The following is a 56517-nucleotide window of genomic DNA, read 5'->3' on the forward strand; positions in this document are numbered from 1 at the left end:
AGCTCGTGCCCGAGCCGTCGTCGCCGCGGCCGGGGTCGCGGTTCCCGACGGCGTTGTGGTGCGATGCGGCGAGAACGTCGAGGTCGATCTGCCGGTCGTGGTCAAACCCGTGGACTCGGACAATTCGATGGGCGTCACGCTCGTTCGCGAATCCGACCGTCTGACAAGCGCAGTGAGTGAGGCGCTGACGTATTCGAGTGCGGCGCTGGTGGAGTCGTACATCGAACTCGGCCGCGAAGTCCGCTGCGGCATCATCGAACGAGGCGGTGAACTGATCTGTCTTCCCCTCGAGGAGTATGCCGTCGAGTCGATACGCACCAGCGCCGACAAGTTGAATCGCACCTCGAACGGAGATCTGTACCTGGTCGCGAAGGAGCAGACCAAGGCGTGGATGGTGGACGTCTCCGATCCGATCACCGAGAAGGTCTGGGCCGCAGCACGATCGTGCTACCGAGCCCTGGGTTGCCGGCACTACGGACTCTTCGACTTTCGCATCGACCCCGACGGTGAACCGTGGTTTCTCGAAGCCGGTCTCTACTGCTCGTACTCCCCGTCCAGTGTGCTCGCTGTGATGGCCTCGGCAGCCGGGATCGCCGTCGACGAATTGTTCGCACACTCGCTCGACGAACTGTCGGTGAAGGAGTTGTCCTCATGACGCTGGGAATCGAGATCGACGACCTGGACGTGGGCTCGGCCGCGGTCGACGAACTGCGAATGCTGTTGGCCGAACACGGCGTATTGATCCTGCGGCGGCAGTCTCTGGACGACGAGCGCTTTCTCGCGTTCCTGCGCCGATTCGGCGACATGATGTTCACCGAGGGCGAGACGCCGGTGCCGGGATTCCCCGACCTGAACGTCATCAGCAACATCGGCCGAACAACACCTCCGAAATCGACCTTTCACGTGGACACCACCTATGTTCCGAATCCACCGGCGTACACCGCATTACGCGCGGTGGAGGTACCGCGGGCCGGTGGCAGCACACTGTTCAGCGACCAGTACGCGGCCTACGACACGTTGCCCGACGACCGAAAAGCGCACTTGGCCGGACGCATGGTGACGCATCGTGTGACCGGGGTGGCGTCGGACACCGATTCCTCCGCCGAACATCCCTTGTTCGCAGTGCATCCCGTGTCCGGGCGTACCGCATTGGCCCTGTCTGCGCCCGCGCGGTGCGTGGCGATCAGCGGAATGTCCGCCGACGAGGCGCAGGAGACGATTCGATACCTCTTCGAGCATTCCACGCACGAGAAAAACCTGCTGCGGCACTCGTGGGCACCCGACGACGTGGTGATGTGGGACAACCGATGTGTGATGCATCGAGCCGATCACAGCGCGGTGGTAGGAAACAGGGTGATGCACCGCGGAATGGTGGCTGTCGAGGAATCGACGTCGGTTATGTGACCGACAACTCAAAGTGTTGCCGGTTCGCCTCGGGCCAGGAGAATCGAGTCATGACTTCCCCATTGACGATCAGCCGCGAGACAGCCGTCGGTGCCGAAGCTCGTCTGTCCTGGATTCTGTCCGGGCTTGCAGGAATGGTGGGCGCAGTCGCCTTCCTGCATTCCGCCGGCTACTTCGTGACCTTCATGACCGGCAACACCGAACGTGCCGTCGTCGGGCACTTCGGGCATCCCGAGGGCAAGGAGGTCACCCCGGGAGCTTCACCCATTGCGGCTCTGGCGCTCATGGGCTCTTTCCTGGCCGGCGTGGTCGTTTCCTCCATCTGCCGTCGCCGCTACTGGTCGAACCATCCGCACGGGGCAACCGTGCTGACCACCGTCGCGCTCGCAGCGGCAGGATCGATCGACATCGCCATCTCCGGTTGGTCGTCGGCGAACGTGAACTTCTACCCGATTCTGTTGGTGGCGTTCGCCCTCGGTGCTTTGAACACTGCCTTCACGAAGAAGGAAGAGACGTACATTCCGCTCAGCTACGTCACCGGTACGTTGGTCAAACTCGGCCAGGGCATCGAGCGGCACCTCTTCGGCGGCGGGACGCGCTACGACTGGTTCTGCTACACAGCACTTCTCGGATCGTTCGCACTGGGTGGAGCGATCGGTGCCTTCATCGGCGCTGTCATCACCGGCCCTCAGGTATTGCTCCTGACCGCGCTGATCAGCTTCGGCGCAACGATCTTCACGTTCACCCACACCGAGCGTCGGTCGCTACTGGGGTGATGCCCGCCCGCCCTGTGCTCGATCGGCGATCATCGGCGAGTTCACCACGATCGTGCGCAGCATCTGCTCCACGAAAGACCGGGGCAGGCGAGTCCCGATGAGCACTTGCCGCTGAATCAGGCCCTCGATCATCACTACCAGAGTTTCTGCCTCTGCCTGCGGGTCCTCGGAGTCGAGTGCGGCGACGATCCACTGGGTGTAGGTGACGAACGCGCCGCGCTGAGTGTCGAACAACTCGCGAACCTCGGCGTCGTGCTGCGCCTCGCCCAGCATGATGCTGCGAGCGATCACTCGTTTTGCGGCCTCGCCGGTTGTCATCGCCTCGATGAAGTCGACGATTCGAGCCACCACGACATCCACGGTCAGCGGCTTGACATCGACGAGACTGCCGAAGGTCGCTCCGGCGATCTCGAAGTCGCGCGCGAACAACTGACCGAGAGCCAGGTGCAGCAGTCGACTTCGAGTGGGCGCGTGGTAGTTGACCGACCCGGGCCCCAGTCCCGCGGCCGCGTCCACCGCGCGGTGGGTCAGGCCACGGAAACCTTTGGTGGCCAGCACCTCGATCGCTGCCGTCGCGATCTCGTCGCGCCGCCGCACTCGTGATTCGTCGTCCTTGGGGTGTGCCGGACTCATACCGCGCAGTGTAGTGCCCGGCCATTGACAGCCGACGATTCTGCACATTAGCCTCAACTCCTGTTGAGAGGGGTGGATGAGTGAGCAGAGGACCGACCCGACGCCAGATCATCATGGGAGCAGCAGCCGCGGCCACCGCAGCCGTCGTCGGTCCGGTCGCCACGGCCGCAGCGTCTCCCGCGACCGGTTCGAGTACCGGGTGCGGCGAGCGCTATCAGGGCTATCGCGACACCGACCGAGATCGGCCCTATGCACGGTTCATGGCGCAGCGAACCACTCCCGCTCAGGAAGCCGTCACCGAGGCCTACGCCGGACCTGCACTCGCGCCCGACTCGGTTCCCGAATTCGACTCGATCACAACCGATCTCGCACCCACCGGCTACTCCGCAGTCGAGACCGGATACGGCCGACGCGCGGACGGAGTGACATTCGTGGCGGTTCGTACGGTCATGCCCCGCGTGACGGCGGCCATGTGGGACTGGTGGTTCGGCTGGCATTCCACCGAGGCCGCGCGCTACAAACTGTGGCATCCCGATGCCCATCTGTATGCCGCGCTGGCCGACGATCGAACTGCACTCGACATACCCGACAAGGCCAAATACATCGGCAACACGACCTTCGTGGACGAATACGTCGGGCCGAAACTGCAGCAGTTGGGTATCGGCTTTCGCGATCCGATTGCGCACGGCTTCGACGTTCCCGCAGACCAGACGATCGTGTTCGGCAGAGTAGGCAGCTCCATCGCACCGGTGGACCTGGGCTGGTTGGCCCACCAGGTCCGACCCGTCGCCGGCGGTGCCGAGATGCGGAGCCGTTTCCACCTGAACCTGCGAGGACTGCACGTGCCGGACGTGAAGCAGGCCGCGTGCGCCGTCCGACGCGGCGCGTCGGTGGACCCCACCGACCTCGTACTCGGGCTCGATCTCGCCCGAGAACTGATGCTGCACTGCGGGCAGGAGATGAACCACCTCGCGGGCTTCCTGCCGGAGTTGTACGCCGAGTTCGGGAGCTAGTGCCCCAGAAAGACCTTCGCCAAGACGATCAGTGCCGCAACCGCCGCGGTGGCCAGCCCACCCAGAAATGCGCGGAAGGTCAACGAGTTCCCACGAATTCGCTCCGTGACCATCTGAATCGTGGCGATGCGCACCACGATGACGACACCGGCCAGCAGCTCCGACCACTGGCCAGGAAGCACCGACAACCAACCGAGGGCCAGCATCAGCGCAGGGACGGTACCGGAACTCAGGATGGGGACTGCATCGCGAAGTTCCTCGACGGCTTCGAACGCGCGTTGCTCGTCGGTCGCATCACCGTGCGCTTCGGGAATCTGACTGCTTGCGACGAAATCCGCGAACACGTGCGCCAGAAAAGTCGTCACCGCAGTGCCCAGAACCAGCACAGCAGCCGTTCCGTGCTCGATCGAACCGGGCGTCGACGCCGCGACCGCCGCGAGGACCAGAATGTTCCCGTAGACGTAGGCAGACAGCCTCCTGGCCGCCCGCGCGGGCTCGAGCGGACCGTCCGCGCGGGTGACCAATCGGCGATACAGCCGTGTTCTACGAATACGGGGTTCTGCGTCGCTCATGCGGGAGATCGTCGCACGGCCGAGACGATCACTCGACGGGAACGCCGAGCCGACCGGCCTGGTAGTCCTCGAACGCCTGCAGCACCTCGGACTTGGTGTTCATCACGAACGGGCCTGCCATCGCGACGGGTTCCCGAATCGGCTTGCCACCGAGAACGAATACCTCCAGCGACTCCCCCACCGCCGACGCGGACATCTCGATCGTGTCGCCGCGGCCGAACAACGCCGTCTGTCCCATCCGTATCGGACGCTTCTCGGCACCCACCGTTCCCTCGCCCGCGAGAACGTAGACGAGTGCATTGAATTCACGATTCCACGGCAGCGTCAACTCCGCGCCCGGTGCGATCGTGCTGTGCGAGAGCGCTATCGGAGTGTATGTGGACCCGGGTCCCTGCAGACCCGCGATCTCACCCGCGATGACGCGCACCAAGGCACCGCCGTCGGGACTCGACGCCAACGCCACCTTGCTGCCGGTGATGTCCTGATAACGCGGGTGCGCCATCTTGTTCTCGCGCGGCAGATTGACCCAGAGCTGCACACCGTGGAACAGCCCGCCGGACAGCACCAGATGCTCCGGCGGGGCCTCGATGTGCAGAATGCCACCACCCGCCGTCATCCACTGGGTATCGCCACCGCTGATGATTCCGCCGCCGCCGTGAGAGTCCTTGTGCTCCATGATGCCGTCGATCATGTAGGTGACCGTCTCGAATCCGCGGTGCGGATGCCACGGCGTTCCCTTGGGCTCACCGGGCGCGTAGTTCACCTCACCCATCTGATCCATGTGAATGAACGGGTCGAGGGACGTCATGTCCAGTCCGGCGAACGCTCGACGGACCGGAAAGCCTTCACCCTCGTAGCCCGTCGGTGCCGTCGTGACGGACCGGACCGGCCGAGGGACCGCGGTGGCGTCGGGCATGGGGATTCGGGGCAACTCGAGAATGTTGTCGACCGTCACTGCAGGCATGATCGTCCCTTTCGGCAATGTAGTTGACTGTGCAACTACTGTACCGAGTCCAACGGGACGAGCGCCGACCGTATTCCCGTGTTCAGCCCTGTCGGTCGGCCAACCACTGCCGGATCTCGTCGGTGGGCTGCTCCACGCTGTCCTCGTACTCCGAATGCTTGCCCACGAAGGCCGCAACCAGTTCGCAGATCGGAACGATTCGCCTGGCGTCGGCGCGGGTGGCGTCGAGCGCCTCGTGCACCAGAATCGTTGCCAGACCACGTCCGCCGTAGGCCGCGTCGACCTCGGTGTGGAAGAAGATGCGTCTGCCGTGTTCGTCGTCGACGAACTCGGTGAACCCGACCTGTGCGCCCTCCACCGACACGGTGAAACGGTCCGCCTGTTCGGAGATCTCGACCTCGGCACCGGTTTTGTCGACCGTCATCCGTCCTCCTCGCTCGTCGTGGGCGCGAACCGCACCTCACCGTTCACGATCGTGCACGATCTGCGGATATCTGTCGATCGTGAACAGTACTGAACACCTGCGTACGGCGGGTTCGAGATCGACCGTCACACACAGCGGTGCCGAGCGGCCGATAGCGCCTCTGTACGGTGGAGCGAAGGACCTCGACCGATGAATCATCGAAGGGAAAGGAACTTCATGGCGCAGCCAGACAGGCTGGAGAAGGACCCGAACAAGGGTTTCGTGGCTCTGCTGGGGTGGAGTTTGGCCGCAGTGGAAGCACTGGACAAGTTCGACCGGCGCTACGTCGTCGTCGCGCCCGAGTGGGCCGAGGCATACTGCACCGAGCACGACATTCCCTACCTACCGTGGAATTTCGAGCGACTCAACGACAGATCGCTGGAGATCGCCGAAACTCTGCAGGCCAAGGGTGTGGACGTCGCGATCCCGCTCTACGAGGAGACGGTCGAGTGGGCCGGTGCCATCAATTCTGTACTTCTCGACAACCCGCGACTGTTCGGGCAGGCAATGCTGCTGCGCGACAAGTCCTTGATGAAGCGTCGCGCTCAGCTCGGCGGAATCCGCGTCGGCATCTTCGAGGAGGCGCACGACCGCGAGGACGTCATCCGATTCCTCAAGCGGGTGAACCAGACCCTGCTCAAGCTCGACGGCGATCCGAACGATCCCATCCACGTCAAGGCATTCGACAAAGCAGGCTGCCTCGGCCACCGAGTGATTCGCACTCCGGACGAGGTCGACTCCATTCCCGACGAGGAATTCCCGGCACTGATGGAATCGCACCTCGACGGCTGGGAGTTCGCCGTGGAAGCGTGGATCCACAACGGCAAGATCAAGTTCCTCAACATCTCCGAGTACGTGACCCTCGGGTACTCGGTGTTCGTTCCCGCGACGCCGGAACTCGAGAAGTACCGCGAGCAGATCACGCTGCAGATCGAGAAGCTGATCAAGACCTTCGACATCGAGTTCGGGTTCATTCACCCGGAGTACTTCGTCACCAGTGACGGTGAAATGTACTTCGGTGAAGTGGCTTACCGCCCACCGGGTTTCAAGGTGTTCGAGCTCCTCGAGCGGGCCTACGGATTCAACGCCTACCAGGGCCTGGCGTTGGCGTTCGATCCGAAGACCACCGAGGAGGAAATCGACGCCTTCTTCCCGCGGGAGGTTGTCGATGCCACCGGTGTCGCCGGATGTTTCGGCGTCTACCCCCGACGCCGCGTCGTGAGCCAACTGCAGATTCCGGAGGAGACGACCGGGCACGACTACTACGAGACCAACGACCTGTCGGCACCCGTCGAGGAAACCGTCACCAAGAGAACGGCATTCGGTACCCACTGGGGACTGCTGTATTTCTTCGGCGAGGATACCTACGTCATGCGTGACCTGCTGAAGCATCAGGAAGAACTGGACTTCTACGTGTGAGGCAACAACTCGGGAACGACACCGACCCGCCGTCGCAGACCATGGACGAGCCCGCACCGGTCGACAAGGCTCTGGCGTCGCGGCTGGCGCAACTCGACCACGCCACCGAGGCGTTGGCGGGTGCACCCGATTTCAGCAAGAACACCAAGGTGCGGCGGGTTCTCGATGCGCTGCATCGAGTGCTGTTGCAACCCGGCGGTTGCGATGCGATTCACGAACGCGCCGAAATGCTCGAAAACGCCGGGTTGTTCGCGGGCACTGATTGGGCACAGCCCGACATCCTCGTCCCGGGATTCGTCGGGCCGAGCCTGCGCAGCGGTAACGACGACACATTCGTGCTCGAGGCGACCAGCGAACTGCGGATGGTCGCGATCGTCGCGGGTGAGTACCAGCATCCTGCGGTGACCGCAGAGGATGCCCGTCGGTTCCTGTCTCAGGTTCTCGCGTTGAATCTCGACGTTCTGTTCACGCCGCCGTCGGAGTCGGAGCGAGTTCGTCTGGGTCGCACCGCGCATCTGATCCGCGACCTGTTCGGGTACGTGGCCGGGCAGATCGGGTACGACAGTGTTCTCGACGAGTTGGTCGAGGAGATCTGGCGAATACTGCGCCAGCGTCCGATCCAGGTGGACACCATCAAAGCGATGGTCACCCGCATCGCGATCTATCGCGACGATCCGACCGTCGACCTCGGTACTTCCGGGCAGGGCCTCGATCGTCTGATCACAGCCCTGTTCGGCACCACCGATGCGTGCCGGGAGGATCCGGGCGTCGAGGTGTACCGATCACGGCTCGAGGCGATGGACGTCGAGGCGCTGCAGTTCGAGGCTCGCGGTTTCGCTCGCGCGATGCACGACACCGGTCTGGTGTCGCCGTACCACGCGACGCTGACGCAGTACCTCGTCGATCACTACTCGTACGTCCTTCCCGAGGCACTGGGTCTGTCCGATACCGGCCGCACCTGCCTGACGCGGTATCCGGAACTGGTCCATCGCCTCATCGAGGAGACGGTGTTCCCCGAAACTGCGCAGTGCCTCTACGGATTGGCATTGCTCCTCGATCGCGGGATTCTGCATCAGCCGCCGATCGTGCCGTCGCTGTGGCGGCAGATGTCGCTGAAACTCGCTCCGGCAGTGCGGGAAAAACTGATCACCACGTTCGGGCCGGTCCCCGCACCGGAGTCGCGCTTGCTCGGTGGCTTGCTCTCGATGCTCGGGCAACCGCTCGGCATCGGACAGGGCGACAACCCGACCTGTCAATCCGCGCGAGCGTTGTCGATGTGGGCCTACAACGATCCCGACTACCTCCTGCAGATGGTGGTGTGGGCGGCGCGTGACGAGGAGATCGTCATGCACTTCGAGGGCCAGTCGATCTCGTCGACCGAGAGCGTGAGCGGCGTCGCCACGTCCGATCCGGTCGATCTCGACCCCACGTCGCTGCTGCTGGTTCCGCACCTCGATCGCATCTACGCAGAGATGGTCCGGCGGTGCGCCGATCGTCCGGGCGATCCGCACCGCTGGGTCAACCCGGAGTTCCACGGCTGGTGGTCGGCACGCGAGTTCCATATCGACGTAGACGTCGCGACCGGTAATCTCGTCGACCTGGACGCATTCCTGCGCCAGTTCTACGCGGCGTACCACCCCGAGTACAACGGCCACCAACCGTTGATACACCCGCAGCCGGCGGGTGTGGCCGTAACCGACAGTGCGGCACGGTATGTGGGCTGGCACGCCATCACGATCCTGCGTGTGACCACCGATCCCGACGGCGTGATGCGGGTGTACTTCTTCAACCCGAACAACGACAGCGGGCAGGACTGGGGCGACGGCGTCGTGGTGGGAACGGCGGGCAACGGCGAACGCGCAGGGGAAGGTTCGCTGCCGTTCGATCAGTTCGCGTCACGGCTCTACATCTTCCATACGGATCCGCTGGAGAACGGCGAGCCGGAGCGAATTCCCGCCGAAGACATCGAACGAATTCGGGGATACATCGAACGAAGCTGGGGCGCAGAGCGTTCGGTACCCCAGGCCTGAGACTACGATGCGCCCCGAGTCCAAGACTCGGGGCGCATCGCCGTTCGGGCGTCAGCTCTTCTTGTCGAGCGATTCCGGCTTGTGCACCGCGTCCTTGCCCGACTTGTCGCTCTCGACGCGATACTGCGGTTCGTCCTTCGAGGCCTTCACGGTTCGGCCTGCAGCCTCGGTCTCGGAGGTGATCTTCTCCACCACCTCACCCTCGGTCGTGGTGCCGTGGGTCTGCCATTCGACCTTGTCGCCCTTGTGCAGTTCGTCCTTCGACATGTGCGTGGTCCCTTCGTCGGTGCTGTCCACAGACGCGTACCCGCGACGGTCTCGGTGCAATCACCTGGTTCCGAGAGCCGGTGCCAGAGTGGTGAACCAGGCCTCCCGCAACTGATCCTCGAACAACGGCCAGGTGTGTGCGCCCTGCTCACGCATGGACACCGTCGCCGGCACGTCGGCTCGGCGCAGGGCGTCGACGAAGATCGACGTGCAATGGTTGACCATCGCTTCGACCGCCATTCCTCCGAACGGCGGGATCGCGCCCTCGGGAATGCGATCCACCGGTCCGGGTAGTCCGCGGGACGAGCTGACATAGACCGCGGTTCCACGTAGTCGCTCGACGTTGAGCGACGGGTCGTGATCCCGCCATCCCTGGCTTCCCGGCAGCCCCCACATGTTGAAGGGGTTGTTGAGCCCACCGGCGATCATCGCCGAAATACCGGCAGTAGCAAGCGGGTTGGACGGAGCCGGGCATCCACTGAACGACGCGGCCGCGTCGAACACGTCCGGGGCCTGGATCGCCAGGTCGAGGGCGGGCCCACCACTCATCGACAGCCCGGCCACGCCGCGCCTACCGGTGGATCCGTAGGCTGCGTCGACGGCGGCAGGCAATTCGCGGCTGAGGTAGGTCTGCCACATGTTGCTGCCGAGCACCGGATCCGCAGTCTGCCAATCGGTGTAGAAACTGAAGCGCCCGCCGATGGGCGCGACCACCGTGACGTTCTTGTCCAGAAAGAACTGTTCGACACCGGAGTTGTTGAGCCACCCCACGCCGTCCTCGTTGCCGAGCGCGCCGTTGAGCAGTACCAGAGTGGGCGCTGGTCCACCGTCGGGCGAATGCAGCACCTCGTTGGAGATGACCCGATTCATGGACGGGGAGAACACGTTCAACACCGCGCGGGTGGCCGACACCTGATGGATACCGATGGCTCCGGCAGCCGCGTCGGCCGATCCCGAGTTGCCGGGCAACGCCTGCGCCGACGTTCCGGTCATCAGCATCGCCGCCACTGCGGCGACCGTCACCAACGAGGCCGAGCAACTCTTTTTGTTTCTCATCTGTCCCATTGGCAACTTCAGCACCATACGAGGGTTGCACGAATTCAGCTTTCGATCGCTAACGATCGGATTACAAAACCGATCGGTCCGTTGATTGGTCGGTAGAGCGAATTCGAGAAGCCTGCAGAGTCAGATGGTGCCGCTCGGGAATCGACGACGCCGCCTCCGCTGCCCGCGCGTACAAGTGGGCGGCACGTTGCAGATCACCTGGGACGAAGCCGGTCCGCAGATTTCGACACGTCCGGTGAAAGAAGTTCTCAGCGCATTGTGCGACCTGCCGAACCGAGCATCTGCGTCGCCTCGACCACCCGAGCTGCCATCGCCGTCTCGGCGGGCTTGCCCCAGGAGCGGGGGTCGTACGCCTTCTTGTTTCCGTACTCGCCATCGACTTTGAGGACCTGATCGTATTTGCTGATCATGTGTCCGGCGATCGACCTGGTGAAGGCGTACTGGGTGTCGGTGTCGATGTTCATCTTGATCACCCCGCTGGCGACGGCGGAGGCGATGTCGGCGGCGCTCGATCCCGATCCGCCGTGGAACACCAGATCGAACGGCTTGTCCTTCCCGGTCTCGGCACCGACGACGGACTGGATCTCGTCGAGGATCTCGGGTCGTAGATGCACCGAGTCGGGGTTGTAGACGCCGTGCACGTTGCCGAAGGTCAGGGCTGTCATGTATCGACCGCGTTCGCCCGTTCCGAGGGCAGCGATCGTCGCGCGAGCATCGTCGACCGTCGAGTACAGCTGTTCGTTGATCTCGTGTGACACCCCGTCCTCCTCGCCGCCGATCACTCCCACCTCGATCTCCAGAATGGTGTCGGCCTCCATAGACAGGTCGAGCAACTCGCGCGCGATCCGCAGGTTCTCGTCCAGCGGCACCGCCGAGCCGTCCCACATGTGCGATTGGTACAGCGGTTCCAGTCCTCGGCCGCGGCGTTCGATCGCGTCGGCCAGCAGTGGCCGGACCCAGTCGTCGAGGTTCTCGGCGGGGCAGTGATCGGTGTGCAGTGCCACCGAGATCGAATAGTGTTGCGCCACTTCGTGGGCGTATTGCGCGAGCGCCTTGGAGCCGGCGAAGCGGTTCTGCACCGCATTGCCGGACAGGTAGAGCGCGGTACCGACCGACACCTGAATGATGCCGTCGCTCTCGGCTTCGGCGAATCCCTGAAGCGCAGCGTTGAGTGTCTGCGAGCCGGTGACATTGATCGACGGGTACGCGAACCCGCCTTCCTTGGCGCGGTCCAGCATGGCTTTGTACTGCTCCGGACTGGCAATCGGCATGAGCTGTCCTATCTTCGGGGTGCGACCGGCTTGTCGGCTGCCGTACAGCCGCAGGAATTTCGATGGGTGAAGGTGGTCGGTACGCGGATGGATCGAGGCGCATCCTCGTGTCCCTCGATACGCCGTAGCACGAGGTCGGCTGCGGTTCGGCCGATCGTCTGCACGTCCTGAGCGGCCGCGGTGAGCCGGGGCTCGAACAGATCCGACCACTCGAAGTCGTCGTAACACACGAAGGCGAGGTCTGCAGGGATCGACAAGCCGAGGCCACGAACGGCTTTCAGCGATCCGATCGTCATCGAGTTGTTCATCGACACCAGAGCCGACGGCCGATCCGTACCGGACATCAGCTCGCGCACCCGGGACTCGGCCACCTCGACGCTGGACCGTCCGTCGAGAACCAACCGGGGGTCCAGCTCGATCCCTCGATCGGCCAGTGCACGGGCATAGCCGTCGAATCGTTCTGTCGTCGAGGAGATTCCCTCGATGCCGCGGACAATCGCGATGCGTCGATGGCCGGAATCGAGGAGATGGGCGGTGAGCTCGTACGCCGACGCGTCGTTCTCCGGTCCGACCTGATCGCACGGCACGTCGAGCATGCGGTCGATCAACACCAGAGGCGTTCCGCTGCGGACGATCTCGGGGATCGTGGAGACTTCCGATCCAGCCGCGGGCGCGAGAATCATGCCGTCGACCTGGCGGTCCAGCAGCGAGTCCGTCACCCTGCGCTCGGGCTGTGGCTCGTCGTGCGAATCACCGAGAATCAACACGTATCCGGCCTCGGACAACCGACGCTCGACGGCATGGACCAGGCTGCCGAAGTACGGGTTGGTCAACGCGGCGATGGACAGTCCCACGGTGTGAGTTCGGCCCGCCGCGAGCGATCGAGCAACGACGTTGCGGCGGTATCCGATCTCGAGAATCGCCGCGTCGACGCGTTGCCGGGTGGCGGGATTGACGTTGCGTGTTCCGTTGAGCACGTGCGAGACGGTCGAAACCGACACCCCTGCCAGGCGAGCGACGTCATCCATCGTGGGCATCTCAGTCGGCCCAGCGCTGACGTGTCTCGAGGCTCTGCGGAATCGTCATGTCAGCCGCAGAATTCGGTCGGCGCGGCGCGCGGTGGACCCGATCAGTTCTGCGTTGCGTTCGTCCGAGCCGAGTGCCCAGAACTCCGCGTCCTCGTGCGATTTTCCGTACGCCTCGTGCCGGGCCACCAGACGCTCGTGCCGAACCCTCGTGTGCGGAGCCAGAAACCAGACTTCGTCGATCATCGCCCGTGCCGCGGGCCACGCGTCGGACTCCATCAACAGATAGTTGCCCTCGGTGATGACGAGCGGGACGGTCGACGGCACCGGGATGGCGGACCCGATCGACTCCTCGATCTCGCGCCGAAACCTCGGCGCGTACACCAGGGGGCCGCCCGGCCGCTGATCGTGAACGGCGGCGATCAACCGGGCGTAGCCGTCGTCGTCGAAGGTGTCGTGGGCACCCTTGCGGTCGAGCCGGCCCAGCTCGATCAACACTTCGTTCGCGAGGTGGAATCCGTCCATCGGAACCAGTACCGCGAGTTCCGGCCCGAGCGCGTCGACGAGTTGCTGAGCCACAGTGGACTTCCCAGCACCGGGTGCACCGGTCAGGCCGAGTATGCGCCGCTCACCGGGTACGGCCAGCGTGCGCGCCAGCTCCACGAGTTCTTCGAGGGTGGCTTCCTGTACGTCCTGGTCAATGCTCACCGTTGTCGCTTTCGAGTCCGTGGGTAGTGAAGGGTGTCAGCGGAAATTTCGCGTAGCCACTCTCGGGGCCCGATCACCGAGCAACGCAGTGCGGCAACGTGAGCCGACCTGTCGATGCGCTCGGCGAGGGAACCCGACTGCGTGGAGTAGTAGGCATACGCGCCGTGGAACGCATCCCCGGCTCCCAGAGTATCGACTACTGCAACGGGCTCCACGTCGACCGATCCCGATGAACCATCGGACCACCATTCGACGGGTTCGCCGCCGTGGGTGGTGACGACGGTCCGAACACCGGATGCAACGAGTGCCGCAGCAGTCGTCGTCGTGTCCGAGGTACCGGGAGCGCGAAAGTCGGCCGAGCACACCATGTCCGTGACATGCGGAATGAGCTCGCTCATCACCGGTTTCCAGCGACCGGCGTCCACGACCAACGTGGTAACCCGCGCCGCCGCATGTTCCGCGGCGGCGCAGGCGATCAGGGGGTGGTGCCCGTCGACGAGAACGACGTCGGCACCGGCGACGACGGATTCGAGATCCGCCGGGGGCTCGGCGTCGGAGTTCACGGCGTCGGCCGAGACGACCGACCGGTCACCGGTCGATTCGATTACCGTCACCGCCGAGACGGGCACCGACCTGGTGGATCCCTCGGCCGCGTCGATCACCCGCACACCGAACGCCGTCAGGTCGGCCTTGACCAGCGCTGCCACCGGGTCGTCGCCGAGGGCGGTGACCAGCACAGCCGTTCCGCCCAACGCGGCGAAGGTGACGGCCGCGTTGGCGGCCGGACCTCCCGCCGCGACGAACTGGGCGCTCGAGGTGATCTTCTGGTTGGGTGCCGGCGCGGCCGACACTCGATGGATGACGTCGAGTGTCGCCAGGCCGACGAAAACTCCGACCGGACGGGTCGATTCAGCGGCCGGCGCGTTCATCGTCGGTCGGCTCCTCCGCGCCGGTCATGAGCGCGACGACCTCGGACATGGTGCGGTTCTTCGGATTCACGACGCCTGCGCGCTTGCCGAGGCGGTGGATGTGAATTCGATCGGCGACCTCGAACACGTGCGGCATGTCGTGGCTGATGAGCACCACGGGTATGCCCCGGTCGCGGATCGTGCGAATCAGATCGATCACCATGCCCGACTCCCGCACACCCAGGGCGGCAGTCGGCTCGTCCATGATGATCACACCACGTCCGAACGCCGCTGCCCGAGCTACGGCCACACCCTGGCGTTGACCACCGGAGAGCGTCTCGACCGCCTGATTGACCGACTTGATACCGATCTTCAGGTCCTGCAGATGCTTCGAGGACTCCTCCCGCATCTTCGGCATGTCCAGACGCCGAAACAGACTGCCGCTGATGCCTTTGCGCTTGATCTCTCGACCGAGATACACGTTCGACGCGATGTCGAGCGCCGGTATGACGGCCAGGTCCTGATAGACCGTCTCGATGCCGGCCGCGCGTGCGTCACGGGTGTTCTTGAACGACACCGGCGATCCGTTCATCAGGATCTCGCCCGAGTCCGGAATCACAGCACCGGCCAACGCTTTGATGAGACTGGACTTTCCGGCACCGTTGTCGCCGATCACCGCCAGTACCTCACCGGCCCGCAACTCGAAATCTGCACCGTTGATGGCCGTCACGCTGCCGTAGGTCTTGACCAGACCACGCGCTTCCAGAGCGAGGGGAGCGTTCACTGTGACCTCCTACGGGCGAATTGATCGACGGCCACCGCGACGATGACGAGAATGCCGGTCGCGATGTTCTGGTACAGACTGTCGACGCCTGCCTGAGTGAGTCCGTTGCGCAGCACACCGACGATCAGTGTCCCGACCAGAGTGCCGATGACGGTGCCGCGGCCACCGAACAGGCTGGTTCCACCGATGACCACCGCGGTGATCGTCTCGAGGTTGGCGTTTTGATACGCGTTGGGATCGGCGTTGGGGATCCGCCCGAGCGCTGCCCACGCCGCGATCGCCGCGATGACCCCCGTGACGATGTAGACCGAGAACAGCACGCGACCGGACTTGATGCCGGAGCGATCCGAGGCCTGCGGACTGCCGCCGACTGCGTATATGTGCCTGCCCCATGATGTTTGGGACAACGCGTACCACATCACGGCATACACCAGCAGCATCACCACCACGCCGTACGTGGTGGAGAAGCTACCGATCTTGAACGAGTTGCCGAGCAGTGTCAGCGTTCCGCTCGGTACCTGATAGGTCTCGGATCCGGCCAGCAATCTGGTGGCCGCTTGGATTGCTGTGAAGGTGCCGAGCGTGACGATGAACGGCGGCAGTCTCAGTACCGTCACCAGTCCGCCGTTGATCGCCCCGAATGCCACACATACGGCCAGCGTCGAACCCAGCGCAACTATCGGACCGTTGGCACCTGCGGACTGTGCCATCACGATCGTGCCCATCACCGCCACCGCACCGATCGACAGGTCGATTCCCGAGGTGAGGATGATCAGTGTCTGGCCGACGGCAAGAATGCCGACGACCACCGACTGCTGCAGAATCAGAGAGACGTTCTGCGGGTTGAGGAACGAGCTCGAGATCGAGCTGAAGACGATGACGGCGATGACGAGTGCGGCCATCGGCCCGAGCAGCGGTTCACGCAGGATGGTGCCCACGTTGAACCGGCTCGGAGCCTTGGGCTTTGCGGCGGTATCGGTACTCACGAATCACATCCCGGTGTTCGCGGGTATTCCGAGATCAGCCCCAGCAATTCTCTTCGCCCCAAGCGGTGTCCTGTGACTCGAGCCCGTCGACCGGCTTGTCGGTGATGAGCTGTGAGCCGGTGTCGTTGAAGCCACTGGGCTTGGTGCCGTCCTCGGCGAACTTCACCACCGCGTCGACGCCCTCCTCGGCCATCTTCGCCGGGAACTGCATCACCGTCGCGCCGATGATGCCGGACTTGACGTTCTCGACACCGGTGCAGCTGCCGTCGATCGAGCCGATGGTGATCTGATCTGCGCGCCCGGCCGACTGAATCGCCTGGTAAGCGCCGGCCGCTGCGGGCTCGTTGATCGTGTACAGCGCATTGACGCCCTGGGCACGCTGCAGCAGGTTCTCCATGGCGGTCTGCGCCTTGGTCTGATCGCCGTTGGTGTTCTCCTGACCGACGATTTCCGGCGAGCTGTCCGTCAGCCCCATGCCTTCGAGGAAGCCGTCGTGCCGGAAGGTGTCGACCGTTCCACCCGCGGTACCGTCGAGCATGATGACCTGCGGCGCAGTGGTTCCGAGCGTGGCCTTGACCCACTCGCCCTGGCTCACTCCGGCAGCCTTGTTGTCGGTGGCGAACGTGGCGTCGACCGCGTCCTCGGGATCGGTGGCGGTGTCGAGGGCAATGACGACGACGCCGGCGTCCCGTGCCTTCTTGATCGCGTCGAGTACTCCGGTCGAGGAGTTCGGAGTGATCAGAATTCCCTTCACACCCTGGCCGACGAGGTTCTCGATCGCTGCGACCTGGCCTTCGTTGTCACCGTCGAATGCGCCGGCCAGAGCCACCAGCTCGGCTCCGCTGGAATCCGCCTGCCCCTGCGCTGCCTCGCGCAGCTTCACGAAGTACGGATTGGAATCCGTCTTGGTGATGAGCCCGACCTTCACGCTGTCCGAATCCGAACCGCTGCAGGCGGTCAGCCCGAACACGAGCGAACCGGCCATGAGCGCGGTTCCGATCGTCAGCGCGGACTTCCGGCGGTGATTGAACATGTGGACTCCCTTGTCCCCGGCCACGCGGTCGCGTCGCTCGATTGCAGGAGCCTATGACCAATACAAGCGCTTGCGCATGCGCTTTCGCGAAACGAACTCGAAGATTTTTTCACTCGACCGGTCAGCCGGTTCGTGACGGTGGTCACGGAAATCCGGTCCGGTCCTCGCCGCCCCCCGGTCCTTCGCCGCCCCAGTTTTCGCAAACGCGCGCGCGTTTGCCATCCGCGTGCAAAATAGTGCCCGCCGGACTGGCGAATCCGCGCGCACCTGACGAATGCGCGCGCGTTTGCGCCTACCCGATCACTCGGCTCCCTTGCGCGGCGAGTCATCCCCCGTCACCGAATCCGGCTCCTCATAGGTGACCGTGATGTCCTGGAATCCCTTGTTGCGCTGCGCTTCTGCCTGGCCGGTATAGGAGTTCTTGTCACCCTCGGTGAGTTCGACGTTGTCGGTGAACGGCGTCAGCAGCGCCCGGGGATGCAGATGATCGACTCGCACGGCGTTGATTTCGATGCACAACACGATCAGCACCGATGCGACGTACAGGAAGCCCAGTAGGCCGAGGACGATCGCGAAGATCCCGTTGCTGACGCTGGCATTGCCGACGACATAGCGAATGTAGATGCCGCCGAACGATTGCAGTGCCTGCCAGATCACCGCGGCGATCGCAGCACCGGGCAGGACCTCGCGCACTGTCAGGGCGCGCGCAGTCCCGATTCGGAACGCAGCAGTGAAGACCACTGCGTTGACCACGACCGCTCCGACCAGTGCCAGTGCACCGCCGGCAAAGCCGAACACGCCCGAGGACGCGACGCCGTTGAGGACGGTCAGGCCGATGATGGCGGTGCCGACGGTACTGAGCAGCACCAGCCCGCGCAGCCGGCCCTTGATCGGGTCCGGTTGTTCGTTTCGCGGGACGGACCATGCAGTGTTCATTGCGTACTGCGCGGCCAGAGACACGCCGAGTCCGCCGTACAGCGACCCCACGACGCCGATGACGATGGCCGTCGTCCCCCCGCTGAGCCGGTCCGGCTGAGCGAGTTGATCACCGATGACGGGGATCTGACTCATCGCCGAGTCGATGATGCGGGTCTGCAGTTCCGGGTCGCCTGCCAGCACGATCCCCAACACCGTCGTGAACAGCAGCAGTAACGGAAACAGCGAGAGGAACGAGTAGTACGCGATCAGAGCTGCGAGATAACCGCCTCGGTCGTCGAGAAACTTGTACAGCACTGCCACCGGAAACCCGCCGACGGGTGTTTGCGCTGATAACTGTCCACTCTCGCGACCATCATCGGTCGAATGTATCCACAGCGGACGCCGCGGAAACGTAGGCGGCATGTGTGACCCAGATCTCAGCATGCGAACGTGCGCTTTCGCCGACGGGCTCCGACCAACTCTTCAGTACCAACCGGGCACGAGGAAAGGAACTCACATGAGCTTCATCGACAAGGCCAAGAATGCAGCAGAAGACGCCATCGGCAAGGCGAAGGAAGTTGTGGGCGACGCCACGAACAACAACGACCTCGAGGCCGAGGGCAAGAAGGACCAGGGTTCCGCAGGAGTGAAGAAGGTCGGCGAGAACATCAAGGACACCTTCAAGTAAGTCGTACTCGCGAGGGCCGTCGATCTCCTGATCGACGGCCCTCGCTGTGTTCTCGGGTGTCGCGGCCGATGCACTTCGGTTCTAGGTACAACCTCCTGATGACAACGTATAAAGTGCACGGAGTCGACATTGTCGGCCGATACGGGCGTCCAGCAGAAGGCGTGTTCGTGGATCTCTCCGGCGAAAGGCGGCGGAGGTCTTGTGCGAGAGGACTCTCTGAATGTCGCAACCATCGACCGGTGTACAGCTTCCCGGGTCTTCCCCCGCATCGTCGCTCGCCGAATTCGCGCGCTCCCTGCGCGACACCCGTCGGTCGATGCCGGAGACGGTGAGCGAGATTCTGCGCACAGCGATCCGGCTCATCCCGGGCGCGACCGTGGGATGTGTCACCACGGTGCGCAAAGGCGTGCGTACCGTCGTAGCGTCAACCGACCCCCTTGCGGAGAAGCTGTGTCGGCTTCAGTACGAGCTCGACGAGGGCCCGATTCCCACCGAGGTTCGCCACTTCGACGTCGTCGTATCGCACGACCTCACGGCGGAACCGAGATGGCCGGAGTTCGCGGTTCTGGCCGTGAAAGAGGGCTTCAAGTCCTTGGCGGCATTTCAGCTCTTCAGCAATGCCGGTGACCTCGGTGCGTTGATTTTCTACAGCGACGAGCAGGGGGCCTTCGACACCGACGCGGTCGAAATCGGCGAAGCACTCGCAGCGCATGCCGCCATCGCGATGCTCAGCGCCCGCGACAACGAGCAGTTCCGGGCCGGTCTGGCCAGTCGAGACATCATCGGCCAGGCCAAGGGCATGATCATGGAGCGCTACGACCTCGACGCGGTTCAAGCGTTCGACCTTCTGGCCAAGCTGTCCCAGCAACAGAATCTCCCTCTGCACCGGGTGGCTCGTGATCTGGTGGAGACCGACCACCCGACGAACTCGACCTTCTGACGACCCGGCGGGGTTTCGATTCGCTGCTCGCGAGGAATGGCTGTCAGTGGTATCTGCAGGCAACAAGCGATACCCGCGGGCGGTTATGTCGTTGAGACAACAGCGATCGACCGCCCGTCGCTACCGCTCTGGTTGACAACTCGGACACCACCATGTTCGACGCCTGTCCGGGTCACCCGGTATCTCGGCAACCACTCGAATCGACGTCCCACACCGCAGGCACGGCTGCCCGGCTCGACCGGCGACCCAGTGCGAGCGACCCTTTCGGGTGTCTCCGGTGGTCACCTGCATCGCGCCCGGCACTGTCGCCGAATGACGCATCGCTCGTTCGAGCAGCGCTACCAGACGCTGCGCGTCGACATCACCCGACGGCGTCCACGGCCACAGCCCGCGGAGAAAGCACAGCTCGTTGGCCCACAAGTTTCCCGGACCGGCGATCACCCGCTGGTCCAGCAGCGTCGACACGATCGGCCGTCTTCCCTGAGCGGCAATGTTGCCAGCTCCGAGTTCGGCGTCGAACACCGGATGCAACGGGTCCGGTCCGAGATCTGCGATCAACGCATTCATGTCCCCGGTCCATCCGTAGTCGACCACGGGCAGCAGAATTCCGTAGGCCGTCGGCCCGTCGACCACGGCGAGCCGAACGCGAACGTCGGGTCGGACGCGCTGCGGAATCGATCGGCCGGCCCGCACCACCGTCCACGATCCGCTCATTCGTAGATGCGTGTGCAGCGTCGTGTCGTCGTCGAAATCGGTGAGCAGATGCTTGCCGTGCGTCCGATGCGCGACGACGCGTCGCCCGGCCAGATTCTCCACTGCATGCGCAGGTACCTGCAGTCTTCCGGCCCGCAACAGTGCGCCATCCAATGCTCGACGCAACCTCGCGGCCAACACGAACACGGTGTCACCTTCGGGCATGATCTCTGGGTATCCCGCTCGAACGGAACGCAATCGCCCCCGCGGGCGGCAATTCTGCATTCGTCGCCCCTTCTGTAGCAGATTGCTACACTGGAAATTGCCGCCGAAAAGGGAGTAGCCGTGACCAACGTCGCAGACCGGGTGACTCGTTTCCCATCGGACCTCGTGGACGATGCTGCTGCCGAAGGTGCGCGAGAGAACCGCTCGGCAAGACAACAATTGGAACACTGGGCCCGCATCGGCCGTGAAGTGTCGACTCAGAGGGGAATCCCTCGCCGACGAGTCGAAGCCGCGCTCGCCGGCCGAACCCCTCTTTCCGACTTATCGCCGGAAGAGGGAGTTGTGTTCAACGCCGAGACGGCGGCAGCACTCGAAGAATCTCTCACCAGCGGCAACCACCTCGCCGAGCGCACCGCGCAGGGTCGAACGACCGTGTTCCTCGATGATCACGGTCGGGTTGTGAAGCACCTTCCCGACGGTACCCAGATCGTGTTGTGAGACGTCTCGATCTGATTGTCGGACCGAACGGATCAGGCAAGACGACGTTCGTCGAGCAGAGATTGTTTCCGATCTTGCCGATGAGCACCTTCGTCAACGCCGACATCATTGCGAAGCAGAACTGGCCGGATTCTCCGGAACACCATTCTTACGAAGCAGCCAAAATCGCTGCACACATTCGTGATTCGCTCGTCGAGCGAGGTGAGTCGTTCATCGCCGAGACCGTGTTCTCGCATCCGTCCAAGCTCGATTTCGTCGCCGCGGCGAAGCAAGCAGGTTATGTCGTTGTGCTTCACGTGATCATGGTCCCTGTCGAGTTGTCTATTGCGCGAGTTGCTGTGCGGGTCGAAGAAGGGGGCCACCACGTGCCGGAGGACAAGATTCGCGAGAGATACACACGATTATGGCCCTTGGTTTCACGGGCGATCGATCTGGCAGATCAGTCGACCGTGTACGACAACTCGCGGCCGGATGTGACCGCAATCGTCGCTCGCTACGTCGAGGGCGACGCTGTCGGCGACACGCACTGGCCGGCGTGGGCCCCGAAAGAGCTCATCGACAGACCGTGAGCCTACGGTGCCACCGACGACCGAAGAATTCCCGACGGCGTCGGCCGCAACACCGATGCGAGTTCGGCCAGGGGAACCGGCGCCTCGACGAGGGCTTCCCACGGATACGTCGCACCGGTGTCGTGCAGGAAGGCAACGGCCTGGTGGAGGTGCCGCGGCTCGTAGTTGTGGATGCCGGTGATGGTCAGCCAGTTTCGGACCACTGCTTCGGGGTCGACGGTGATCGGCGGGCCCGGAGCGACCGATCCGGCGAGCACGAGCCGCCCACCGACATCGAGCCGCTCCGACGCCGCCTGCACAGCCGAGGACGATCCGGAGAAGTCGATCGCCACATCCGTCCGTGCACCGTCGTCCGCCGCGGCCCCGAACGCACAAGAGTTACTCTGCCGCTCCGGATCTCGATCGAGAACCGACACCGATGCTCCTCGCTCGCTCGCCGCCGCGGCGGCGGTGACCCCCAGCATTCCGACCCCGACGATCAGTACTCGTCGGCCGTCGAGATCACCCGCCGCCTCGAGAGCCGCCATCACCGTCGCCGTTGCACAGGCAGCGGGCGCGGCGACGGCATCGGGCATGGTGTCGGGAACCCGAGCCACCGTGGTTCCACGCGGGACCACGATGTGTCGGGCATAGGAGCCGCTGAGAACCCAAGGGCTCTCGGCGGACTCGTGCCCCACCTTGCGCACAGCCGAGCATTTGGCCGTGAAGCCGGACGTGCACCGGGCGCACCGACCGCAGGGCACGGTCACCGACCAGACGATCCGATCACCCACCTCTGCAGACGACGTCGCATCACCGACGCCAACCACGCGACCGACGGCCTCGTGCCCGAGTACCGACGGGCACGCACCGGTGCGGCGTCCCGACACCGTGTGAAGATCGCTCCCGCACACCGTCGCGAGGTCGACGCGCACCAGCAGGTCACCCGACTCGAGCGCGGGAATCTCGATGTCCCACATGTCGATCCCGCTCCCCGTCCATACGGCGGCCTGTGTCAGACCAACAGTGATCTGATCCATCCGGAGATCCTTTCCACGATGTACACGACGACGAAGATGACGAGAACGATCGCACCGGCGACGTCGAAGTTAAGCGTACGAATCGACTCGAAGAGCAGGAAGCCGATACCGCCTGCACCGACTATCCCCAGGATGGTGGAGGTACGAATGTTCACGTCGAGCAAATACAAGCTCGAACCGACCATCCCCGGAATCGCCTGCGGAACCACGGCACTCAGTGTCCGATTCCACCAACCACCGCCGACCGACGCCACTGCTTCGAGAGGACCGGGATCGATCTCCTCGATCGCGTCGGCGACAAGTTTGCCGAGGAATCCGACGGATCCGATGGCCAATGCGCAGGTTCCCGCCACCGGGCCGAGTCCGAGCGCCGCGACGAACACGACGGCAAGGATGAGCTCGGGGACAGCGCGAACGAGCAGGATCCACGATCTCGCGATCCAGTACACCGCGGGGTGCGGAGTTGCGTTGCGCGCAGCCAGAACTCCGACGGGTATCGACAGTACGATACCGATTGCGGTGGCCACGACTCCGATGGCGACGGTCTGTACGGCGGCATCGAACAGGTCCGCTCCCAGCGCGGAGAAGTCCGGTGGGACCATTCGCCCGAACACCTCGATCGAGGGCCCGATCCACGTCAGAAGCGAGCGCGGATCCAATTCGAGAACAACGAACGACGCCACGACCGCGAAGACGAGCACAGCCGACGCCCCGATCCGCATCTGTCGATCGCGCTGCGGACCGGCCGCGGACGGCACGAGCAGCATCCGGCGAAGGGCCATCGCTGCCAATTCCATCGCGGCGATGATCACCAGGATCACCAGCACGATTCCGAGAGCGCGCGGGTAGATCAGTCCACGCAGAGCGTCCTGCAGGGCGAATCCGATACCGCCCGCCCCGACGAAGCCGAGGACCACCGACATGCGCAGGTTGATGTCGATTCGATAGACGAAGGCTCCGATCCACGCCGGAACGACCTGCGGTACAACGGCGTTGATCATCTCTCGGTAGTAGCCGGCCCCGGCGGCTCGGAGCGCCTCTCGCGGTCCCACGTCGGTCTCTTCGATGGCGTCGGCGAACAGCTTGCCGAGCATACCGATGGAATGCAGTGCGAGAGCGAGGATGCCGGGTAGCACCCCGATTCCCAACGCCCTGACGAACAGCACCGCGAACAGCAGATCCGGCATCGCCCGGCAGAAGGTGATGACAGCGCGAGCGATGCTGTACAGAACCGGGTGCGGCGAGGTGTTCCGTGCCGCGAGAAACGCCAACGGTACCGAGACGATCGCTGCGAGCACGGTGCCCAGGACTGCCATCAGCAATGTATCGAGTGCGAGAGAGACGATCCTGCCGGTGTCGTCGACCCGGGGCGGCAGCATCCGCTCGAGCAGGTTGCCGACATCCTCCAGACCGTCGATCAACGTCGTCGGCGCGAAGTCGATGTAGCCCGCCGAGAGCACGGTGAGAACGAGGGCGGCGACGCCCAGCGCCGGGAACAGCCATCGAGGTCGCCGCGGACCATCCTGTGCTGCAGTGTTCGTCGGCTTCGGATCGACGGTGACGGTCATGTCGGTGCCACCGTGGTGATGTTTCCGGGGTCGGGCGCGATCCGCTGATAGATCGGCATGATGTCCTCACGCTGGAGGCCGTCGGCCGGGCGATCGAGCACCACCCGACCGTCTCGGAGACCCACGAGTCGATGCGCCCAGCCGAGCGCGAGATCGACCTGATGCAGGGTGCACACCACGGTCAGCTTCTCCTCGCTGCACACCCGCTGCAACAGATCCATCACCACGCCCGCATTCTCCGGGTCGAGCGAGGCAACCGGCTCGTCCGCGAGCACGATCCGCGGACGCTGCATCAGGGTGCGGGCGATCGCCACCCGTTGCTGCTGCCCGCCCGACAGCGTGTCGGCACGCCGTTCGGCGAAGTCCGCCAACCCGACTCGGTCGAGGCACGCCCGGGCTTCCTCCCGCATTGCTTTCGGATAGGTCAGCGCGCCGTATCGCGGAATCGACAGGCGGCCGATGCCCCCCACGAGTACGTTCTCGAGGCAACTCAACCGACCGACGAGGTTGAAGTGCTGAAAGATGAACCCGACATCTCGGCGCAGTTCACGTACACGGCGGCGGTTCGCAAGATCGACACGAATGTCGAGGGCGGAGACGCTCCCCGAGGTGACGGGATGCAGGCCGTTGATGCACCGCAACAGTGTCGACTTCCCGGAGCCCGAAAGCCCGAGCAGAACCAGCATTTCACTGCGGTGCACGTCGAGGTTCACATCCTGCAACGCGGTGGTCGACCCGAACGTCTTCGTCACGTTGCGGATGCTGACCACCACGTCACGGGGGTCCATCGGTGCGGACTTCATCAGCCCGCGCACTTCTCGGAATCGGTGACCTCGCATACGTGGCGCACGCCGTCGTAGTCGCTGTCCTCGGCCGGCACGACCCCCCAAGCGTCCTCATCGGTGATCCGGCATTCCTCGGCGCAGATGCCGTCCGCGATGAAGGCATCCGAGTTCATGCCCTCGCTGAAGACGTCTTCGAGCTTGGCGATGGCCTCGGTACCCAGATCGTTGTTGGCGGCGAAGAGCGAGCCGGCGATCATCTCGGACTTCCACACCGTCTCGAGCTCACCGGGTGCCAGTTCACCGTTGTCGATCATCGTCCGGTCGACCATGGTGTCGAACGCGAATCCGGCGTCGCAGTCTTCGGCCTTGACGGCAAGTGCCGATGCATCGTGTCCGCCGGCGTAGATCGGGGTCATCGCCGCGGAGATGTCGGCCTCGGAACCGGAGGCGATCACGTTGTTCTCGATCAGTCCCGCTGTGGGGTAGAGGAATCCGGAGGTGGAGCTCGGATCGACGAAGCAGACTTTCTTTCCCGCATAGTCGGCGAGGCCGTTCACCGAGGCGTTGTCCGAGCGAGTGATTCCGTACGACTGGTAGCCGGGAGGAGTTCCTTCATCCTGGACGACCGCGCCGAGCGGCGTCATGTCGGCACCGTTGATGCCCGCAACGACATAGGCGAAGGGACCGAAGAACGCGATGTCGACGTTGCCCGCGATCAGGCCCTCGACCACACCGGCGTAGTCCGAGGCCTGGATGAACTCGACGCTTGCTCCGGTCTCGTTCTCGAGCCGCTCGATGACGGGGTCGTAGCTGGCCTTCAGGTCGGTCGAGTTCTCGGCGGGAATTGCTGCGAGAGTGATGGTTTCGGGGAATCCCTGCTCGGTGGTGGCTCCGTCGGAGGAGCTCGAACAACCGGCTGCGACCAGAGCCGCAGCAGAGAGCATGGCCGCGGCGGTACCGGCACGACGGCGAGAGGTGATGATCATGGCGTGGTGTCCGTTCGGGGTGTGGTGGATGATCAGGGCAGAACGATGGGGGGAAGGTCGGCGACGCTGTCCAGAACGTGAGTCGCACCGGCCTCGCGCAGCTGGTCCTCGGAGTGAGCTCCGGTGAGCACACCGACCAGCAGAGATGCGCCGGCTCGGCGACCGGACAGAATGTCGCTCGACGTGTCACCGACGACGGCGACCGAGGAAATGTCGGTCACCTCGGCGAGCAGTGCGGCCGAGAGCACGAGATCGGGGTGCGGACGGCCACGACCGGCACTCCCGGGTGCGAGGAAGGCGTCGGGCAGATCCCGCCAGCCGAGCGCGTCGATGATGCGATTCTGGGTGGGTACCGAAAATCCGGTCGTCAGGACGACGGTGATTCCGGACTCGCGAAGCTTCGTGATCGCCTGGGCCGCACCGGGTACGGGTGAGACCCCGTCGTCGATGCGCGCGTCGTAGGCCGACTCGAAGGCGCGGTTGGCGGCCTGGGCGCGGTCCTCCGTTCCGAACAGGGCACGGAAGACCTCGATCTTGGACTGACCCATCGTGTCCAGGACGTAGCGACGGGCGTCATCGCGTTCCGGACCGGCGTCGGCAAGTCCGACTGCGGTGGCAGCGGCATCGAACGATTCGAGTACCAGACCGTCGTCGGTGACAGTGGTTCCGGCCATGTCGAGGACGACGAGTTCGATGGCGGTGCTGGCGTTCGGGCTGGTGGAGTTCGGCATGGGCACGAGACTGCCGTTTGGTATAGACCATCGCGTAGAACCCCGGTGAACGGATCGTGAACGTCGAGCGACAATTAGGTCTAGACCAATTGATGCTATGGTCGATACATGGTTGTGGACTCCGAACCTCGCGTTCTCAAGCACCAGATCGTGCGGAGAAGTCTGGACGCCATGCTCGACGGCATGTCGGCAGGCGACGCGTTTCCTTCCGAGCGTGATCTCGCCGAACGATACGACGTGTCCCGCGAGACACTGCGTCAAGCAATCCGAGAGCTGTTGGTAGCCGGTCGAATCGAACGACGGGGCCGTGCGACGGTGGTTGCCGAACCCAAAGTGGTGCTGCCGTTGGCGATCGGCTCGTACACCGAGGCCGCGCGCGAGAAGGGTATGAGCGCTACTCGAATTCTGGTCGGCTGGGACGTGTTCCGAGCCGACGACGTTCTGGCGGATCTACTCGGAGTCGAGACAGGTTCGGAGGTGGTGCAACTCGAACGCGTCTTCACCACCGGCGACGTTCGAGTGGGACTGGAAACGACTCGCATACCCGCGTATCGAATTCCGGGGTTGCAGAGCAGTTTCGATCACCGTTCGTCGCTGTATGCCGAATTGGCAGCACGGGGAGTCACTTTCGGACGCGTCGTCGATACCATCGAAACCGTCCTCCCCGACGCCCGAGAAGCAGCGCTGCTCACCGTCGACACCCGGACACCGATGTTTCTGCTCGGCCGGGTCTCGTACGACACGGACGGGGTTCCTATCGAACACCGACGGTCGCTCTATCGCGGAGACCGGATGACCTTCACCGCCGTAATGAACGCCTGACATGACCTCTCGAGAAAGACGCTGCTCATGACATCCACTTACGACGTCGTCGTCGTCGGGGCCGGCATCGTCGGCCTCGCCCACGCCTACCACGCTCACCGGCGTGGACTCACCGTGGCGGTCGTCGATCATACCGATCGCGTCGCAGGTGCCTCGGTGCAGAATTTCGGACACGCCTGCATCACAGCGCAATCCGATACTGCACTGGCCTACGCCCGAGCCGGCCGCAGCCACTGGCTCGACCTCGCCCGCACAGCAGGCTTCTGGGCTGCGGAATCGGGGACACACTGCGTAGCCCGGCACGAGGACGAGTTCGCGGTGCTCGAGCAGTTCGCCGAACTGCGGGGTGCGGAGCAGGCACAACTGCTGGACCGCACCGCGATACTGGACCGACTTCCCATTGCCGACACCGATGTGGTCGGCGGCATGTATCTGCCGCTCGACATCCAGGTGGACCCACGTGCAGCCGCCCCCGCCATCGGACGTTGGCTCGAGAGTTCCGGCGTGGATTTCCACTGGCGAACTGCGGCAACGTCGTTCACCCCGGGCGTCGTCCACACCTCGCGCGGCAACCTGCATGCCGGCACCACGTTCGTCACCGTCAACCACGACATCGATCGCCTGTTTCCCGAAAGCGCCGAACGCAGCGGACTGATGCGGTGTCGACTGCACATGCTGCGCGCCACCCTGCCGCTGCGTGCTCCGCTCCCCTCTCCCCTGTTCACCGGCTGGTCACTGCTCCGGTACTCGGGCTTCGAGAACCTGCCCGCCGTCGCAGACGTCGCCGCTCGCCTGCAGGCCGAGTATCCCGGCTACGTCGAACTCGATCTGCACCAGATGTACACCCCACAACCGGACGGGTCGATTCTTCTGGGCGACACCCACGTTCGCGAGATCACCACATCACCGTTCCAGAGCGAGGAGGGATTCCAGGTGCTGCTCACCGAAGCGAAGGCGCTGTTCGGCGTCGACCGCGTCGACGTCACCGAGCGCTGGCAGGGCACCTATTGCTCGGCACCGGGTTCGGAGTTCCTGCTCGAAGAACCCGTTCATGGCGTGCACATCGTCACCGTCACCACCGGGATCGGTATGACCACCAGCATGGGACTGGCCCTGGCCGGAGTGGACAACGCTCTGATGCGGGCCTGATCACCCGAACAAGCTCTGACCTAGATAGCCACCTTCCGCTACTCCCGGCAGTATCGCGAACACGGCAGACCCGATCGGCGTCGTCCATTCGTTCAGCGCATCGAATTCGTCGAGGCGCTGTTGAATCGGCAGGAACTGGGTGAGCACATCGCGCTGATAGCTCGCGAACAGCAGACCGGAGTTCGAGACCGACCCTGGATCCGGTGGATCGTCGTAGTTGTACGCGCGCCTGAAGATTCGCTCGCCGTCGTGAGTGTGCCGCGCCCGAGCAATGTGGGAGGACGGCGGGATGACCGGAATACCGAATCGATCGGTCGCGTCGAAATCGGCCTCGTCGAACTCGTCGGTTCCGGTCAACGGCGCACCGGTGTCGAGGGTTCGCCCCACCGACAGTTCCCGGCCGGGTCGATCCAGCTCGTCCCAGGTGTCCATCTCGATTCGGATGCGCCGCAACACCATCGACGTTCCATGTTTCATCCAGGGCTGATCGCTACCGTCATCCCAGACCAGACCGTCGAAGTCCGTGCTTCCTGCTGCGGGATTGACGGTGCCGTCGACCTGTCCCATCAGATTGCGCATCGTGGTGCCCGATTCCTCGGTACCCCGCGACCGCCGGAATCCGCGCTGTGTCCAGGCGATCGTCACCAACGAGCGAACGTTCTTGGTGAGTACCCGCACTGTGTGTGCCACGGTGACGGGATCGTCCGAGCACACCTGCAGCAGCAGATCGCCGCCGGTGAATCCCGGTTCCAGACGGTCGATTCCGAAGGCAGGCAGCGGTGCCAGCCACGACGGCCGCCGGTCCGGCAGACCGATCGCATCGAATACGCCGGGGCCGAGGCCGACGGTCACCGTCAAGCGGGCGGGCCGAAGCGCCAGTTCGGCTTCGGTATCGGCCAGCGCGGGCGCACCGGCAGTCAGCCGCCCGATATCTTCGGTCCACACTTTCAGGATCCCGATCAGCTCGTCGCGCCCGACACGATCCTGCAAATTCAACCCGACGAACGTCGAGTGTGCTTGCGGCGGAACGGTATCGATTCCTGCCTGATGCAGTCCGCGCCACGGCACCGTGTTGCTTCCGGTGACCGTCTCCTCAGCTCGGTCGGTCATTCCGTAACCGGTCGCGGCTCCCACGCCCGCGACGCCGAGCGCGGCGACGCCTCCACCGAGGAGGCGTCGCCGGCTCAGCGAACGCGGTGACCGGTTCGCGTTCTCAGCCACCGTGCGCCGGCGCAGGGGTCGCCGACCCGTCCATGTTCATGTTCATGGTGCCGGGCTCGTAGTTCTCCTGAGCACCGGCGAAGTCGCGGACCTGAGCGGTGAACGTCGTCGACGACGCATCCTCGAACTCGAGGGTGAACTCTGTGTCGGCTCCGGGGGTCAGCGGCGATGTCACGTCCATCAGCATCAAGTGATCACCGCCCGCGGCGAGCACATGCGTGCCGCCCGCCGGAATGACGAACCCGCCCTCCTTGGGCCGCATCATCATGGCACCGTCGGCCCCGGTTGCCATCTCGTGCAGTTCCATTCGGCTCGATGCCGGTGACGATGCACCGACCACGTGCACATCGGAGTCGCCGGTGTTCTGTAATTCGGCGAATGCCGCCGTCATACCGGAGTCGGCCGCTTTGACCCATTGCTCGCGGACGACGACGGAATCGGATTCCTTCGCCGCGGCGGCCGGCTCGTTGCTCGAGCATCCGGTGAGAATCAGGCCGGTGACCGACAGTGCAGCCATCAGCGTCGAGGTACGTCGGGACAGGTTCATACGAGTTCGCTTTCATGTTGGGAAGCAGTGGAATTGGCTGTTCTGGTTCGTGCTCGACGGACCGATCCGAGGATCATGTCGACGGCGAGGAACGCAACCAGGCTGAGCCCGAGGAGTGGGACGAACCAGCCGACAGCGACCGCGACCACCGACAGTACGACCGCCGCGATCGGCGAGATGCGGCGAATACCGCCACGCAGCGGCGGCCGCCCCGCGATGAGACCGGTCGCCTTGGTGGGGCGGCGTTTCCACCACATCATGTAGCCGCGCACGATGACCGATGCAAGGGCGACTGCGAGAGCAAGCAGGGCAAGCTGATTGGCCACACCGAAAAGCGTGCCCATGTGCAGCTGAATACCCCAGGCCGACAGCTTGGCCGCCAGTGGCCAGTCCGAGAAGTACTGAGTGTCGATCACCGTGCCGGTACTGCCGTCGATCGAGATGGAGTTGTTCGACATCACCCAGGGCTGACGCGTTTCGGCGACGACGAACGCCGTGTCGTCCGACGCAGGGATCGACGCCTCCACTGCTCCGTCGACGGCGTTGGCTTGTGCAATGTCGAGGACCGAATCGATACGCCCGACGTTGTTTTCGATTGTCGACGCATCGGCCGGCATCTCCATCGAATGCCCGCCGTGACCGGAATGATCGCTCGTCGCCGCGTCGGACGAACCGATCGTCTTCGTGACGGCGGGGGTGGTCCAGCTCAGTGCCGACCGCAGCTCGGTGACGTTCTCACCCGCGTAGGTGGACCAGGTCAGACCGGTGGCGGACAGGAAGATCAGACCGACAGCAATCCAGATGCCAGCCACGCCATGCCAGTTCAACGACCGGTTGCGCCCCTTCGACTGTCGATCGAAGGTGAGCAATCGAGCCTTGTCGCGATTGCGTCGATAGCGCTCGAACCACAGGTAGAGGCCACCGAGCGCGATCACCCACAGCCAAGAGGCCGCCAGTTCGCTGTAGAGGCGACCTGGCTCCCCCAGATGCAGGTGCCGATGCAACTCGGATATCCAGGTACGCAACGGCAATGCGCTGGACGAGCCGTAGACCGCCAGTTCGCCGACGGACGTCGCGGTGGCAGGGTCGACGAAAACGGCCAGCCGCTGGGATTCGCCGAGGCTCGGGTCGGTGAACAGCACCCGAGTGGTGTCGCCTGCCTCGGCTGCGGGGCGGACGGCGGCGACGGTGAGGTCCGGCCGCTCGGCCTGGGCCGCCCGGATCTGTTGTGCGACCGGCACGGCTGGGCCGGTCGAGTCCACCTGGACGTAATCACGGTAGACGAGTTGTTCGAGGGTAGGCGCAACGGCGTAGAGGCCGCCGCTGATAGTGGCGATCAGGATGAACGGCGCAACGAGGATGCCTGCATAGAAGTGCAGCCGCAGGATCAGCGGACGCCAGCTACGGGGACTGGTCGGGCGGGTGGGCGGGGAAGGATCGGCGACGCGTTCCATTTCCGGTGTGGACACGAGGACTCGTTTCGTGAAGGCATGAGTGGGCGCGCAGGTATGCGCGAGGTGGCATCGCACGACGAATCGAGCCGTGCGTAGACGGCGCGAATTCACGACAGTGCGAGGTACAGGATCGAATGCGGCAACAACCCACTACCCGACGCCTGACGAGCAGGGCGAGTGAGACGGTGGGCTGTGCTCAGGCAGTACGAGCCGGTGGTCCTCGGTTCCCACAACCCGAGAGGTCGAGCAGGAGCGTCGATCCCGGGATCCGATACACCGGGAGCGGCGGAGCGATGCGATTCTCGTCGACAACGAGTGCCGTCAGTAGAGGCAGAGCCCTGCGCAGCGAGGTGACTGCACGCCGGATGCCGTGTTCGGCTCCGCGGATGGCGAGTGCGCCGACCAGGACGGCGACGGCGTGCGCGGCGAGCATCTGCTGGGTGAGCATCGAACCGTGGTGGTGACCGTCGACGACGGTGAGCAGCAGGTGGCCGATCGACTGCGCTACCGCCAGAATCACCAGCAGTTGGACGCGAGGTGCACCGAGCCGCGGTGCCACTGCGGTCGCGTATCCGACGGCAGCGCACGCGAGTGCCAACAGCACGATCGCGGCGTCGGACGGGGGCATCCCGCCACCCATGGTGTGGGCAGAGGCGGTGATCAACGCCGAGAGTCCGCCCACGGAGGCACCGCGCAGAGGCGCGAATCCATCCGTTGGCGCAGACATGGACGGAAGCTTACTACCAACTACACCGAGTAGTAGCTCGAGGCACGTGGTCGCAGGAAGCCGATCCGACGGTCTTTTTCCGGACGGTTATCCTGATCTTCGGTACTCGAACGATCAACGGTCGAGCCTCGGGATCGAGAGTGGACGTATATGGCAGAGAATTCGGACGCGGCTCAAGCGCGGGTGTTCGCCGACATGCTGACCACCGAGATCGCCGCCGCGTCCACTCGAATCGAGGAGTCCCAGCAACTCGCCCGCAAGGCACAGCGAGTCGGCGATTCGCGCAGTCACGTATGGCACAGCGACGAAGCGCAGACGCAGAAGAAGTCACTGTACGAGTTGCATCGCCAGCTGGATGCCCTGAGAAATCGATTCCCCACCGTGGATGCCGGCTCGGGAGCATCCATCTAAAACGCCCGATCCCCCGGGAGACCGATGTTCGTCGCGGAGTGATCTGCGGGTCAGGCCTTCCCTACGACCGCGCTGATCAGCTCGGCCAGTTCCCCAGTCGCCTCCTCGGGCTTCAGCGATCCGGATACTGCCGCCTGTGACAACGCTTCCGCTGCTCCGAAGATCGCGGTGATCGACGGTGCCGGAATCTCACCGGAGGGGCAGTACGGCTCGAGAATCGACCGGCAGCGTTCGGAGTACGCGCGTTCCGCCGAGCGTTTGACCTGTTCGAGTTCGGGCGAACCCTCCAGTGCCGCAAGCACACCCGTCAGCTCACGCCCCTGAGCCAACGCGCAGCCCACGTACGAGTCGGCGATGGCGCGGGCACGCCCGTCCAACGACGCGGCCGCGGAATCGAGGGACTCCTCCAGCATCACCGTCTGCCGGTCGTCGAATTCCGTGAACAGCGCGGCCAGGAGTTCGGCGCGCGAGGCGAAATGGCTGTACACCACCGGTTTAGCCACACCGGCATGTTCGGCGAGTCGTCCCAGCGTGAGGGCATCCGCCCCCTCTGCTCGCACGAGAGCCCACGAGACCTCGACCAACTGGTCGTATCGGTCCGAGCGAGACAGTCGCGTCCGAGCCATCGGAGACCTCCTTGCGCTATATACGAATAGTAACCTACTCTTGGTACATAGCCGTTTCACCTCACCGAAGGAACCAGCCATGACCGCACTCGTCGTAGTCTCCCATTCCGACCCCGGCTCCCTGACCCACCACGTCGCCCGATCCGTATCGGACGCGATCCGCACCGCAGGCGGCACCGTCGAGACGGCCGATCTCGCCGCCGAGGGCTTCGATCCACGATTTTCCGACGGCGATCTGAATCTGTTCCGGGGCACAGGAACGACACCCTCGGACGTGCTTGCCGAGCAAGAAAGAATCGACCGCGCCGATCAGTTGGTACTGATCTTTCCCATGTACTGGTGGTCCATGCCCGCCCTGTTGAAGGGGTGGATCGATCGGGTCTTCGTCAGCGGATGGGCCTACGACATCACCGCCGAATACGGCATCGTCAAGAAGCTGGATCGACTCACCGTCCACCTGGTCGTCCTGGCAGGCGACGACGCCGACAGCTTCGAGCGCCACGGGATCGACGTGGCCTTCCGGACGCAGATCGAACGCGGAATCGTCGAATACTGCGGTGCAACAGTCGGATCGACGACCTTCCTGCACGAAACCGATACCAGGAGTCGCGAGGATCTCGCTGCCGAGGTCGCCGATCTGGGTTCTGTCCTGGCCGCCCGAGTGGCCGGTAGCCAGAAGGTCCTGGCCCACTGACAGCCCCGTCACGCGTCGAGAGTCACGCCCCCGAGCTGTGCGACCAACCACTCCACCGTCGACGTGCGCACTGCCGCAGCATGATCGGTGAACAGCTCGAAGTGCGATTCGGGATAGGACACGTACTCGACGGTATCGACGTCGGCGAGCGCCTTACGCACTCGCGAGGGCGGAGTGATGGTGTCCGATTCGGCGAGGATTGCCAGGACCGGGACGGTGAGACGGGCCGCGGCCTTGCGGGTCGACCACCGCAACATGGCCGGTAGCGAGGCGACGGTCACCTCGTTGCGGTAGTTCTCCGCGCCGCGCGCCATTTCTTCCGCCCATTCGTAGGCTCCGTCCGAGTTCATCGTGGCGACCTCACCCGGCCGTCCCGCCGCCGGGATGGTCAGGCCCGGTCTCCGGAACAGTCGCCGTAGTGCGTCCCGAACGATGACCGGCGCGAGCTCGACATTGCTGGTGGGAGTGAGGTGGATGAACGGGATGATCGCGGCCACCGCTTTCACTCGGTGGTCTGCCGCGGCCACAGCAATGGCGTGCCCTCCGGACATGCTGGTTCCCCACACCGCAATTCGCTCGGAATCGATACGCGGGTCACGTGCCAGCACGTCGAGAGCGGCGTGGAAGGACCGCAGTTGCTGAGGTAGATCGATGTGCTGGCGTACGTCACCGCCGCTCGCGCCGAACCCGGGGTAGTCGAAGGCAAGTGAAGCGACCCCCCTGGCGGCGAGCTCTGCACTGTAATCCGGTATCAGCATTTCCTTGACTCCGGCGAACCCCGGGGCCGTGAACACTGCCGGGCACGGCACGGCGTCTTCACGCTCGGGCAAGGTCAACGCGGCGGCTACTTCGATACCGTCCACCGTGAACGTCATCTGTTCGTCGCCCATCGCCCACCCCTCGGTCCCGATCCCCCGGCGACCTCGATCGTAGCTTCTCGCTATCGGTTCCACGTCGGATGTCGATCGGGGGGATCGCGATTCGACCCTGGACAATTCCGGAACTCAGATCCAACAGCACTGGAACAAGCGGGCTTTCGAGAACGGCAACTGCAGAACAGAGCGCGGACCGTGCGGTCGCGTCGCGTTCCTCGATGCGCCCGTGCCATTCACGAAAGACATAGGAGGCTCGCTACCAGGTTGCGGACACGTCGACCCCGCCGTCGAGTTGTGCCGTTCGAGGAGCATTGTGCCCCAACACGAGCCGTTCGGCACCTTCAGGTCCAGAAGTCCTGACCCGACATCCGAAACCCGCGAATTCACGATTATCGCGATCGACTCGGGGCCTTACGATGACATGGACTTTCGAGAACTGACTCCTCGAACGCTCACACGTCGAACGACACCGAGTTTCCGCCCGCCCGCTTCGCGGCGTACATCGCAACGTCCGCTCGGCTCCAGGCTCCGCGGAAGTCACGAGCAACGGAGGTGCCCTCGAGGTGAGCACCGCCGACGCTGACGGTGACGCCCACCTCCGAGTCTGCTGCCAGCCGTGTCTGTAGATCGGTGACCTGTTCGATCGCCGCGACTGTGTCGACGTAGGTGAGGATCGCAAATTCTTCGCCGCCGGTACGCGCGGTGATGGCGGGCGGCGGGAATGCCGCGTCGATCGCCTCGGCCGTCACTCGAAGTACGACGTCACCGTGTGCGTGCCCGAACCGGTCGTTCACGAGCTTGAACCCATCCAGATCGACAACGAGCACAGCCGCTGTGCTGCCGTGCTCGTCCGGGTCGTTGCCTCGCTGAGTGATCGCCGCGTCCAATCCTCGTCTGTTCCTCAGCCCGGTCAGCGGATCGTAGAAGGCAGTGGCCGCATCGCTGCGCAACAACAACAGAAGTGACTGGGTCAGTATCGGCGCAGAGAACAGGATCAGGGTCAGAAGAATCAGATAGGCGTACGCCAGCACCACATCGGCCGCAGGCTCCATGACAGCCCTGAACAACAGTGCTCCGGTTACCGCGACGGACCAGGTCTGATGACCCACGAACATCTTCGGACTGTGAAAAACCGCGATGTAGCTGCCGATGATCCCGAGGGCCGCTGCTCCGGGCAGCGCAACGAACGGATCGGCCAGCAGGAACAGCAGGGCCGCGATCGTGACCTCGATGTAGACGACGAACAACCTGGACATCGTCTCGGTAGGAAACGGTCCGCGGACCCACGCCAGTCCGACCAGCGTGTTCGCCGCTGCGATCGCATAGCCGGCTTTCTCGGCAGAACCGGAGTCGAAGCCAGCAGGAGTATGAGCAGCGGCGACGCAGAGTACCGCGAAGAACCAGCACCAGATGCCCACCGCGACGTGTACGTGGCTCAGCAGCGGGCTCATCCGATGGTAGGCGGCCGACCAGGCGAAATCGGCGGGAAACGACCACCATCGTCGAAGCAGATGCATGTGGATGTGGCCTTCGGGTACGAGGGTGACGTCACCACGACTCGACACTCGTGCACCGAGCCGACCCCGAGTCCCGTGGCGACGGGATCAGTCTGCCAGGGGACGCGAGGCTCGCGGAAACCGGAACGATGTAATGCCTTCGCCGAGTCAGGCGGGAGTGAGACGGAAGATCGGGAATCGTCGCCCTTCGGCTGTCTCGACGTACTTCGCGAACCCCTCGGACGCGTCCAAGAATTTCTGCCAGTTCGCGTCCCACTCGTCGTCGGGGATTTCCGACACGGTCACCGAGATGGTTCGAACGTCCCCGTCGCCGGGAACCTCGATGTCGATGGCAGGGTGTGCACGGAGGTTGTGCACCCAGGCGGGATGTTTCGGCGAGCCGGCCGCTGATCCGACGATCAACCAGCTGCCGTCCTCCGAGATCGCCATCAATGGGTTCAACCGAATCTCGCCGCTCTTGGCACCGATGGAGTGCAGGACGACGAGCGCATCACCGAAGCCCGCCGTGGCCACGTGGCCGCCGTTCTTCCGAAATTCGTCGATGATCGCCTGGTTGAAGTCGGTCATGCGTCGAGTATGCCGCGCATCACGCCGGTTCGGAGTCGAACCCTCGGGACGATTTCCCTCCACGAAGGCCAAAGGTTAGCCTGTGCTCATGCGCGCCTCGGGCGCGCTGCGCCGTCGGGTGAAACCCGGCGGCTCGTTGCTGTGTGAACCCGAAGGACATTCCACGTGCTCAACGTTCGTCGCCGCGCAGGCACCCTCTCCGTCGCGGCCGCACTGGTCGGATCGCTCGTCGCGTGCGGAGCGTCCGAGGAGGTACCCGACGTGGCCGCGGCGGCCACCGATGGCGGAACCTCGTATCCGCTGACGATCGAGAACTGCGGAGAGTCGGTCACCTTCACCTCTGCCCCGCAGCGAGTGGTCTCGCTCGATCAGAACTCCACCGAAATTCTTCTCTCACTCGGCGTGCAGGACCGGATGATGGGCACCGCGTCGTGGACCGATCCGGTCCGCGAGAACCTCGCCGACGCGAACGCATCGGTTCCCCGGTTGGCAGACAACGCCCCGACCTACGAGGTCGTCGTCGACACCGAGCCCGACCTCGTCACCGCGTCGTTCGGACGACACTTCGAGCAGGGTGGCGTCGCGCAGCGTTCGCGCTTCACCGAAACCGGTGCCGCCACGTATCTTTCACCGACCGACTGCGACGCCGGCCGCAGCGTCAACGGGGGCAACACCCGAACGACGCCGCTCACCATGGAGTCGCTGTACCAGGAGATCACCGAACTCGCGGCGATCTTCGACGTCAACGAGCGCGGTGCCGAGTTCGTCGACGAACTGAAGACCCGCATGGCCGACGCCACCGCGACCACAGCGAATTCGGATGTCTCCGTGGCATTCTGGTTTGCGGACACCAAGAGCCCGTACATCGCAGGCGGACTCGGCTCGGCCGATCTGCTCGCCAGAACGGCAGGGATGACGAATGTCTTCGCCGATACCGTCGACGATTGGCCCGCCGTCGGTTGGGAGACCATGGTGGATCGGGATCCGACCGTTCTCGTACTGGGCGACCTGGCGCGCAACCGTTTTCCCGGTGACCTGCTCGCCGACAAGATCGCATTCCTCGAGTCCGACCCCGTCACCAGCACGATGGCCGCCGTTCGTGACAAGCGCTACATCTCACTGCACGGCGCGGAGATGAACCCGTCGATCCGGGCCGTCGACGGCGTCGAAAAGGTGTCCGCCGGACTGCGCGAACTGGGACTGTCGTCCTGACCGCGACCGTCGCCCCGCGACCCACCGTCCAGCGCTCGCAGACCTCCCGCCACCTGTGGCGTTGGGTGTTGGCCCTGCTGGGCGGTGTCGTGCTGTGTGTGGTGTCGATTCTCGTCGCCATCACGCTCGGGCCGGCGAACATCTCACTGGTCAACGTCCGCGATGTGGTGCTCAATCATCTCGGCATCACCGACGTCCCGGTGAAGGTGTCCAAGAATGCGATCGTCTGGGAGGAACGGCTGCCCCGCGCGCTGGTCGCCGCCGCCAGCGGCGTCGGGCTCGGTATCTGCGGCGTCATCATGCAGTCGCTTCTGCGCAATCCGCTGGCTGATCCGTTCGTGCTCGGGGTGTCCTCGGGCGCGTCGACGGGAGCCGTCGTGGTCGGCGTTCTCGGTGTCGGCGGTGCCGCACTCGGACTGTCCGGCGGTGCGTTCATCGGCGCGCTCGTCGCGTTCGCTCTGGTGCTCTTTCTCGCCCGCATGTCCGGTAGCGGAAACGACCGCGTCATTCTTGCCGGTGTCGCAACCACCCAATTGTTCTCTGCGCTCACCTCGTTCGTGATCTTCGCGTTCGCGGATTCCGACGAGACCCGCGGCGTGATGTTCTGGCTTCTCGGATCGTTCGAGGGAGTGCGTTGGAACGACGTCGTGCTATGCGTGACGGTGGCGGGCATCGGCGCGGTGGTGTGTTGCTACTACGCGTACGTGCTCGACGCGTTCGCGTTCGGCAACTCGGTGGCGTCCTCGCTGGGCTTCGACGTCAAGAAGGTACGCCTGGCACTTCTGGTCGGAACCGCCCTGATCACCGCGACATTGGTCAGTGTGGCCGGTGCCATCGGATTCGTCGGCCTCATTCTTCCGCACGCAGCGCGACTGTTGGTGGGACCGAACCACAGCCGCCTCGTGCCCACCACTGCCATCATCGGCGCGATCTTCATGGTGTGGGTCGACGCCGTCTCCCGCGTCGCGTTCGCCCCTACCCCACTGCCGGTGGGTGTCGGCACCGCACTGGTCGGCGTTCCCGCCTTCATCGCAATCATGGCTCGTAAGAGGGGAATTCGATGACCCTGCACGCGTCGAACGTCTCGTGGAAACGCGGCGGGGCTCTGGTGGTCGACGGAGTGACGCTGCACCCCACGCGCGGCAGCACGGTGGGATTGTTGGGGCCCAACGGTTCCGGCAAGTCCTCGTTGCTGCATCTGCTGGCCGGAGCCGCGTCACCCACCGCCGGTGTCGTCGAACTGGACGGCGCAGAACTCGGTTCGCTCAAACGCAAACACATCGCCCGCGCCGTCGCGGTCGTCGGACAGCACGCGCACACCGACGTCGACGTGACAGTCGGCGATGTCGTGCGTCTCGGACGTATCCCGCATCGCGGGGCGTTCGGTGGAAGCGACCTGGACGACGACGCAGTGGACGATGCGCTCGCGCAGACCGGACTCACCGACAAAGCGGATCGATTGTGGCGCACGCTCTCCGGCGGTGAGCAGCAGCGGGCGCACATCGCACGCGCACTCGCTCAGCAGCCCCGCGAGATGCTGCTGGACGAGCCGACCAATCACCTCGACATCCATCACCAGCTCGAATTGCTGGCCCTCGTCGCTCGTCTGCCCATCACCAGCATCGTCGCGCTGCACGACCTGAACCTGGCCGCGATGTTCTGCGACGAGGTGTTGGTGCTCCAGGACGGAAAGGTCGTCGCAGGCGGCACACCTGCGGACGTGCTGACCGAAGACCTCATCGCCGAGGTGTATCGAGTGCGGGCGCGAGTGTCCGTGGACGGCGACGACGGACGGGTGCACATCCGTTTCGATGCAGCGGCCGGGTACGAGACCGTCACGGGTAAGCAGAACACCAGCGTGACGGCAGCATCTCGCCCCTGATCGGCATCGGACTGCAGAGCCCCAGGGGATTGGGTGCCACGATTCGTGGTACCCCTGAACCATGAGCGAATCCACCAGCCCGGGCGTGTCGACCACGAGCCTGCCCGCATTCGGGTTCGAGTCGACCCTGGCCGACCAGGTTCCCGGTGTCACCGTGCCGTGGCAGGGCACCCACGCACCGGATCCTCGCGTGTTGATCCTCAACGACGGACTGGCCCGGTCACTCGCGCTCGATCCGGAATCCTTGGCCACCGCCGAGGGGGCAGGCGTGCTGTCCGGGTCCATTCCACCGGCCGACACCGCCACCGTGGCGATGGCCTATGCGGGTCATCAGTTCGGCGGCTTCCAGCCGCTGCTGGGCGACGGCCGAGCGCTGCTGCTCGGCGAACTTCGCGATGATCGGGGCCGCCTGGTCGATCTGCATCTCAAAGGGTCCGGCGCAACACCGTTTTCGCGCGGTGGTGACGGGCGTGCGGTGGTGGCTGCCATGCTGCGCGAGTACCTGATCAGCGAGGCGATGCATGCTCTGCACATCCCCACCACCCGGTCACTCGCTGTCGTGACGACCGGGGAGCAGGTGGTGCGAGAAGGAGGTCCGCAACCCGGCGCGGTGCTCGCCAGGGTCGCGTCCAGCCATCTCCGGGTGGGAACCTTCGAGTTCGCTGCTCGGCGGGAAGGACTCGCGCAGCCCCTCGCGGACTACGCGATCGCCCGGCACTACCCGGCATTCGTCGAGCTTCCGCCCGAGGACCGCTACCTCGCATTCTTCGAGGCCGTCGTCGATGCCCAGGCGTCCCTGGTCGCGCGATGGATGTCGGTCGGATTCGTTCACGGCGTCATGAACACCGACAACACGACCATCTCCGGCGAGACCATCGACTACGGGCCGTGTGCCTTTCTGGACGCCTATGACCCCGCCACGGTGTTCAGCTCCATCGACCACGGCGGACGTTACGCCTACGGCAACCAACCCGCCGTTCTCGGCTGGAACTTGGCGCGATTCGGCGAAACACTACTGCCGCTGGTCAATTCGGAGCCGAACGACGCCATCTCCGCCCTGACCGCGGTCCTGGACACGTACGGGGATCGCTACCGACAGCACTACTCCGCCGCGATGGCGGCCAAACTCGGCCTGGGAGACGACGCCGTGGACGCGGAGCTCGTCGACGACCTGCACCGGTTGCTCACGGACCACCGCGCCGACTGGACCCTCACCTTCCGCGCCCTCGCCGAGAACCTACGCGGGAACTCGGCACCGTTCGATTCACTCGTCCCACCCGATGCATCCGGCAGTTGGCTCGCGCGTTGGCGTGCTGCGGTCGCTGTTCGCGGAGAGGAGTTCTCCTCGGTCGCCGACGCCATGGACCGCGTCAACCCGGCTTACATTCCTCGGAACCATCTGGTCGACGCCGCTCTCCAGGCTGCGACGAACGGCGATCTCGGACCCTTCGAGCGCCTACTCGAGGCCGTCACGTCACCGTTCGATCGACGCGACGACCGGTCGGACTACGCCCTGCCTGCGCCCGAGAACTTCAGTGCCGGGTTTCAGACGTTCTGCGGTACCTGACCGGCTCCTCGTGTGCCGCTCTCACCGGTTGCGTTTCTGTTCGGCCCGGACGAGGCCGCCACCCACAATCAATCGCTGGATCTCGCTGGTGCCCTCGTACAGTCGGAGCAGTCGCACGTCCCGATAGATGCGTTCGACCGGCACCTCCCGCATGTAGCCGGCGCCGCCGTGGATCTGGACGGCGAGATCGGCGACCTTGCCGACCATCTCGGTGCAGAACAGCTTCACGGCAGACGGAGCGATGCGCCGATCGGTGTTCTGCACCCATGCCCGAGCCGCCTCACGAACCATCGCCCGGCCCGCCATCACACCGACCTGCTGATCAGCGATCATGGCCTGCACCAGCTGGAAGTTTCCGATCGGCTCGCCGCCTTGAGTCGACGCTGCGGCATACGACACCGATTCGTCCAATGCGCGCTGCGCCTGGCCGACGGCAAGCGCGGCGATGTGTACTCGCCCGCGTGCCAGTGACGTCATCGCCGCTTTGTACCCGATATCGCCGGTACCGCCCACCAACGCGTCGGCCTCGATCCGCACGTCGGTGAATGTCACATCGGCCGTACCGGAGCCCTGCTGCCCCATCTTCGCGTCCTTGGCACCGACCTCGATTCCGGCCGTGTCAGCGGGAACCAGAAATACCGCGATCCCGTTGCCGCTCTGCGGTTTCGGATCGAGTTTCGCGAAGACGACGAACATGTTCGCGATCGGCGCATTGGTGATGTATCGCTTGCTGCCGTTGATGATCCACCCGGTGCCCTCGACCTTCGCAGTGGTCTTCAAGCCCGCCGGATTGGATCCGGCCCCGTCCTCGGTCAGCGCGAAGGAGGCAACGATGTCGCCGGCTGCCATGCCCGGCAACCATGTCGCCTTCTGTTCCTCGGTGCCGAATCCGACGAGCACCTGCCCGGCGATCCCGTTGTTGGTGCCGAACATCGATCGCAACGCCAGCGAGGTGTAGCCGAGCTCCATCGCGAACTCGACGTCCTGCATCAGATTCAGGCCCAGACCACCCCACTCCTGCGGAAGCGCGTAGCCGAACAGCCCCATCTCCGCAGCCTGGGTCCGCAGATCTTCGGGGATCGAATCGCTGTTCATGATCTCGAGTTCACGCGGAACCACCCGTGACCGAACGAAATGCGAGATCTGCTTCAGCACGTCCGCGAAGACGTCGTCGGGTACATCGGGGTTCAGCGAGTCCATGGGACAACTATCCGGCATCGAGACCGTCGCCGCGCACATCTTCGTGAGCCAAGTGCCTGTGGGTGGCAGACAACCTCACCTCACCCGCCGACGATTGCCCTGATCGCCACGTAGAACAGGGACGGCCCGAGCAGGCATCCGATCCCGGTGTAGAAGGTCGCCGTCATCGCGCCGTACGGAACCAGGCGCTTGTCGGTGGCCGCCAGGCCGCCGGCCACCCCGGACGTCGTGCCCATCAACCCGCCGAAGGCCATTGCCGACTTCGGGTTGTTCAGCCCGATCACCTTGGCGATCATCGGAGTTCCCACCATGACCACGACCGACTTCACCAGACCGGCGGCCACCGACAGCGCAATCACCTCGGAGCTGGCTCCCACGGCTGTTCCGGTCACCGGACCGACGATGTAGGTCGCGGCTCCGGCACCGATGGTCGCCAGCGACTCGGCGTCTCTGTAGCCGAATGCCCAGGCGACGGCAGCACCGACGATGAAGGACACCACGACGCCCAGCAGGATTGCCAATACGCCGGTAATTCCGGATCGCTTGATCTCCTTGAGATCGACGCCGAATGCGGTGGACACGATCGCGAAGTCACGCAGCATGGAACCGCCCATCAGCGCCAGTCCCGACAGGACTGCGAAGTCCGCCAATCCGTGCGTACCTCCGGTGGCCACACCGCCCCAGTAGGCCAGTCCCAGACCGAAGATGATGGCAATGGCCGAGCCGTGAAGCCTGCCCCGGGTCAGATTCTTGGACAGCCATCCTGACAGCAGCATCAACGCCCCGACCACCACGAAGGCCACCAGCAGGTCGTTCTTCTGCAGAGCTGAACTGATCGTTTCCATATCAGGCCTCCTGCAATTCTTCTTCGGTCATCGGGGGCAGTGGCTCGGAGCGCTCACCGATCCGCGACAGCACCGGAACCAGTGCGGCCCCGGCGACCAGGGCTCCCAGACCTGCCAGAATGGCCATCGGGCCACCGGTGATCGCCGTGGCGACGTTCTGGATGGACGCCATCGCGATCACGATCGGGATGTACATCGCGCTCCAGAAGAGCACACCCTGTTCGGTCGCCTTGGGAAACTTGCCTTTTTTTCGCAGCCAGGCGGTGGCGAAGATCAGCATGATCATCGCAAAGCCGACTCCACCGACGTTGGCGTCGATGCCGAGGGCCAGACCCAACAGTTCACCGACGATCGTGCCGGACAGCATGCAGAGCGCCAGCGCTGCCACTCCATACAGAACCATCATGTACTCCTAAGGTCGAGAGGGGATTTCATGCGTCCACGCCGTCGAACAGATCGGCGTACTGCTTGCGAAGTTCGGCCTTTTGCACCTTCCCCATGACGTTGCGGGGCAGCGCCGACACGACGCGTACCGCGCGTGGCTGCTTGAATCGCGCGAGATCGCCGGAGATGAAGTCCAACAATTCGCTGCCTGCAGGCTGCGCACCCGGCCTCGGGACTACAACGGCCACAACGGTTTCACCGAACTCCGGGTGCGGTACGCCGATCACGGCGGACTCCAGTACTGCGGGGTGACCGTCGAGCAGTTCCTCGATCTCCTTGGGATAGATGTTGTATCCGCCCGAGATCACCAGATCCTTGTCTCGTCCGACGATGCACAGGTATCCGTCCTCGTCGATCGTGCCCAGGTCGCCGGTGATGAAGAAGCCGTCCGCGCGGAATTCCGACGCCGTCTTCTCCGGCATCTGCCAGTAGCCCGAGAACACGTTGGGTCCGCGCACCTCCACGATGCCGACTTCACCGTCGGGCAGCGGAACGCCTGTCTCGCGATGCACCACCCGAATTTCGCTGCCGGACAGTGCTTTCCCAACGGTGCCAGGCTTGCGCGGACCACCATCGTATGGATTGGTGCTGTTCATTCCTGTCTCGGTCATGCCGTAACGCTCGAGGATGGCGTGGCCGGTGCGAGCGAGGAAGGCCTCGTGGTCACTGGCCAGCAACGGTGCCGATCCCGACACGAACAGACGCATCGACGAGCAGAGTTCGGGGGTGACCCGCTCGCTCTTCGCCAGACGCGTGTAGAACGTGGGAACGCCCATCAGCACGGTCGATTTCGGCAGGAGATCGATGATCGCTTCGGCGTCGAACTTGGGTAGGAAGTGCATGGAGGCACCGGCGGCGATCGTCATGTTCGCCGCGACGAACAGTCCGTGGATATGGAATATCGGCAGCGCGTGAATCAGTGTGTCGTCCGCCGTGAACTGCCAGGCATCGAGCAACGCCTCGCAGTTCGATGCGAGGTTGCCGTGGGTGAGGACGGCGCCTTTGGAGCGTCCGGTGGTACCGGAGGTGTACAGGATGGCAGCAGGTTCGGCGGTCGCGGCGTCGTAGACGTCTTCGTCTCGCTCGTCTCCGCTCAACAGTGTCCCGTCGGCGAACTCCCCGAGGGTTTCCAGAACGAGGTCACTCTCGTATTCGGTGTATTCGGAATGCCTTTCGGGGTCGCACACGAGCACGCGGGGCTTCGCGTCACCGATGAAATACCGCATCTCGGCACCGGTGTAGGCGGTGTTGAGCGGCAGAAAGACGCCGCCGACCTGCAGGGTCGCCAAGTAGAGCGCGATTGCCTCGGGCGACTTCGGCACCTGCATGGCGACTCGCTCCCCCGGCGTGACACCGTCGGCACGGAGACGAGCAGCGATGCGGTACACGATGTCTGCGGTATCGCCGTAGGAGATCGTGCGCCCGTCGGGAAGCTCGAAGAGCGGTGCGTCCGGTCGGCTGAGCGTCTGGTCTGCGAACAGTCGATAGATGGTGGTGTCGTGCGCCATCGGTGTTCCTTTCTTGTCGGATGATGTGGTGTCGAATGATGTTGTGTCGGTTGATTCGTGGCGTGCGGCGGCGAGCTCGGACAGCGGCCCGTCGACTGCGACGCTGCGCCGCCGCACGAAGTCCTCGTGCCTGCGCTCGAGCTGGTCCGGTTCGTACCGGTAATTGACCATGGCTCCGTAGGACTGCAGCCAAGCCTGGGAGGAAGGGTTCGCCGGCCAGTTCAGTCGCCAGGCCGACGCCCCGTTCCCCAGATGGAATCGAGCAACGGCATCGACCGGGCACCCATCGGCACGTCGCTCGACGGTCAAGTAGGCCAGCAGAACCGGGAGCAACGCGCTCCGTAGCTCTTCGGTGCGGTGGGCGTCGAGCTGGGCCGAATCCTCCACGGCGTCGAGCTGCTCGACGAGCGAGCGCAGCTCCGCGTCGGCGGGTGCCTTGGCATCGAGCCAGCGTCTGAAGCCGGGAATCGGTGAGAGAGTGACGAACTCACGCAGATGCGGCAACTGCTGACTCACCTGCTCGATGACCTGCTTGATCAGCAGACTCCCGAACGACACGCCTGCCAGCCCGTCGAGCGCATTGTTGATCGAGTACAAGACGGCTGTGTCCGCCACCGACGGATCGAGCTCCTCGCCCGGTTCCAGTAGCGGACCGATCCGGCTTGGTACGCCGCGGACGAGGGCTACCTCGACGAAGATCAGGGGGACATCTCCCGTCGCAGGATGGAAGAACGCGTAGACACGACGGTCCGCGGGCTGCAGCCGACGACGAAGCTCGCTTTCGGTCGCCATGGGGTGGACCGTCTCGTAGTGCAGCAGATACCTGTGCAACGCGGGTGGTGAGTCCCAGGTGACCTCCGTCATCTGCAGAAACCCACGATTGAACCAGGACGTCAGCAAATGGTGGAAGTCGTGATCGAGGGGCCGTAGGCCGGGGCGGCCGCGCATCAGTCGGCGCAAGTCCGCGCGCATCTCGACCAAGGCGAGGGTGGCCCCGGGCGCATGGTTGATACGGCGAAGCAACTGCTGACGGGCGGGTTCGACAGCGCTGAGCAGTTCGATCATTTCCTCGTCGGCGTCGGATGCGGTGCCGCGCGCACCGTCCCACAGATGGAACGCCGACCGAACTCGGTCGGCATCGACGCCGTACACCGAGGTGACGTGCTCGAAGAACGTCGCTTTCTCGGCATCGCCGAGGTCCGCATATGCGCTCAGCACCTCGGTCGCCACTGCCCGTATGGATGCGTCACCCACGTCACTCATCAGAACTTCGCACGCCTCGATCAGTCTGTTCAACGATCGGCCGTCTTCGCATCCCATCTCGGATCCTTTCGTGGGTTGTGGCGGCGGCACCTCGACGTATGAGGCCGACCATATACATGGTCCGTCGTGATATATATAACAATGACCCTATCGGATAAATGTGAGCTGCACCACCCCGTGCGTCGGATAATCTTGGCCGAGGAGGCACACATGATTCGAGTTCCCGAGTCCCAGCGAGTGCGGGACGCGCTGGAGAACGCCGTTCTGGACGGCCACTACCGGCCTGGCGAACGCCTGGATCCAGCTCGCCTGGAGGAAGAATTCGGCTGCTCTCGCACCCCGATTCGCGAGGCATTGCAGGCGCTCGAGCGTTCCGGATTGGTGCAGATCCGACCGAAACAGGGCACGTACGTCACCGAGTTGGGTATTTCGGAAGTGGCCGAACGTTTCGAGGTCATGGCCGAGCTGGAAGGGATGGCGGCGCGGCTGGCGGCCGGTCGCATCGAAAGAGAGTCCCTGGCCGACCTCGAGCTCGCACTCGCGGAATGCGAGGAACACGCGATCAGTGGCGATGCCGACGCCTACTACTACGCCAATGCGCGCTTCCACGGCATCATCAACGACTCGTGTGGAAACGACTACCTCAGGCAACAGGCATACGCACTGAAGCGAGTTCTCCAGCCGTACCGGCGATTACAGCTGCGCGTGCCGGACAGAATGCGGCGCTCGATGGCCGAGCATCGAATCATCGCCGATGCCATCGCCCGCGGTGACGCCGCTGCCGCCGAGGCGGCAGCTCGTGACCACGTACTGGTGCAGGTGAAGGAGTTCAGCAACCTGGTGCGGACGTGGCGTCAGTTGTCCGCGAGCTGACAGCGCGCGGTATCACCTACGCCGGAACGGCCGTGGGCTGATCCCTACGACTGCAACTGCTCCAGCGCCTGCCGAAGATCGAGGACATCTGCATACTTGGCCTGCAGGTCGAGCAAGTTCGACTCGTGCATGCCCGGCTCGCGGTCGCCGCACGCATCGGCGACCACGAGTGGCCGGAAGCCGTGCTGCAGTGCGTCGGTGGCACTCGCACGGATGCAGCCGCTGGTGGTCAGCCCACAGATGTACAGCGTGTCGATACCGCTCGCTGTGAGTGTGGCAGCAAGTGAGGTGCCGAAGAATGCACTCGCGTACTGCTTGGTCACCACGGTTTCGCCCGCGAGCGGACGGGGTTCCGCCGGAAAATCGCCGAGCTCCGAGCCTTCCTCGAAGATCTTCAACGCCGGGATCTTGGACATGAACAGGCCGCCGTCACGTCCACCGGGCTGATAGCTGACCCTGGTGAACACGACCGGAACACCGGCGGACCTGGCAGTCGAAACCAGTTGTGCCGCAGCTGCTACCGCCGCATCCACCGGAGCACGCAGGGGCGAGCCGTCCACCAGATAGGCCGCGACGATGTCGACCACCAGAACCGCGGGGCTACGGCCCGGGCCCAGCTCACCCGCAAATCCCGATTCCCGGTACGACCCGAGGGTGTCGCTCACGCTCGCACGGCCTTTCTGACGTTCACGGGCGGACGCGGCGCGGGAAGACCGGTTTCGGCCTCGCACCGCTCGAGAATCACGTCGATCGACGGTCCCTTGTCGAACACCTCGATCTCCCCGCGCGCGGCCGACATCTCGCTGCGAACAGTCTCGGAGGCGGACGAATCGACGACACCGCCGTCATCGCAGACGATTCCGTACCCGATACGAGCACCCTCGGAACTGACCAGACCCCGCCGAACTTCGAGACCGACCAGTTCGGGATCTCGGGTCAGCGGGTCACCCCAACCGCCGCCGCCCCACGTGACGAAGTGCAATACATCGCCTCGTCCCACCGGCACCTCGTGGATCTTGCTGGCCAACACCTCGACCTCACCCGATGCCCGAACGATCCACTTCTTGCCTCGCGCACCGGGCTTGCCGCCGTTGACACCCCACGGGTAGGTCAGCCAGCGGTCGTCGTGAATGGCAATGGTGCCCGGTTCCTCGAAGTAGTAGGCCACGTCGACGCCGTTGCCGCCGCGGTGCAGTCCGGCACCACCGGTATCGGTGACGGTCTCCCACCGCTCGATGCGCAGCGGGTAGTAGGACTCGAGGTACTCGCAGGGGATGTTGACGAACGACGGCCACAGCGAGTGCCCGTCGGGTCCGTCTCCCATCGGACGACCGGGGATGCCGCCGAATCCGATGGAGTACAGCTGGAACCATTCCCCGTCTCGCGCACCCCCGTCGTAGTGACCGGAGTACATGAAGTGCGGCGAGGACGAGAAGCCGGCGGCGTTGAGAATCTCGGGATTGTTCTTGCCCAGCAGCCCACCGAAAAGGTCGAAGACGCGGCCGATTCCGTGATTGCGGCCGTTGAGTGCGGCCGGATAACGCGGCTTCCAGAACGAGTCCTCGGGAATGGTCACGTCGATCAACGGATAGAAGCCGTCGTTCCAGAGAATTTGCGGATCGGCCACGGTGATGACGTAGATACCGAAGAACATGCGCACGAGGTTCTCGTTGATGAAGTAGTTGATCGGCCCGACGGCCTGGGGCGCTGCCTTGCTGAAGTCGAGGTGGATCTTCTCGCCGTGTCGAGTCAGCTCGATCGTCAGTTCGTAAGGGCCGTAGCCACATCCGTCATCGCAGATGAAGTCGCTGAACTCGATCGTCTCGCCGTCGACGAACAGCATCGCGAGCAGCACCTTCATGGCCTGATAGTTCCGGTCGAGCAACGCGTCGAGCGCCGACAGGTACACGTCCACACCGAACCGGTCGCAGAGCTCCACGATGCGCCGCGATGCGGTGGTGCACGCCGCGACGAGTCCGTTGAGGTCTGCCCGGTTCCAGTCCGGTTTGCGCACCTGGTTGAGAATGATGTCCAGGGCGGTCTCGTTCAATTCGCCTGCGCTGTAGAGCTTGAAGGGCGGAATGATGACGCCCTCCTCGAAGATGGTGTGCGCATCGGTCGGCATGGACGACGGCGTCTTACCCCCGACGTCGGCCATGTGCCCGAACATCGACGACCAGCCGACGACGCGTCCACTGTGGAAGATCGGGAGGACGATGAGCCAGTCGTTGGCGTGGCTGATCGCGGCACCACAGGCGTACGGATCGGAGGTGAGCAGGATGTCGCCCTCGCCGACGGTGCCCGAGAAGTTGTCGAGGAAATCGGGGACGGACAGACCGAACTGCCCGACCACCATCTTGCCGCTCGGATCCGCGATGAGCGGGAATTCGTCGTGCTGTTCACGAATACCCGGTGACAACGCCGTTCTGAACAGCACCTCATCCATCTCCGCCCGTGCGTTTCGCAGGGCGTTCTCGATGATGTCGAGCGTGATCGGGTCGACCGGAACGGTGGTGAACGGAGTCTTCGAGGTCTCGATGATGGTGGCCATCAGTTCTCCTGGAGTCGCGTGGTGCGGTGGGTATCGTCGGTGTCGACGGGCGCGATGAGAAGGCAAGCACTCCGGTGGACCGTCGCTGCGTGACCGGACAGCACCAGCGTGGTGGAGTCCATCTCGGTGATCACCGCGGGGCCCGTGACGACGTTGCCGGCCAACAGTTTCGAGCGGTCGTAGATGCCGGCCTTCGTGTGCTGCCCGTCCATCCACACGCTGTTCGTGGTGATCAGCGCGGCGGACGGATCGTCGGTGCCCTCCGCCAACGGCTGGAACGCCACCTCGGGACGTGGACCACTGACCGTGACTCGAAGATTGATGACCTCTCGTTCGTTCTTCAGCAGGAACGAGAACAGTCGCTGGTGTTCGGCATCGAAAGCAGAGCCGAGGGTGGACAACAGCTCACCCGAATCGAGGGCGGCCGCGCCGATATCGACGGGAATCTCGAAGCCCTGGCCCTGATAGCGCAGGTCCACTTGATATTTGGCGGTCTGCTGGGCTGCCTGCACCCCCTCGGCAGAGAGCCTTTCCGACGCCGACTCGGCCAATTCGGCAAGGGCTGTGCGCAACTCGCCGTCGTCGATGTCGGAGAAGGCGCGCACCATGGTGCGCGCGGCCTCGTCCCGAAGGCACGTCGTGGCGTCGCCGTACGCGCAGAGAACCCCGGGCGACGGTGGCACGATCACCGGCCACGAACCGGTGAGTCGACCCAGAGCGTTGGCATGCAGGGGCCCGGCACCGCCGAACGAGACGAGCGCGAAATCGCGAGGGTCGTAGCCCTGTTGCACGCTGACCAACCGCAGGGCGCCGAACATGTTCTCGTTGACGATGTCGACGATCCCGGACGCGGCTTCCTCGGGACTTCCCAGGCCGATCGCGTCGGCGATCGTCGCCACGGCGGTACGGCTCGCCTCGGCGTCGAGATCGACCTCCCCACCCGCCAACGAGGCAGGGAGATAACCGAGTACGACGTTCGCGTCGGTCACCGTCGGGTCGGTTCCGCCCTTCCCGTACGCGGCCGGTCCGGGGTCGGCACCGGCCGATTGCGGCCCGACCCGCAGTGCGCGCGTCAACTCGGGCACGTGCGCGATGGAGCCGCCACCGGCTCCGACCGTGCGCACGTCCACGCTCGTGGCGCGGACGGCAAGGTCGCCGACCTTGGTCTCACGGCCGATACGTGGTTGACCACCGAGTACGAGGGCGACGTCGGTCGACGTCCCGCCCATGTCGAAGGTGAGGAAGTCGGAGAATCCGGCTTGTTCGGCAAACCAGACGGCACCGGTGACACCACCGGCCGGGCCGGACAACAGCAACGACACCGGTGCCTCCGATGCCTTTGCCGACTGCACCAGTCCCCCGTCACTCCGGAGGATGGACAGTGGAGCCCTGATCCCCCTGTCCTGCAACGAATTGTCCAGGTTACGGACGTAGCGCGATACCTCCGGTTGCACGTAGCTGTTGGCGACCGTGGTCAGAGTTCGCTCGTATTCGCGCATCTCGGGCAGTACCTGGCTGGAGATGGAGATAGGAATGCCAGGAAGCTCGTCGGCAGCCCACTCGGCGATCTGCTTCTCGTGGCTGTCGTTCGCATACGAATTGATGAGCGAAATAGTGAGAGCCTCGATGCCGGCACCGGCCAATCGACGCAATTGGGTGCGCGCCTGGTTCTCGTCGAGCGCCGTCACCTCGCTACCGTCCGCCGCCAGGCGACCCACGACCTCGACGGTGTTCTCCAGCGCTGCAAGCGGTTCGGGCTTGGGCCAGATGATCCACCCCGCCAGACCGCCCGGAACGTACGATCTGGCGATCTGTAGGACCTGCCGGAACCCGTCCGTGGTCACGAGTCCGACGCGCGCACCGCGGCCCTGAAGGATGGCGTTGGTCGCGACCGTGGTGCCGTGCAGGACCTGATCGATCTCCGACGGTTCGATCCCGGCCTCCGAACATACTTTGTCGATGCCGTTCAGCACCCCGACGGACTGATCGGCGGGTGTCGACGGAGTCTTGGCTCTGAAGGTGGTACCGGTCGTTTCTTCGAGAAGCAGGACATCGGTGAATGTTCCGCCGACGTCGACGCCGAGTCGATAGCGCATGATGATCTCCCGTGGTGTGCGGTGCGATGAGTGAGGGCGATGCGGCCGAGCTCAGATGATGCCGCGGTCGACGAGCGCAGCCCGTTCGGCCTCGGTGAGACCGAGAAGCGACCCGTAGATGTCCGAGTTGTGTTCGCCGAGTTCGGGTCCTGCATGCCGGACGGCACCGGGACTGTCGCTGAGCTTGGGCACGACCCCCGCCATCGGGATCTCGCCGAAATCGGGGTGGGCCAGCCGCACGATGGCCTCACGGGCCGCGAAATGCGGATCGTCGAACATGTCGCGAGCGGTGTAGATGCGGCCGGCGGGGACGCCGGCAGCGTGAAGAATGTCGAGGACCTCGTCGGTTCCGAGCTCTGCGGTCCACGATCCGATGATGGCGTCGAGTTCTTCCATGTTGACCCCACGTGACGCGTGGTCGACATAACGAGGATCGGATACGAGATCGGCCCGGCCCATAGCGGTGACCAGGCGGGCATATACCGAATCCTGGTTCGCAGCAACCAGAATCATCTCCCCGCCCTTCGTGGGATAGACGTTGCTCGGCGCAATGTTCGGCAGCACCGACCCGGTGCGCTCGCGCTGGTAACCACCGATCTCGTATTCGGGGAGCAGTGATTCCATCATCGCGAGCACGGCCTCGTAGATCGCCGAATCCACCAGCTGCCCACGCCCCGTGCGCTCCCGATGGTGAACGGCAGTGAGGACGCCGATCGTCGCGAACACCGCAGCCAGGGAGTCACCGAGCGAGATGCCGGCCCGAGACGGTGGCAGATCGGGATTGCCGGTCACGTAACGGATTCCGCCCATCGCCTCACCGATCGAACCGAACCCGGCTCGGGGAGAGTAGGGCCCGTCCTGGCCGTATCCGGTGACCCTGGCCATGATCAGGCGTGGGTCGAGCGTGCGCAGATCCTCGTACCCGAGCCCCCATCGCTCGAGGGTGCCGGGGCGGAAATTCTCGACGACGATATCGGACTTACCGATGATGTTGCGCGCCAGCGCTTGTCCTTCTTCGGTGCGAAGATTGCACGTCACCGACTTCTTGTTTCGCGCCACCACCGGCCACCACAGCGACTTGCCGTGGGGTTTTTCCCGACCCCATTGCCGCATCGGGTCACCCTTGCCCGGCGGCTCCAGCTTGATCACCTCGGCTCCGAAATCGGCGAGAAGCTGTCCGCAGAACGGCCCGGCCAACAATTGACCCATCTCGACTACTCGCAGGTCTGACAACGGCCCCGGGGTGGCTTCGCTCATTCGGACTCCTTGACTTCGTCGGGTGTGAGGGATTGGAGCAGAACGTGTTTCGCGGCACGGACGTGAGCACGCATCACCGAATCGGCCCAGATTTCGTCACCGCTGGTCAGTGCTGCCACCAGATCGCGATGGTGCGCGTGACTACGAGCGACGTCGGCCGGTGCATAGCGGTGGAAGGTACGCATCACGAGGGGGAACTGGATGACTGCGCCGAGCATCGTCAGCAAGCGAGTACTGGCGGCGGCAGTACGCACGATGGCGTGGAACTCGTCGTTGAGCTGCGCCATCAGGTCGAGTTGCTGCCCGTTGGCCGCGGCCGATTCCATCAGGTCGCACAATTCGCTCAACCTGTCGATGTCCTTGTCGCCGATGCGGCGCGCCGCCCGAGCCGCGGCCATCGCTTCCAGCGTCATGCGCAGGTCGTAGATCTCCTCGAGATCGTCTGCCGTCCAGGTGTAGACACGTGCGCCCCGATGGGGAACGACCTCCACAAGCCCTTCCATCTCGAGTTGCCTCAGAGCCTCCCGGACCGGTGTCCGACTGGTCTCGGTCAGTTCGGCGATATCGACCTCACCCAGCCTTGCGCCGGGCCCGTAGGTTCCCGCGATGATGCCGTCGCGGATGTGGGAATACACGCGATCCACGGCCCTGACCATGCAGGCCTCCATTCGATGATGGGTGATTGTTCACAACTTAGGGCTGTGGCGCTGAGTTGTCAGCGGTTCCAAAAAATTGAGCCCGGCAAAATCAAGCTATTGCATGCAATACCGTTCGGGTGGAAGATCGGTCCATGACTTCCGTGCACCTTGTCGAAGTGGGCCCGCGTGATGGATTGCAGAACGAGAAGACTGCGCTGTCGGTGGATCAGAAGATCGAGTTGATCGCCCGCAGCGTTGCAGCGGGAGCCAAGCGAATCGAAGCGGTCAGCTTCGTCAACCCGAAACGGGTGCCACAGATGGCAGGGGCCGAGGACGTCATGGCCGGGATCGAGCGACGCGACGACGTGTCCTACATCGGCCTCGTGCTCAATCGCCGCGGTCTCGACAGAGCGATAGAAGCACGCGTCGACGAGGTCAACGTCGTGGTCGTCGCATCCGAGGAGTTCAGCCGGCGAAATCAGAATTGCTCTGTCGCAGAGGCAGTGTCGACTGCACGCGATGTCATTCGAGACGCAGGGTCCGCCGGCTTGGCCACCACCGTCACCATCGCGGCAGCGTTCGGTTGCCCGTTCAGTGGAGAAGTGGATCCTCGGTTCGTGGGCGAGATCCTTGCGCAGTTGGCCGACGACCGACCGTCGGAGATCGCTCTGGCGGACACTATCGGCGTCGGTGTGCCGGCACAGGTCCGCGTGTTGGCCGACACCGCACGTACACGAGCACCGGGAATCCCGCAGCGCTGGCATTTCCACAACACTCGAAACACGGGGTACGCCAACGCATTGACGGCACTCGATACGGGTGCGCAGGCGTTGGACGCCAGCATCGGCGGCTTCGGGGGATGCCCGTTCGCCCCCGCAGCGACGGGCAACATAGCGTCCGAGGACCTGATCTACGCACTCGATCGATCCGGAGTCGACACCGGTGTGCGCCAACAGGTTCTGGTCGATGCCGCCTCCTGGCTCGGGAATGCACTGGGCAAAGAGGTGCCCGCACTACTCGGACGGGCCGGGGCTTTTCCGAGCGGGTGACGCACGCCGGCACCGTTCACCGGATCCGCGGCGGGCCACAACTCGGCAGCGTCGATCCTTCGAGGGACAGATCAGCGACGGGTCGCGACGAACACGTCGACCGGATGCGGCACCCGAGGCCTGCCGTCGGTGCCCGGCACCGAGACCGCATCCAGGTAGGCCCGCACCGGCCCGCGCAGATCTGGGGTCAGCCTGGCCTGCACCGCAAAGTCCAACACCTCGTCACTCGCGGAGGCGAGGTCGATCTGCGCGTCGAGTGCAATCACGTCGTCGAGGAAAATCCCGGCGTCGACGAAGGCCTTCTCGACATCGGCGCTGAACCACTGCCGGTGGCCCTCCAGCGGCGGGGCGAGGGCGACCACCAACGCGTTGAGTGCGGCCGTCGGCGCTATGGCCACCCACAGCTGGCCGCCTGGCCGCAACAGGCCGAGCGCGACACGCAGCGTCGCGCCCAGGTCCGGGACGTAATACATCGAGTGCACGAACATCACGACATCGAAGGTTTCCTCCACCGAGGAGTCGTCGAACGGGGCGACATACGCGTCGGAGCTGAGCTCGTCCGCTCCCAGCGCGGACATGGT

At 64.4% G+C, this 56517-nt stretch carries 57 protein-coding genes and 1 pseudogene (2 of these 58 cut by a window edge); 20 read left to right on the plus strand and 38 right to left on the minus strand.

What is annotated here, in order from left to right:
- The 3 genes in view from AABD04_RS19410 to AABD04_RS19420 are tightly spaced (at most 50 nt apart) and all read left to right on the plus strand, a layout consistent with a single transcriptional unit that may run on beyond the window.
- Positions 1–655, plus strand: partial view of a D-alanine--D-alanine ligase family protein gene (locus AABD04_RS19410; RefSeq protein WP_341442168.1) — the 3' portion only. Its footprint begins 368 nt before the window's first position; only the last 655 of its 1023 coding nucleotides appear in the window; its start codon lies off the left edge, out of view; the stop codon is at positions 653–655.
- Positions 652–1404, plus strand: coding sequence for a TauD/TfdA dioxygenase family protein (locus AABD04_RS19415; protein WP_341442169.1), 753 nt, complete (start codon positions 652–654; stop codon positions 1402–1404). Before AABD04_RS19410 ends, AABD04_RS19415 begins: the two co-directional genes overlap by 4 nt.
- A 50-nt stretch (positions 1405–1454) precedes the next feature.
- Entirely contained in the window at positions 1455–2180 is a 726-nt protein-coding gene (locus AABD04_RS19420; protein WP_341442170.1) for a YoaK family protein, read from the plus strand.
- Here AABD04_RS19420 and AABD04_RS19425 read toward each other — a convergent pair.
- Complete coding sequence (locus AABD04_RS19425) at positions 2169–2813, minus strand: TetR/AcrR family transcriptional regulator (protein ID WP_341442171.1); 645 nt, start codon at positions 2811–2813, stop codon at positions 2169–2171. The two genes, AABD04_RS19420 and AABD04_RS19425, sit on opposite strands and share 12 nt — an antisense overlap.
- A gap of 80 nt (positions 2814–2893) precedes the next feature.
- On the opposite strand from AABD04_RS19425, the gene AABD04_RS19430 reads away from it, so the two are divergent.
- Complete coding sequence (locus AABD04_RS19430) at positions 2894–3826, plus strand: DAPG hydrolase family protein (RefSeq protein WP_341442172.1); 933 nt, start codon at positions 2894–2896, stop codon at positions 3824–3826.
- Here the strand turns inward: AABD04_RS19430 and AABD04_RS19435 are convergent.
- From AABD04_RS19435 to AABD04_RS19445, 3 genes are all read right to left on the minus strand, one after another.
- A complete protein-coding gene (locus tag AABD04_RS19435) occupies positions 3823–4398 on the minus strand; it encodes a hypothetical protein (RefSeq protein ID WP_341442173.1) in 576 nt (191 codons plus the stop codon). The genes AABD04_RS19430 and AABD04_RS19435 overlap by 4 nt on opposite strands.
- A gap of 28 nt (positions 4399–4426) precedes the next feature.
- A complete protein-coding gene (locus tag AABD04_RS19440; protein ID WP_341442174.1) occupies positions 4427–5362 on the minus strand; it encodes a pirin family protein in 936 nt (311 codons plus the stop codon).
- 82 nt (positions 5363–5444) lie between these two features.
- Positions 5445–5786: a GNAT family N-acetyltransferase gene (locus AABD04_RS19445; RefSeq protein WP_341442175.1), complete on the minus strand. Its 342-nt coding sequence runs from the start codon at positions 5784–5786 to the stop codon at positions 5445–5447.
- Positions 5787–6002: 216 nt separating this feature from the next.
- On the opposite strand from AABD04_RS19445, the gene AABD04_RS19450 reads away from it, so the two are divergent.
- Together AABD04_RS19450 and AABD04_RS19455 are read left to right on the plus strand one after the other, a co-directional pair.
- On the plus strand, positions 6003–7244 hold the full coding sequence (locus tag AABD04_RS19450) for an ATP-grasp domain-containing protein (RefSeq protein ID WP_341442176.1): 1242 nt from the start codon (positions 6003–6005) through the stop codon (positions 7242–7244).
- A gap of 41 nt (positions 7245–7285) precedes the next feature.
- Entirely contained in the window at positions 7286–9274 is a 1989-nt protein-coding gene (locus tag AABD04_RS19455) for a hypothetical protein (protein ID WP_341443105.1), read from the plus strand.
- 51 nt (positions 9275–9325) lie between these two features.
- Here AABD04_RS19455 and AABD04_RS19460 read toward each other — a convergent pair whose 3' ends face one another.
- The 10 genes and pseudogenes from AABD04_RS19460 to AABD04_RS19505 all read right to left on the minus strand — a co-directional run bounded on the left by AABD04_RS19460 (position 9326) and on the right by AABD04_RS19505 (position 18613).
- Positions 9326–9541 carry a hypervirulence associated TUDOR domain-containing protein gene (locus AABD04_RS19460; protein WP_341442177.1) on the minus strand — a complete coding sequence of 72 codons (216 nt, stop codon included), beginning with the start codon at positions 9539–9541 and terminating at the stop codon, positions 9326–9328.
- A gap of 60 nt (positions 9542–9601) precedes the next feature.
- Complete coding sequence (locus tag AABD04_RS19465; protein WP_341442178.1) at positions 9602–10597, minus strand: alpha/beta hydrolase; 996 nt, start codon at positions 10595–10597, stop codon at positions 9602–9604.
- Between the two features lie 257 nt (positions 10598–10854).
- A complete protein-coding gene (gene fbaA / locus AABD04_RS19470) occupies positions 10855–11877 on the minus strand; it encodes a class II fructose-bisphosphate aldolase (RefSeq protein ID WP_341442179.1) in 1023 nt (340 codons plus the stop codon).
- Positions 11878–11885: 8 nt separating this feature from the next.
- Positions 11886–12905, minus strand: coding sequence for a LacI family DNA-binding transcriptional regulator (locus AABD04_RS19475; protein ID WP_341442180.1), 1020 nt, complete (start codon positions 12903–12905; stop codon positions 11886–11888).
- A 54-nt stretch (positions 12906–12959) separates the two neighbouring features.
- Positions 12960–13610 (minus strand): nucleoside/nucleotide kinase family protein, encoded by a 651-nt coding sequence (locus tag AABD04_RS19480; protein WP_243593949.1) that lies wholly within the window; start codon positions 13608–13610, stop codon positions 12960–12962.
- Positions 13607–14539 carry a PfkB family carbohydrate kinase gene (locus tag AABD04_RS19485; RefSeq protein WP_341442181.1) on the minus strand — a complete coding sequence of 311 codons (933 nt, stop codon included), beginning with the start codon at positions 14537–14539 and terminating at the stop codon, positions 13607–13609. Before AABD04_RS19485 ends, AABD04_RS19480 begins: the two co-directional genes overlap by 4 nt.
- Positions 14520–15302, minus strand: a complete 783-nt coding sequence (locus AABD04_RS19490; RefSeq protein WP_341442182.1) for an ATP-binding cassette domain-containing protein — start codon at positions 15300–15302, stop codon at positions 14520–14522. Before AABD04_RS19490 ends, AABD04_RS19485 begins: the two co-directional genes overlap by 20 nt.
- A complete protein-coding gene (locus AABD04_RS19495; RefSeq protein WP_341442184.1) occupies positions 15299–16288 on the minus strand; it encodes an ABC transporter permease in 990 nt (329 codons plus the stop codon). Before AABD04_RS19495 ends, AABD04_RS19490 begins: the two co-directional genes overlap by 4 nt.
- 34 nt (positions 16289–16322) lie before the next feature.
- Positions 16323–17321, minus strand: a complete 999-nt coding sequence (locus tag AABD04_RS19500) for a substrate-binding domain-containing protein (RefSeq protein WP_341442185.1) — start codon at positions 17319–17321, stop codon at positions 16323–16325.
- A 300-nt stretch (positions 17322–17621) separates the two neighbouring features.
- Positions 17622–18613, minus strand: a pseudogene (locus tag AABD04_RS19505) (YihY/virulence factor BrkB family protein).
- Positions 18614–18756: 143 nt separating this feature from the next.
- Between AABD04_RS19505 and AABD04_RS19510 the strand changes: the two are divergent.
- Both AABD04_RS19510 and AABD04_RS19515 read left to right on the plus strand, forming a co-directional pair.
- On the plus strand, positions 18757–18927 hold the full coding sequence (locus AABD04_RS19510) for a CsbD family protein (protein ID WP_243596365.1): 171 nt from the start codon (positions 18757–18759) through the stop codon (positions 18925–18927).
- A 220-nt stretch (positions 18928–19147) separates the two neighbouring features.
- Positions 19148–19867, plus strand: a complete 720-nt coding sequence (locus AABD04_RS19515; protein WP_341442186.1) for a GAF and ANTAR domain-containing protein — start codon at positions 19148–19150, stop codon at positions 19865–19867.
- 120 nt (positions 19868–19987) lie between these two features.
- Here the strand turns inward: AABD04_RS19515 and AABD04_RS19520 are convergent, their stop codons facing one another.
- Positions 19988–20785 (minus strand): DNA-formamidopyrimidine glycosylase family protein, encoded by a 798-nt coding sequence (locus AABD04_RS19520; protein ID WP_341442187.1) that lies wholly within the window; start codon positions 20783–20785, stop codon positions 19988–19990.
- Positions 20786–20905: 120 nt separating this feature from the next.
- Here AABD04_RS19520 and AABD04_RS19525 point away from each other — a divergent pair, with 120 nt between their 5' ends.
- Together AABD04_RS19525 and AABD04_RS19530 are read left to right on the plus strand one after the other, a co-directional pair.
- Positions 20906–21283 carry a ParD-like family protein gene (locus AABD04_RS19525; protein WP_243597374.1) on the plus strand — a complete coding sequence of 126 codons (378 nt, stop codon included), beginning with the start codon at positions 20906–20908 and terminating at the stop codon, positions 21281–21283.
- Positions 21280–21852, plus strand: a complete 573-nt coding sequence (locus tag AABD04_RS19530; protein WP_335741946.1) for a zeta toxin family protein — start codon at positions 21280–21282, stop codon at positions 21850–21852. Before AABD04_RS19525 ends, AABD04_RS19530 begins: the two co-directional genes overlap by 4 nt.
- Positions 21853–21854: 2 nt before the next feature.
- Here AABD04_RS19530 and AABD04_RS19535 read toward each other — a convergent pair whose 3' ends face one another.
- From AABD04_RS19535 to AABD04_RS19555, 5 genes are read right to left on the minus strand one after another with little or no spacing between them, the layout of a single operon-like run.
- The gene (locus AABD04_RS19535; protein WP_341442188.1) at positions 21855–22871 is read right to left on the minus strand and encodes a zinc-binding dehydrogenase; all 1017 of its coding nucleotides are present in this window, start codon (positions 22869–22871) and stop codon (positions 21855–21857) included.
- On the minus strand, positions 22847–24439 hold the full coding sequence (gene phnE, locus AABD04_RS19540) for a phosphonate ABC transporter, permease protein PhnE (RefSeq protein WP_341442189.1): 1593 nt from the start codon (positions 24437–24439) through the stop codon (positions 22847–22849). The genes AABD04_RS19535 and phnE overlap by 25 nt, the downstream gene beginning before the upstream one ends.
- Positions 24436–25242 carry a phosphonate ABC transporter ATP-binding protein gene (gene phnC, locus AABD04_RS19545; protein WP_341442190.1) on the minus strand — a complete coding sequence of 269 codons (807 nt, stop codon included), beginning with the start codon at positions 25240–25242 and terminating at the stop codon, positions 24436–24438. Before phnC ends, phnE begins: the two co-directional genes overlap by 4 nt.
- Positions 25242–26210: a phosphate/phosphite/phosphonate ABC transporter substrate-binding protein gene (locus tag AABD04_RS19550; RefSeq protein ID WP_341442191.1), complete on the minus strand. Its 969-nt coding sequence runs from the start codon at positions 26208–26210 to the stop codon at positions 25242–25244. The genes phnC and AABD04_RS19550 overlap by 1 nt, the downstream gene beginning before the upstream one ends.
- A 32-nt stretch (positions 26211–26242) precedes the next feature.
- Entirely contained in the window at positions 26243–26941 is a 699-nt protein-coding gene (locus AABD04_RS19555; RefSeq protein ID WP_341442192.1) for a phosphonatase-like hydrolase, read from the minus strand.
- Positions 26942–27049: 108 nt separating this feature from the next.
- Between AABD04_RS19555 and AABD04_RS19560 the strand changes: the two genes are divergently transcribed.
- Positions 27050–27763, plus strand: a complete 714-nt coding sequence (locus AABD04_RS19560) for a GntR family transcriptional regulator (RefSeq protein WP_243608746.1) — start codon at positions 27050–27052, stop codon at positions 27761–27763.
- 27 nt (positions 27764–27790) lie between these two features.
- Complete coding sequence (locus tag AABD04_RS19565) at positions 27791–28912, plus strand: TIGR03364 family FAD-dependent oxidoreductase (RefSeq protein ID WP_341442193.1); 1122 nt, start codon at positions 27791–27793, stop codon at positions 28910–28912.
- Here the strand turns inward: AABD04_RS19565 and AABD04_RS19570 are convergent, their stop codons facing one another.
- From AABD04_RS19570 to AABD04_RS19585, 4 genes are all read right to left on the minus strand, one after another.
- Positions 28913–30133, minus strand: coding sequence for a Dyp-type peroxidase (locus tag AABD04_RS19570; RefSeq protein ID WP_341442194.1), 1221 nt, complete (start codon positions 30131–30133; stop codon positions 28913–28915).
- A complete protein-coding gene (locus tag AABD04_RS19575) occupies positions 30126–30680 on the minus strand; it encodes a copper chaperone PCu(A)C (RefSeq protein WP_341442195.1) in 555 nt (184 codons plus the stop codon). Before AABD04_RS19575 ends, AABD04_RS19570 begins: the two co-directional genes overlap by 8 nt.
- On the minus strand, positions 30677–32149 hold the full coding sequence (locus tag AABD04_RS19580; protein ID WP_341442196.1) for a PepSY-associated TM helix domain-containing protein: 1473 nt from the start codon (positions 32147–32149) through the stop codon (positions 30677–30679). The genes AABD04_RS19575 and AABD04_RS19580 overlap by 4 nt, the downstream gene beginning before the upstream one ends.
- Positions 32150–32330: 181 nt before the next feature.
- Positions 32331–32861: a hypothetical protein gene (locus tag AABD04_RS19585; protein WP_341442197.1), complete on the minus strand. Its 531-nt coding sequence runs from the start codon at positions 32859–32861 to the stop codon at positions 32331–32333.
- A 150-nt stretch (positions 32862–33011) separates the two neighbouring features.
- Between AABD04_RS19585 and AABD04_RS19590 the strand changes: the two genes are divergently transcribed.
- A complete protein-coding gene (locus AABD04_RS19590) occupies positions 33012–33272 on the plus strand; it encodes a hypothetical protein (RefSeq protein WP_341442198.1) in 261 nt (86 codons plus the stop codon).
- Positions 33273–33322: 50 nt separating this feature from the next.
- Here AABD04_RS19590 and AABD04_RS19595 read toward each other — a convergent pair whose 3' ends face one another.
- Positions 33323–33898: a TetR/AcrR family transcriptional regulator gene (locus AABD04_RS19595; RefSeq protein WP_243597387.1), complete on the minus strand. Its 576-nt coding sequence runs from the start codon at positions 33896–33898 to the stop codon at positions 33323–33325.
- Positions 33899–33977: 79 nt separating this feature from the next.
- Between AABD04_RS19595 and AABD04_RS19600 the strand changes: the two genes are divergently transcribed.
- Complete coding sequence (locus AABD04_RS19600; RefSeq protein ID WP_341442199.1) at positions 33978–34592, plus strand: NAD(P)H-dependent oxidoreductase; 615 nt, start codon at positions 33978–33980, stop codon at positions 34590–34592.
- Positions 34593–34600: 8 nt separating this feature from the next.
- Here the strand turns inward: AABD04_RS19600 and AABD04_RS19605 are convergent, their stop codons facing one another.
- The 3 genes from AABD04_RS19605 to AABD04_RS19615 form a co-directional block, all read right to left on the minus strand.
- Positions 34601–35482, minus strand: a complete 882-nt coding sequence (locus AABD04_RS19605; RefSeq protein ID WP_341442200.1) for an alpha/beta hydrolase — start codon at positions 35480–35482, stop codon at positions 34601–34603.
- A 437-nt stretch (positions 35483–35919) separates the two neighbouring features.
- A complete protein-coding gene (locus tag AABD04_RS19610) occupies positions 35920–37032 on the minus strand; it encodes a GGDEF domain-containing protein (protein WP_341442201.1) in 1113 nt (370 codons plus the stop codon).
- Between the two features lie 99 nt (positions 37033–37131).
- Positions 37132–37551 (minus strand): nitroreductase/quinone reductase family protein, encoded by a 420-nt coding sequence (locus AABD04_RS19615; RefSeq protein WP_341442202.1) that lies wholly within the window; start codon positions 37549–37551, stop codon positions 37132–37134.
- Positions 37552–37716: 165 nt separating this feature from the next.
- Between AABD04_RS19615 and AABD04_RS19620 the strand changes: the two genes are divergently transcribed.
- From AABD04_RS19620 to AABD04_RS19635, 4 genes are all read left to right on the plus strand, one after another.
- Positions 37717–38763, plus strand: a complete 1047-nt coding sequence (locus AABD04_RS19620) for an ABC transporter substrate-binding protein (protein WP_341442203.1) — start codon at positions 37717–37719, stop codon at positions 38761–38763.
- Between the two features lie 65 nt (positions 38764–38828).
- Positions 38829–39827 carry a FecCD family ABC transporter permease gene (locus AABD04_RS19625; protein WP_243608738.1) on the plus strand — a complete coding sequence of 333 codons (999 nt, stop codon included), beginning with the start codon at positions 38829–38831 and terminating at the stop codon, positions 39825–39827.
- Positions 39824–40645 carry an ABC transporter ATP-binding protein gene (locus AABD04_RS19630; protein ID WP_341442204.1) on the plus strand — a complete coding sequence of 274 codons (822 nt, stop codon included), beginning with the start codon at positions 39824–39826 and terminating at the stop codon, positions 40643–40645. The genes AABD04_RS19625 and AABD04_RS19630 overlap by 4 nt, the downstream gene beginning before the upstream one ends.
- A gap of 61 nt (positions 40646–40706) precedes the next feature.
- Positions 40707–42212 carry a protein adenylyltransferase SelO gene (locus AABD04_RS19635; protein WP_341442205.1) on the plus strand — a complete coding sequence of 502 codons (1506 nt, stop codon included), beginning with the start codon at positions 40707–40709 and terminating at the stop codon, positions 42210–42212.
- Between the two features lie 21 nt (positions 42213–42233).
- On the opposite strand, the gene AABD04_RS19640 is transcribed toward AABD04_RS19635, so the two are convergent.
- The 4 genes from AABD04_RS19640 to AABD04_RS19655 form a co-directional block, all read right to left on the minus strand.
- Positions 42234–43412, minus strand: a complete 1179-nt coding sequence (locus tag AABD04_RS19640; protein WP_341442206.1) for an acyl-CoA dehydrogenase family protein — start codon at positions 43410–43412, stop codon at positions 42234–42236.
- An 80-nt stretch (positions 43413–43492) separates the two neighbouring features.
- Positions 43493–44257 (minus strand): malonate transporter subunit MadM, encoded by a 765-nt coding sequence (madM, locus tag AABD04_RS19645; RefSeq protein WP_341442207.1) that lies wholly within the window; start codon positions 44255–44257, stop codon positions 43493–43495.
- A gap of 1 nt (position 44258) precedes the next feature.
- Complete coding sequence (gene madL / locus AABD04_RS19650) at positions 44259–44663, minus strand: malonate transporter subunit MadL (protein WP_335742700.1); 405 nt, start codon at positions 44661–44663, stop codon at positions 44259–44261.
- 25 nt (positions 44664–44688) lie between these two features.
- Positions 44689–47472 carry an AMP-binding protein gene (locus AABD04_RS19655; RefSeq protein WP_341442208.1) on the minus strand — a complete coding sequence of 928 codons (2784 nt, stop codon included), beginning with the start codon at positions 47470–47472 and terminating at the stop codon, positions 44689–44691.
- Between the two features lie 210 nt (positions 47473–47682).
- Here AABD04_RS19655 and AABD04_RS19660 point away from each other — a divergent pair, with 210 nt between their 5' ends.
- On the plus strand, positions 47683–48345 hold the full coding sequence (locus tag AABD04_RS19660; RefSeq protein WP_335742698.1) for a GntR family transcriptional regulator: 663 nt from the start codon (positions 47683–47685) through the stop codon (positions 48343–48345).
- Positions 48346–48389: 44 nt separating this feature from the next.
- Here AABD04_RS19660 and AABD04_RS19665 read toward each other — a convergent pair whose 3' ends face one another.
- From AABD04_RS19665 to AABD04_RS19685, 5 genes are read right to left on the minus strand one after another with little or no spacing between them, the layout of a single operon-like run.
- Positions 48390–49010: an isochorismatase family protein gene (locus tag AABD04_RS19665; protein WP_335742697.1), complete on the minus strand. Its 621-nt coding sequence runs from the start codon at positions 49008–49010 to the stop codon at positions 48390–48392.
- A complete protein-coding gene (locus tag AABD04_RS19670) occupies positions 49007–50896 on the minus strand; it encodes a hydantoinase B/oxoprolinase family protein (RefSeq protein ID WP_341442209.1) in 1890 nt (629 codons plus the stop codon). The genes AABD04_RS19665 and AABD04_RS19670 overlap by 4 nt, the downstream gene beginning before the upstream one ends.
- The gene (locus tag AABD04_RS19675) at positions 50896–52992 is read right to left on the minus strand and encodes a hydantoinase/oxoprolinase family protein (RefSeq protein ID WP_341442210.1); all 2097 of its coding nucleotides are present in this window, start codon (positions 52990–52992) and stop codon (positions 50896–50898) included. Before AABD04_RS19675 ends, AABD04_RS19670 begins: the two co-directional genes overlap by 1 nt.
- Positions 52993–53043: 51 nt before the next feature.
- Entirely contained in the window at positions 53044–54249 is a 1206-nt protein-coding gene (locus AABD04_RS19680) for a CaiB/BaiF CoA transferase family protein (RefSeq protein ID WP_341442211.1), read from the minus strand.
- Positions 54246–54905 (minus strand): GntR family transcriptional regulator, encoded by a 660-nt coding sequence (locus AABD04_RS19685; protein ID WP_341442212.1) that lies wholly within the window; start codon positions 54903–54905, stop codon positions 54246–54248. The genes AABD04_RS19680 and AABD04_RS19685 overlap by 4 nt, the downstream gene beginning before the upstream one ends.
- Before the next feature lie 134 nt (positions 54906–55039).
- Here AABD04_RS19685 and AABD04_RS19690 point away from each other — a divergent pair, with 134 nt between their 5' ends.
- Complete coding sequence (locus AABD04_RS19690; RefSeq protein WP_341442213.1) at positions 55040–55936, plus strand: hydroxymethylglutaryl-CoA lyase; 897 nt, start codon at positions 55040–55042, stop codon at positions 55934–55936.
- 71 nt (positions 55937–56007) lie between these two features.
- Here AABD04_RS19690 and AABD04_RS19695 read toward each other — a convergent pair whose 3' ends face one another.
- A protein-coding gene (locus AABD04_RS19695) for a class I SAM-dependent methyltransferase (RefSeq protein WP_341442214.1) crosses the window boundary here: on the minus strand, positions 56008–56517 show its 3' portion. The gene runs 351 nt beyond the window's last position; only the last 510 of its 861 coding nucleotides appear in the window; the start codon falls outside the window, past its right edge — the gene reads right to left on this strand; it ends in the stop codon at positions 56008–56010.

This window comes from Rhodococcoides navarretei (assembly GCF_038069675.1).
Taxonomy (GTDB): Bacteria; Actinomycetota; Actinomycetes; order Mycobacteriales; family Mycobacteriaceae; genus Rhodococcoides; species Rhodococcoides navarretei.

Excerpts from the sequence above, each read along its gene's own strand:
- AABD04_RS19415 (WP_341442169.1), top strand. The coding sequence starts at position 652 with ATGACGCTGGGAATCGAGATCGACGACCTGGACGTGGGCTCGGCCGCG.
- AABD04_RS19420 (WP_341442170.1), top strand. The coding sequence starts at position 1,455 with ATGACTTCCCCATTGACGATCAGCCGCGAGACAGCCGTCGGTGCCGAA.
- AABD04_RS19425 (WP_341442171.1), bottom strand. The coding sequence starts at position 2,813 with ATGAGTCCGGCACACCCCAAGGACGACGAATCACGAGTGCGGCGGCGC.
- AABD04_RS19435 (WP_341442173.1), bottom strand. The coding sequence starts at position 4,398 with ATGAGCGACGCAGAACCCCGTATTCGTAGAACACGGCTGTATCGCCGA.
- AABD04_RS19440 (WP_341442174.1), bottom strand. The coding sequence starts at position 5,362 with ATGCCTGCAGTGACGGTCGACAACATTCTCGAGTTGCCCCGAATCCCC.
- AABD04_RS19445 (WP_341442175.1), bottom strand. The coding sequence starts at position 5,786 with ATGACGGTCGACAAAACCGGTGCCGAGGTCGAGATCTCCGAACAGGCG.
- AABD04_RS19450 (WP_341442176.1), top strand. The coding sequence starts at position 6,003 with ATGGCGCAGCCAGACAGGCTGGAGAAGGACCCGAACAAGGGTTTCGTG.
- AABD04_RS19455 (WP_341443105.1), top strand. The coding sequence starts at position 7,286 with ATGGACGAGCCCGCACCGGTCGACAAGGCTCTGGCGTCGCGGCTGGCG.
- AABD04_RS19460 (WP_341442177.1), bottom strand. The coding sequence starts at position 9,541 with ATGTCGAAGGACGAACTGCACAAGGGCGACAAGGTCGAATGGCAGACC.
- AABD04_RS19465 (WP_341442178.1), bottom strand. The coding sequence starts at position 10,597 with ATGAGAAACAAAAAGAGTTGCTCGGCCTCGTTGGTGACGGTCGCCGCA.
- fbaA (WP_341442179.1), bottom strand. The coding sequence starts at position 11,877 with ATGCCGATTGCCAGTCCGGAGCAGTACAAAGCCATGCTGGACCGCGCC.
- AABD04_RS19475 (WP_341442180.1), bottom strand. The coding sequence starts at position 12,905 with ATGGATGACGTCGCTCGCCTGGCAGGGGTGTCGGTTTCGACCGTCTCG.
- AABD04_RS19485 (WP_341442181.1), bottom strand. The coding sequence starts at position 14,539 with ATGAACGCGCCGGCCGCTGAATCGACCCGTCCGGTCGGAGTTTTCGTC.
- AABD04_RS19500 (WP_341442185.1), bottom strand. The coding sequence starts at position 17,321 with ATGTTCAATCACCGCCGGAAGTCCGCGCTGACGATCGGAACCGCGCTC.
- AABD04_RS19510 (WP_243596365.1), top strand. The coding sequence starts at position 18,757 with ATGAGCTTCATCGACAAGGCCAAGAATGCAGCAGAAGACGCCATCGGC.
- AABD04_RS19515 (WP_341442186.1), top strand. The coding sequence starts at position 19,148 with ATGTCGCAACCATCGACCGGTGTACAGCTTCCCGGGTCTTCCCCCGCA.
- AABD04_RS19520 (WP_341442187.1), bottom strand. The coding sequence starts at position 20,785 with ATGCCCGAAGGTGACACCGTGTTCGTGTTGGCCGCGAGGTTGCGTCGA.
- AABD04_RS19535 (WP_341442188.1), bottom strand. The coding sequence starts at position 22,871 with ATGGATCAGATCACTGTTGGTCTGACACAGGCCGCCGTATGGACGGGG.
- phnE (WP_341442189.1), bottom strand. The coding sequence starts at position 24,439 with ATGACCGTCACCGTCGATCCGAAGCCGACGAACACTGCAGCACAGGAT.
- phnC (WP_341442190.1), bottom strand. The coding sequence starts at position 25,242 with ATGAAGTCCGCACCGATGGACCCCCGTGACGTGGTGGTCAGCATCCGC.
- AABD04_RS19550 (WP_341442191.1), bottom strand. The coding sequence starts at position 26,210 with ATGATCATCACCTCTCGCCGTCGTGCCGGTACCGCCGCGGCCATGCTC.
- AABD04_RS19555 (WP_341442192.1), bottom strand. The coding sequence starts at position 26,941 with ATGCCGAACTCCACCAGCCCGAACGCCAGCACCGCCATCGAACTCGTC.
- AABD04_RS19560 (WP_243608746.1), top strand. The coding sequence starts at position 27,050 with ATGGTTGTGGACTCCGAACCTCGCGTTCTCAAGCACCAGATCGTGCGG.
- AABD04_RS19565 (WP_341442193.1), top strand. The coding sequence starts at position 27,791 with ATGACATCCACTTACGACGTCGTCGTCGTCGGGGCCGGCATCGTCGGC.
- AABD04_RS19575 (WP_341442195.1), bottom strand. The coding sequence starts at position 30,680 with ATGAACCTGTCCCGACGTACCTCGACGCTGATGGCTGCACTGTCGGTC.
- AABD04_RS19585 (WP_341442197.1), bottom strand. The coding sequence starts at position 32,861 with ATGTCTGCGCCAACGGATGGATTCGCGCCTCTGCGCGGTGCCTCCGTG.
- AABD04_RS19590 (WP_341442198.1), top strand. The coding sequence starts at position 33,012 with ATGGCAGAGAATTCGGACGCGGCTCAAGCGCGGGTGTTCGCCGACATG.
- AABD04_RS19595 (WP_243597387.1), bottom strand. The coding sequence starts at position 33,898 with ATGGCTCGGACGCGACTGTCTCGCTCGGACCGATACGACCAGTTGGTC.
- AABD04_RS19600 (WP_341442199.1), top strand. The coding sequence starts at position 33,978 with ATGACCGCACTCGTCGTAGTCTCCCATTCCGACCCCGGCTCCCTGACC.
- AABD04_RS19605 (WP_341442200.1), bottom strand. The coding sequence starts at position 35,482 with ATGGGCGACGAACAGATGACGTTCACGGTGGACGGTATCGAAGTAGCC.
- AABD04_RS19615 (WP_341442202.1), bottom strand. The coding sequence starts at position 37,551 with ATGACCGACTTCAACCAGGCGATCATCGACGAATTTCGGAAGAACGGC.
- AABD04_RS19630 (WP_341442204.1), top strand. The coding sequence starts at position 39,824 with ATGACCCTGCACGCGTCGAACGTCTCGTGGAAACGCGGCGGGGCTCTG.
- AABD04_RS19635 (WP_341442205.1), top strand. The coding sequence starts at position 40,707 with ATGAGCGAATCCACCAGCCCGGGCGTGTCGACCACGAGCCTGCCCGCA.
- AABD04_RS19640 (WP_341442206.1), bottom strand. The coding sequence starts at position 43,412 with ATGGACTCGCTGAACCCCGATGTACCCGACGACGTCTTCGCGGACGTG.
- madM (WP_341442207.1), bottom strand. The coding sequence starts at position 44,257 with ATGGAAACGATCAGTTCAGCTCTGCAGAAGAACGACCTGCTGGTGGCC.
- madL (WP_335742700.1), bottom strand. The coding sequence starts at position 44,663 with ATGATGGTTCTGTATGGAGTGGCAGCGCTGGCGCTCTGCATGCTGTCC.
- AABD04_RS19655 (WP_341442208.1), bottom strand. The coding sequence starts at position 47,472 with ATGAGTGACGTGGGTGACGCATCCATACGGGCAGTGGCGACCGAGGTG.
- AABD04_RS19660 (WP_335742698.1), top strand. The coding sequence starts at position 47,683 with ATGATTCGAGTTCCCGAGTCCCAGCGAGTGCGGGACGCGCTGGAGAAC.
- AABD04_RS19670 (WP_341442209.1), bottom strand. The coding sequence starts at position 50,896 with ATGGCCACCATCATCGAGACCTCGAAGACTCCGTTCACCACCGTTCCG.
- AABD04_RS19675 (WP_341442210.1), bottom strand. The coding sequence starts at position 52,992 with ATGCGCTATCGACTCGGCGTCGACGTCGGCGGAACATTCACCGATGTC.
- AABD04_RS19680 (WP_341442211.1), bottom strand. The coding sequence starts at position 54,249 with ATGAGCGAAGCCACCCCGGGGCCGTTGTCAGACCTGCGAGTAGTCGAG.
- AABD04_RS19685 (WP_341442212.1), bottom strand. The coding sequence starts at position 54,905 with ATGGTCAGGGCCGTGGATCGCGTGTATTCCCACATCCGCGACGGCATC.
- AABD04_RS19690 (WP_341442213.1), top strand. The coding sequence starts at position 55,040 with ATGACTTCCGTGCACCTTGTCGAAGTGGGCCCGCGTGATGGATTGCAG.